This is a genomic window from Idiomarina sp. A28L, from assembly GCF_000218785.1.
Classification (GTDB): Bacteria; Pseudomonadota; Gammaproteobacteria; order Enterobacterales; family Alteromonadaceae; genus Aliidiomarina.
Genome location: NZ_AFPO01000025.1, coordinates 1 through 57,671, shown reverse-complemented (window position 1 = coordinate 57,671; position 57,671 = coordinate 1). Strand labels below are relative to the sequence as shown.

Below are 57,671 nucleotides of genomic sequence, written 5' to 3'. Positions count from 1 at the left end.
TTCAGCTATTAGCTGTGTGGCTACAGGTGCAGTAAAAGCCGATAGTTTGGCAGCGTTATTGATGGCTTCGGCAACTGGCCCGAAGGCTAAGTTGTTAGATAAAATTAGCTTGCTGCAGCAGATTGCGGTGGCGGATTCTGTTGCAAAAGCGCATCTTATCTTAAATGAACATCCAGATTACTTTGCAGTTTTACAGCCTAATGGTTTGGTTTTGGGGCGTGGCTGGCAATTAAAACCTGCCGATCATGCTGATTCGGAATTGGCATGGCAACAGCAACTGCACGAATATGAGAATATGCTCAATCAAAGTGAGCTGGCGCTTGCCGATTTGTATGAGGCTATGGTTCAGGCAGAGCAGAAAGTTGAGCAGCAAGGCATACGGGTAAACACACTCCGAAACGAACGAAGTGCTAATAGTGAAACCCTTGTGCGTTTGAGTGAACGGCGCGAGGCGCAGCAGCGTGATTCGGCGCAACAGCAACTGCGGCGGCAGAAGTTAACTGAAGAAGCCGAAGAGCTGGCGATGCAAGCAGAGCAAGAGGCTGAGCGCAAACTGTTAGCAGAAGCTAGCATTGAAGAGCTAGAAACCGCGGTGGCAGCAACGGCGCCAGAGCAAGAACGCTGGCAACAACAGGGCGAGGCACTGCAAGTGGCTCGGCAGCAATCTCAAGAAGAGCAGCAACAAAAGCAGCAGGCACTTCACGCAGCGCAGCTTGCGCATTCGCAATTACAAAGCCAAACCCGTCATTTGCAGCAATCATTAGCGCGAAATAATAAACAGCAACAAACGTTGGTGCAGCGTATTGCTGATTTGCAGCAACAGGATGATGTGGATATTGACACCCAAAGTTTAGAAGAAGAACTCGCGCAACAGCTCATGCTGCATGCAGAAACGGAAGCCGCGCTGCTGGAGTTACGCGAACAGCTGGCGGCAATTTCGGAAAAACTTTCGGTTTTAAACCAAGGCCAAAGTGCAGTAATTGAGCAAATTGCGCGGCAGCAAGAGCGTGTGCAAGCAAGTAAACTTGATTTGGCAACGGCTCGCGAACGTGGCCACTCCTTGCTAGATGCCCTAAAGGAAATGAATATTTCGTTAAAAGTCGTGCTCGAAAATATGCCAGATGATGCCGAGGAGAAACGTTGGCAACAGCGGCTTGAAGATACGGCTAGGAAGGTACAGCAACTTGGTGCCATTAACCTGGCTGCATTAGAGGAAGTAGAAGTTCAAGGCGAACGCAAAGCTTATTTAGATGCGCAACACGAAGATCTATCGGCATCTTTAGCTACGTTAGAAGATGCTATTAAGAAAATTGATCGTGAAACGCGGCAGCGTTTTAAGGTAACTTATGATCAGGTGAATGAAGATTTACAGCGGCTGTTTCCGAAAGTATTTGGTGGTGGGCAAGCGTATTTAGATTTAACGGATGATGATTTACTTGAAACCGGCGTAACCATTATGGCGCGGCCACCGGGTAAGAAAAATAGTACGATACATTTACTTTCTGGGGGCGAAAAAGCGCTTACGGCATTAGCATTGGTGTTTGCCATTTTCAGATTAAATCCAGCACCTTTTTGTTTGTTAGATGAGGTAGATGCGCCTCTTGATGATGTAAACGTAGGCCGTTTTTGCCGTTTGGTGCAAGAAATGTCAGAATCAGTACAATTTATTTATATAAGCCATAATAAAATTGCGATGGAAATGGCAACCCACTTGGCAGGTGTTACTATGCAAGAGCCTGGTGTATCGCGTTTAGTAGCTGTTGATGTGGAAGAAGCACTGGCACTGGCTGAAGCTTAATCCAGCCAACGTAATTAACGACCAATATGATGTTGGTATTGGAATAAATTAACCGCAAGCATTAGCTCACGGAAAATAGGTAGAAGCAGCAATGGATAGTTTTCGAGTAGTGTTGATTTTGGCAGGTGTTGTGCTAATTATTGGCTTGGTTATACACGGTGTTTGGACACTGCGTAAAAATAACCAAGTGGGTGAGAAAAAGCGCGAATCGTTGCAGCGAAAGCGCCAACAATATGAAAATAGCCAAAGTGATTTACTGAGCGAAACCGAAGTAAGAAGTGATTTTCCAGATGAAGGCTTTGATGAGTTGGGCGTGGGCAAAGTAAAAGCCCGTAAGGTTAGTGAACCTGCCGCTGCAACCAAACCAACGGGCGATTCTTATGTTGCGGGTGCTGAGCAGGTAACCGCTAAAGCAACCGCACCAGCACCAGCTAAAGCAAAAGCCTGGGGCGATGATGACGATTCCGAGGCTGTGCCGGCAAAGCGTGAGCTAGCAGCCGAGAAAACGGAAACGAAGGCTGAAAATCCAATGGTAAGTGCTAAAAGTGAACCGCAGCCTGAGCCAGAGCTACCTTCTGTGCGGGCTAACCGCGAAGAAGGTGAAACCGAGCAGCTGCCCATTGATTTAGCCTCTGCGGAAGCAAATGAAGAAGTGGTAGAAGCGCCAAAAGAAGAAGTAATTACACTGTTTGTTTCGGGCGATATCAAAGGCACTCGCTTGCTGGAAACAGTTACTGAACTGGGTATGAAATTTGGTGAGCTGGATATTTTCCATCGTTACGAGCAACCAACTGGCCGTGGCCCATTGCTATTTAGAATGGCAAATATGTACAACCCGGGCACCTTCAATCTTGATGATTTAGATAATTTCAATACCCGCGGCGTAGTGTTGTTCATGACATTGCCACTCAAATATGATGGCCATAAGGCTTTTACCATGATGTATAACGCGGCGAATAAAATTGCCGATGCCATGCCTCGTGCTGCTGTGCTCGATGGCAATCGCAATCCGATGACAAAGCAATCGGTGCAGCATACTTATCAAAAGATTCGAGAGTTTGAACGGCGCATGCGTTTGGCCGGATTACGTCAAGATTATTAATTAGGGTTTTAAGATTCCATGACAGAGCGTGCATCGCAGGAAGTTATTGAGCGGCTGGCGAAGTTACGCAGCCGCCTAGATCAGTTTAACCATGAATATTATGTGCTTGATGAACCTTCAGTACCGGATGTGGAATATGATCAATTATTTCGCGATGTACAAGCCATTGAGCAACAGTATCCAGAACTCCATACTAGTAGTTCACCTACTCAACGAGTAGGGGCGCCACCTTCGGGTGCCTTTAAAGAAGTTGCCCATGAAGTGCCCATGTTATCGCTGGATAACGCTTTCGATGAAGAAAGCATGCAGCAATTTTTACGTCGTGTTGCGGAACGCGCTGATGTATCCGACGATCTAGCGTGGTGTGCTGAGCCGAAACTTGATGGCTTGGCCGTAAGCTTGCTATATGAGAACGGTTTGTTAGTGCGCGGGGCTACTCGGGGTGATGGTTATTCCGGTGAAGATATTACCGAAAACGTGCGAACTATTTGTGCAATTCCACTGCATTTAAGAGGCGATTTCCCAGAGCGTTTGGAAGTTCGCGGCGAAGTGTTTATGCCATTAGCTGGTTTTGCGGAACTAAATGAAACTGCAATTGCGAATGGCGATAAGGTATTTGCCAACCCACGCAATGCGGCCGCCGGCAGTTTACGGCAGCTTGATTCGCGGATAACGGCGAAACGGCCCCTTTCTTTTTATGCTTATGCAATGGGTACGGTGCAACCGGAACGGCAACTGGATGATGATAGCCACTATCAGCGTTTAGAGCAGCTACGCGAATGGGGTTTTCCGGTTTGCGCAGAAGTTAAATCGTTAAAAAGCAGTGCCGAATGTTTTGAATACTACAGCGATATTCTCAATAAACGCGGTGAGCTTGCTTACGAAATTGATGGGGTGGTTTTTAAGCTTGATAATATTGATCTGCAAGAACAACTTGGTTTTGTTTCGCGTGCCCCACGTTGGGCAATAGCTTATAAATTCCCTGCTCAAGAAAAAGTTACTACTTTACTAGGCGTTGATTTTCAGGTGGGCCGTACCGGTGCCATTACTCCAGTAGCACGATTAGAACCGGTTGAAGTGGCGGGCGTTGTGGTATCGAATGCAACTTTACACAATGCCGATGAAATAGCGCGTTTAGGCGTGTGTATTGGCGATAAAGTAACGATTCGGCGCGCGGGTGATGTAATACCGCAAGTTGTTGGCGTATTTGAAAAAGCTAGCGAAGGTGAGGCAATTATTTTCCCAGAAGATTGCCCTGTATGCCATTCAGCTGTTGAACGTGTTGAAGGCGAGGCGAAAGCGCGTTGTACCGGAGGGTTGTTCTGTAGTGCTCAGCGCAAAGAAGCGATTATTCACTTTGCTTCGCGCAAAGCGTTGGATATCGATGGCCTCGGCAATAAAATTGTTGAGCAACTTGTAGAACGAGAGTGGGTGAAACACCCGGCTGATTTATTTGCTCTTAACGTTCGCGAAATAGCATCGCTACCACGCATGGGTGTTAAATCGGCAGAGAACTTAGTAGCGGCATTAGAAAAAAGCCGAACAACCACATTGCCACGGTTTTTATATAGTTTAGGAATTCGCGAAGTGGGCGAAGCAACGGCGCAAAACTTAGCCCTGCACTTCGGTGATTTGCCGGCGGTAATGAATGCCAGTGAAGAAGAATTGCAAAAAGTGCCTGATATTGGCGTGATTGTTGCTGCGCATGTGTATAACTTCTTTCGCGAACCACACAATATTGAGGTGCTAGAACGCCTAACTACCGGCGAGCAAGCGGTAACTTGGCAACCTATCGAAGTAAAGCAGGCTGAAGAGCAACCTCTTGCGGGCAAAACGTATGTGCTCACGGGCACGCTTACTGAGCTCACGCGCGATGAAGCAAAAGCACAGTTACAAGCATTGGGTGCAAAGGTAAGTGGTAGTGTATCGAAGAAAACCACAGCGGTTATTGCCGGTGAAGCTGCAGGCTCAAAATTAGCTAAAGCGGAGGGCCTTGGCGTACCTGTGTTAACAGAAGCTGAGCTTATAAAACTCCTGCAATCATCGTGATTGCAGGAGCTTATTTATTGATTCCAAGGTAGTTTCTGAATAGTAATTTAGAGGGTTACTTTGGTTACATCAACATGCAAGGTAAGCCGTTGTCCAGGCTGTAAATAGCGTTCGCGGCTTATTGAATTCCAACGTTCAATATCCGCAATCGTTACCCGAAAACGGCTAGCAATTAACGCTAAAGAATCGCCATTGCGCACCTGATAATGCACCGTTCGCATCACAGGTGTGCCACTACTGCTGGCGCTCACGTTCTGTTCATTGCTATTGGTTTGCCAGATAGCTAAGGTTTGTCCTGGCCGTAACATATCGCCAGGCGCCATGTTATTCCAGCGCGCTATATTGGCTACGGTTACTTTATATTTGCGGGCAAGATCCCAAAATGTATCACCACGCTGTACACGATGTTCAATTTTATTTTGCCCTTGCGGCCGGTTCTGAGCCGCAGCTAAACGTTGCTCAGCAGATAAGGTATAGCGCTCAAGCGCTTGGCTTGCTACCGGAATCAATAGGTAATCGCCTCGGCGAATGAGTGAACCATTAATATCATTGAACTGTTGAATGGTTTCAGTTGTAGTGTTGTAACGTTGGGCGATAGTACTCAATGTTTCACCAGAGCGCACCTGATGGCGTTGCCATGCTAACCAATCGCTTGGATCTGATTCAGCTAGCGCAGCACGAAACTGATTCGCCCGCTCAACTGGCAATAATAGCGTATGTGGGCCATCGGGCGCTGTTGCCCAACGGTTATAACCAGAGTTGTAACGATGCAGCTCCTCTAAACTCATACCCGCCATATCGGCCGCTAAGGCTAAATCAATTTGTTGGCCAACATCTACAATATCGGTAACACGTTGGTTCGGCAGGTGTGGCCAAACAACTTTCCACTCTTCGCTATCACGCAGTAGCTCCGAGAGCGCCAATATTTTCGGTACATAATTTCGCGTTTCCCGCGGTAAACTCAAACTCCAAAAATCAGTAGGTTTACCTTCGCGCTCATTGCGGCGCACTGCATTCATTACTCGTCCTTGGCCACCGTTGTAGGCAGCCATAGCAAGTAACCAATCACCATCAAATATTTTTGCTAATCGATCAAAATAATCCAGTGCTGTGGTGGTAGCTGCCATCACATCGCGGCGGCCATCGTACCACCAATCAATGCCCAAACCGTAATGGCGGGCAGTGCTGGGGATAAATTGCCAAATACCGCTAGCGCGTCCATGGGAGTAGGCAAATGTATCGTAGGCGCTCTCTACTACGGGCACTAATACTAACTCTAGAGGTAAATCGCGTTTTTCAATTTCTTCTACAATAAGGTGCAGAAATGGCGCTGCACGTTGCGCGATGCGGTCAATATAAGCTGGGTGGCGAAGATACCAATCACGGTGGCTATCAATAAGTTGATTTTGAGGAATATCTAAAGCCATTTGTAAACGGATACGATCCCATAAATCGGCCTGCAGTTGCGCAGGCAGCTGCCTATCCACCGCAGGAGCTGGTTGGGCTCCTGGGTGTATCAATGCATAACGTTCGAGGCCAGCTTCTTGGGTATATTGCGGTAGCTCTTCGGGTGGAACTGTTGAGGAATCAGAGCTTAACAATTGGCAACCACTAAGCAAGGTAATCGTTGTTGCCGCGAACAAAAAATTCTTCATAACGTATGTGTTCTCTTCAAGTAGCGAGCGTAAAAACTCGGGCTATTGTACTGAATAAAAAGCGTTGCGCAAAAAACAATCGCCTAAAAGCTATTTTTCCATTCACGAATACAAGCGAAAACCGCCTCGCTGCTTGTAAGCGCCTTATTCACATGGGCTTCTGCGGCACGTTTTACTGAGGGTAAGTTGGTGCGTAAAAATGGATTGGTAGCATGTTCTAATGCAAGCTCTGCAGGTAGGGTGGGCAGTTTGTTGGCACGCAATTCTGAGGTTTCTTTCATTCTTTGTTGAATGGCTATGTTATTAGGTTCAACTGCTGCGGCGAATTTTAAATTCGCAAGGGTATATTCATGAGCGCAAAAAATTTGTGTATCGGCGGGTAACCCAGCTAGTTTATCGAGTGATTGTAGATATTGTTTGGGTTCACCTTCAAACATTCGGCCACAACCTGCGGCAAAAAGCGTATCGCCACAAAATAGATAAGGCGCCGCATAAAAAGAAATATGATCAAGCGTGTGGCCTGGGCATTCAATTACTTCGAGTACAAGCGTATCGCTTAATAATGATATCTGTTCACCTTCGTGTAATGGGTGCGTGATAACATTAGTTTTATTCGAATGTGGGCCGTATACAGGGCAAGGAAATTGTTCAAGCAACGTAGCAACACCGCCGGTATGATCGTAATGATGATGCGTTACTAAAATGGCAGCTATGTAACCATTATTGGCGTGCAACCATTCTAATACAGGTGCGGCGTCACCCGGGTCAACAATGACACAAGGCGTTAGCCCATCGTCAGTTGCACTCCCTTGGGTTATGCTCCATATATAGTTATCTGTAAATGCAGAAATAGGTGTTATACGCATCGTTGCCCTCAACCTGTTATGCTTTAACAACAGTATAAAAGGAATACCTATGTGGTTAAAACCGGCAACCAGTGATTATTCACAACCTTTACTCGAAAATTGGCAGCAAATGCGCCATGGCGAGTGGCTCTGTAGCACCCTTGAAAAAGCTTTAGAGCCGCACTGGGAAACGATTTTCGGCCATTACCTTTTGAAGCTAGGTGGCTTAAGTGCTAGCTTGCCAAATAATTGCAGAATTCGCGAACAATATGCCGTTGGGCTGGAGAAATCAGCCCAGGTTAGGGCGGAACTCAATGCTTTGCCCTTTTTTGAAAACACAGTGGACGCAGCTTTGCTAGTGCATGTGTTGGAATACCACCCGGATCCGCATGCGGTATTGCGGGAAGTAAACAGAGTAATGCGCGCTGATGGGCACTTAGTTTTGGCACTGAGTAATCCTTTTTCACCGGGGCAATTAATTCGTGCTGTGCCGGGTGCGGGCGATTATGCACCTTGGAATAGCCGCATGTTTAGCCCGCAGCGGGTGCGTGATTGGCTTTCCCTGATGCACTTTGAAGAAGTTGCTTTTGGTTATTATGGCGTGGGTGTTCCGTTGGCAAAACATCGAGATCCAGAACAGGGTTGGGGATGGTTGTTAGAACATTGCCCTTGGTTACAAGCCGGTTATTATTTGGTAGCGCGCAAACGCGAATGGCCACTCACGCCTGTGCGTTTAACCGAGCGCCGCCAACAGCGGAGCATGCGCCCAGAATCAGTTGCAGCGGGCCGGTATTCAAAAAGCGAACAATAACTTGGATTGATAATCCATTAAACTTCGGGCTGATAGCCTTTATCATCATGCTCTGCATTATACGTTGCGGCTTCACGTGCTAAAACATCACAACGCTCATTTCCTTCATTACCCGCGTGCCCTTTTACCCAATGCCACGCAACTTGGTGCGGCTCTTGTGCGCTATCTAATCGCTTCCACAAATCTACGTTTTTCACAGGCTTTCTTTGGCTTGTGCGCCAATTATTGCGCTTCCAACCTGCTAGCCAATTCGTTATTCCCTGCCGTACATATTCGCTATCAGTCCAGAGTTCAACTGCGCATGGCCGAGTTAAACTTTCAAGGGCAACAGCCGCGGCTAAGAGCTCCATGCGGTTGTTTGTAGTTAAACGATAGCCCTGAGCTAATTCTTTTTGATGCTTGCCGGCTTGTAACACAATGCCGTAGCCACCGGGCCCAGGATTACCTAGGCAAGAGCCATCGGTGTAGATAATAACGGGGGCAGTGTTCTTTGGTTTGTTATCGTTCATGAATGCTATAAGATAAAAGGAATTATATTGGCCAGTATACGTGCCGGCGCAAAGGGGTTCAAACAATGGAAGATACTGATTTCGGTAAAGATCAGGATAAGCTCGATACTACGAAGCGGCAAATAGTGCTGGATACCGAAACTACGGGCATCGATCCTGCACAAGGGCACCGAGTGATCGAAATTGGCTGTGTGGAAATGATTGGCCGTAAATTAACGGGTAATCACTTTCACGTGTATTTAAACCCTGAGCGTTTCGTTGAAGAAGATGCTATTCGCATTCACGGTATTACCAATGAATTCCTCGTTGATAAACCTGTATTTGCTCAAGTAGTGGATGATTTCCTCGCCTTTATTAAAGATTCTGAGCTGGTTATTCATAATGCTCCCTTCGATGTTGGCTTTTTGAATAACGAGTTGCGTTTACTCGGCAGCCAGCACGGAACCGTAACCGATGTTGCATCGGTGTTTGATACACTTTCCTTTGCACGGCAGCAGTTTCCGGGGCAACGCAATAGCCTTGATGCATTATGTAAACGCTTTGATGTAGAAAATGGCCACCGTACGTTGCACGGCGCATTGCTCGATGCTGAAATTCTCGCCGATGTTTACTTGTTAATGACAGGCGGCCAACGCAAATTATTTCAACCAGCCCAAGCGCAACAAACGGCGGCGGGTAGAGAGCAAGAAATTCGCCGGCTAGCGAGTGCAAGGGCGGCGCTAAAGGTGATTACTGCAAGTGCCGATGAAAAAGCGGCGCATGAAACCTACATGCAAGGAATTCAGGAAGAAAGTGGTAAGCGATTGTGGGAGTTGGACGAAACTACAGCAAATTAAGATGTAAATTTCAGCAATTGGTTTAAAGCTGAGCAATCGAGCACTAAAGAGTTAAAAAAGGGGTTGACTCGGCGCGGTCTGCCTCGTATTATCCTCGCCGCGTTGAGGGTGCATTAGCAACCTTAAAGCAGATGAAATATGCATTAGTGAAAATTAATGCTTAGGCAACGGAGCGGTAGTTCAGTTGGTTAGAATACCGGCCTGTCACGCCGGGGGTCGCGGGTTCGAGTCCCGTCCGCTCCGCCAATTTCATCACAATTATCCAGGTCTGGAGCGGTAGTTCAGTTGGTTAGAATACCGGCCTGTCACGCCGGGGGTCGCGGGTTCGAGTCCCGTCCGCTCCGCCAACCTAGATAAGCAAATAGCGAGAACAATAGATTACAGAGTGTGGAGCGGTAGTTCAGTTGGTTAGAATACCGGCCTGTCACGCCGGGGGTCGCGGGTTCGAGTCCCGTCCGCTCCGCCACTTCTCTGTTACAGCCCCCCTTAAAAAAAATCCAAAAAACGCTTCAAAAAGAAAACTTCAAATTATTTCCTTAAAAATGCATTTAGAAATTATGCTCTAGAGGCGTATCTGCGTGTTTTTGTGCGTGCTGTTTAGGTGACACCTAAGTGCGATTAGGGCACAATAGTCCGTTCAATCAAGAAGCCAAAAATAAGCCATATTCAGGCTTGATTTTCTTTTTGAATAAAAGCATTAAGATAAGAAAAATAACCCAATAAAAGCGGGAGTTTATGAGCGCACAGCCATTTGTTCATCTGCGAATTCATAGTGATTTTTCTATGGTAGATGGCCTGCAAAAAGTAAAACCGATCTGCAATCGTGTTGCAGAATTGGGCATGCCGGCAATGGCATTAACCGACGAAATGAATTTGTGCGGGTTAGTGCGTTATTACCAAACATCGCGTGGGCTTGGCCTCAAGCCGATTATTGGCGCTGATTTAAATGTTCTTAGCGAAGATTGGCCTGAAGAACCATTTCGCCTTACCGCATTAGCTATGAACGATATCGGCTACAAAAACCTCACTATTTTGATTTCTGAAGGCTATCTGAGCGGCCACCGCTGCGGGAAACCCTGCATTGACCAGCAATGGCTGGCGAAATGGGGCGAGGGTATTTTGTTACTTTCTGGTGGTAAAGATGGCGATATTGGCCGTGCTCAGTTACGTAATCAGCAAAAAGCACTGAATAATAGTGTAGCGTTTTATCAAACGCACTTTTCCGATCGATTTTATTTAGAGCTAGTTCGTACAGGCCGTGCCGAAGAGGAAAACTGTTTGCATGCAGCGGTTTCATTAGCTGCAGAACAAGAACTTCCGGTAGTGGCAACCAACGAAGTAGTTTTTCTAAAAGAAGAGGATTTCGAAGCACACGAAATTCGTGCGGCGATTCACGATAGTTATACCCTTGCAGATCCGCGCCGGCCAAAGAAATATAGCCAGCAACAATACTTGCGTTCCACCGAGGAAATGCAGGCGCTATTTGCCGATATACCCGAGGCCATCGATAACACGGTAGAGATTGCTCGCCGTTGTAATGTTAGCGTGCGCTTAAATGAATACTTCTTGCCGAATTTCCCTACCGGTGGCCTTACAGAAAAAGAGTTTTTGGTAAAAAAATCACAAGAGGGCCTGGAAGAGCGCCTAGAGTTTTTATTTCCGAACCCAGAAAAGCGCGCAGCCGCCCGCGGTGAATATGATGAGCGTTTAGCCATCGAGCTTGAAGTTATCAATAACATGGGCTTTCCGGGCTACTTCCTGATCGTTATGGAGTTTATTCAGTGGAGTAAAGATAACAATATTCCAGTTGGCCCAGGGCGTGGTTCCGGTGCCGGCTCGTTGGTAGCTTATGCACTGAAGATCACCGATTTGGATCCGCTCGAATTTGATTTGCTCTTCGAACGGTTTCTAAACCCCGAGCGTGTATCTATGCCCGATTTCGACGTCGATTTTTGTATGGATCGCCGTGATGAAGTTATTGATCACGTGGCAGAGCTATATGGGCGTGAAGCGGTATCACAGATTATTACCTTCGGCACCATGGCCGCAAAAGCCGTAGTGCGCGATGTTGGCCGTGTTCTTGGCCACCCGTATGGCTTTGTTGATCGTATTTCCAAGCTTATTCCGCCAACACCCGGCATGACATTAGAGCAAGCCTTTGTTGAAGAACCGCGGTTACCGGAACTCTATGAAAGCGATGATGATGTTCGCGAAGTAATTGATATGGCGCGGCGTTTGGAAGGGGTTACCCGAAATGCAGGTAAACACGCCGGTGGTGTTGTTATCGCCCCCACTAAAATTACCGATTTCACGCCGTTATATTGTGATTCCGAAGGCCGTTTCCCGGTTACTCAGTTTGATAAGAACGATGTAGAAACGGCGGGCTTAGTAAAATTTGATTTCTTGGGGCTGCGTACGCTTACCATTATTCAATGGGCATTGGATATGGTGAACCCGCGGCGGCAGCAAGAAGGCAAAGAGCCGATTTTAATCGAAGGCATTCCGCTCAATGATAATCGCTGTTTCGATGTGTTGAAAAAAGGCGATACCACTGCGGTATTCCAGCTTGAATCGCGGGGCATGAAAGAGCTCATTAAGCGCTTACGGCCCGATAGTTTCGAAGATATTATCGCGTTAGTAGCGTTATTCCGGCCCGGGCCTTTGCAATCGGGCATGGTAGATAACTTTATCGATCGAAAACACGGTAAAGAGGCGGTTTCATACCCTGATTCAACCTATCAGCACGATACTTTGAAGCCAATTCTCGAACCTACCTATGGGGTTATTCTTTACCAAGAGCAAGTAATGCAAATTGCTCAGGTGTTGGCTGGCTATTCATTGGGTGGTGCAGATTTACTTCGCCGTGCTATGGGTAAGAAAAAACCAGAAGAAATGGCGAAACAGCGGGAAGTGTTCCGCCAAGGTGCCGCAGAGAACCAAATTGATCCTGAATTGGCGATGAAAATCTTCGATCTGGTAGAGAAATTCGCCGGTTATGGCTTTAACAAATCGCATTCGGCGGCTTATGCGCTGGTTTCCTATCAAACATTGTGGATGAAGGTGCATTATCCTGCCGAATTCATGGCGGCGGTAATGTCTGCCGATATGGATAACACCGATAAGATTGTTACCTTGGTTGATGAATGCGAGCGCATGGGGCTCACAATATTGCCACCTGATGTAAACGCTGGCCAACACAAGTTCACGGTAGATACTCAAGGCCGGGTTGTGTATGGCATTGGTGCTATAAAAGGCGTGGGCGAAGGCCCCATTGAATCAATAATTTCGGCGCGTTCTGAAGGTGGGGAGTTCACCGATTTATTTGATTTTTGTTGCCGTGTTGATTTAAAACGGTTGAACCGAAGAGTTATGGAACGCTTAATAAAAGCGGGAGCCATGGATTCTTTAGGGCCGCATCGTGCTACTTTGATGGCAAGCTTAGATAAAGCCATGCGCCAAGCAGAGCAACATGCGCAGGCTGAGGCGGTGGGGCAACACGATTTATTTGGTGTATTAGCGGCTGAACCGGATAAAATTGAACATGAGTTTGAACATGTAGCGCGTTGGCCAGAAGGTGTTTGGCTTGAGGGCGAACGAGAAACGCTTGGTTTGTATCTCACCGGGCACCCAGTGAACCGTTATCGCAAAGAATTGTCGAATTACACAAGTTGCCGGTTAGCCGATATTCGCACAACCCGAAAAGGCGAGCAGTTATCCGTAGCCGGTTTGGTGCTTGATACGCGTTCCATGATCAACAAGAAAAATCAGCGCTGGGGCTTATTTACCCTCGATGATAAAAGTGCCCGATTGGAAATTCGTTTGTTTAATCGCGAATATGAACAATATGAAGCGCTGCTAGAAAAAGACCAGATTCTTTGGGTTAAAGGAGAGATCCGATTTGATTCTTTCGCTGGGGGCAATACAATGACTGCCAGTGAAGTTATGACTTTGGAGCAAGCTCGGGCACAATATGTTCGTGCCTTAGAATTATCGCTTACACTTACAAACAGCGAAATACCACAGCAAGTGATTCAAATTATCCGTGCAGCACCGCGGGGAACTTGCCCAGTTCGCTTTGTTTGTCAGATAGAAGGCGCTGCGGCGTTGCTAGAGGCAGGATCCGATTGGTTTATAGAGCCAGGCGACGATTTGCTATATGAATTAAAATTGCAGTTGGGCGAAGAAAATGTCCGGCTGAGCTTTGAATAAATTTGGAAGCAACTGATGAATCTTAATTTTTTAGACTTTGAAAAACCTATTGCAGAACTGCAGGCGCAAATTGATGAGCTCCGTGCGGTTGGTGCTAAAGGTCATCTTGATATTGATTTAGAAAAAGAAGTAAAGCAGCTGCAAAAAAAGCGCACTGAGTTAACCGAAAAAATTTATGGTAATTTAGGTGCCTGGCAAGTAGCGCAATTGGCGCGCCACCCGCTACGGCCGTATACGCTTGATTATATAAAATTAATTTTCACTGAGTTTGATGAGCTTGCCGGTGATCGAGCCTTCGCTGATGATAAAGCTATTGTTGGCGGTATTGCGCGTTTAAATGGTAAACCGGTGATGATTATTGGCCAGCAAAAAGGCCGAGAAACTAAAGAAAAAGTTCGCCGTAACTTTGGTATGCCAAAGCCGGAAGGTTATCGTAAAGCATTGCGGTTAATGGAGATGGCGGAACGCTTTAATATGCCAATTATCACCTTCATTGATACGCCGGGCGCATATCCTGGAATTGGTGCTGAAGAGCGTGGGCAAAGCGAAGCTATAGCACGTAACCTGAAGGTGATGGCGCGCTTAAAAGTGCCAACAATTTGTACCGTGATTGGTGAAGGTGGTTCTGGTGGTGCATTGGCCATTGGTGTGGGTGATAAAGTGAACATGCTGCAATACAGCACCTATTCGGTTATCTCGCCAGAAGGTTGTGCTTCGATTCTTTGGAAAAGCGCAACAAAAGCAAACTTAGCTGCTGAAGCTATGGGTGTAACCGCACAAAGCTCGTTAGAACTCGGTTTGATCGATGAGATTATTGAAGAGCCGTTAGGCGGCGCGCATCGTGATTATGCCGAAACTGCTGGGCGCATAAAGCAGCGCTTGTTGGCTGATTTAGATTCATTATCGGGCTTATCCACCGAAGAGCTACTTGAGCGTCGGTATCAGAAATTAATGTCGTTTGGTTACAATTAATTACGTTTAGTTACGCTTAGCGGGGAACCCACTTTGTCGGTATCTACCGAACTTTATCCTGAATTTGCTAAGCAGCTTGATAGCTTACATTTACCCCCCGGCCAACAGCTTGTTGTTGCGCTTGGGGGTGGTGCTGATTCGCAAACTATCCTCGACCTCACCTTGCGCTATCGCCAAGATCACCCAGAATTTTCTTACTTAGCCATTCATCTTGATCACTACTTTCATCCAGATTCACCAAAGTGGGCTGAGTTTCTGCGAACCTGGTGTATTAATCAAAACATTGAAGCGATCGTAGAGCCTCTATTTGTTCCTTCGGGTGCACGCTTGAGTAAAGAGGAGCAGGGGCGCAAGGCTCGTTATCAACGAATTGCAGAACTTACCAGCGAAAGCGCTGTGATTCTGCTTGGCCAGCACCGTAACGATCAAGCCGAAACGTTTTTGCTGCAACTAAAACGCGGCGCTGGGCCAAAAGGGCTAGCGGCCATGGCGATTGAAGCACCATTTGCGGGCCAGCGCCGCTTATTCCGGCCGTTATTAGCTACCACTAAAGCTGAAATTTACGCTTATGCTAAAGCCCATGGGGTTGAGTGGATAGAAGATGATACCAACACCGATACTTCGATTGAGCGCAATTTTTTGCGCTGTGAAATAATCCCTCGCTTAACCGAACGATGGCCACAATTTCTAAATACGGTGGCGCGTTCTGCCAAACTGTGTGCTGAGCAAACGGCTCTGGTAGATGAACTGCTGCATGAACATTTAATTGCACGATTAGAAGAAGATGGCCGTTTATTGCTGAAAGGTTGGTGGCAGCTTTCCGATATTCGCCAACGGGCTCTGCTTCGCGCGTGGCTGCAACATAATCATGCCCCTTTGCCTAGTTTTGCGGTACTCAGTGAACTAGCAAAACAAATTCAACGAAGCGAAGGCGGCAAACAAGTTCGAGTAAGCTGGGCGAATGTTGAAGTATATCGCCGGCAAAAATGGCTCAAGGTATCTAACAAACGGTGAACTTTAATTTAAATGCGATGAACTAAATTTTGAAATAGTTCGTTACATTTTTCTGACTTAAAACTGAACAGAATCAAGTTGAAAGCACTGACAATGGGAATAAATAGGCGGATAATGCGTTTATTGATAACGTTTTACTGACATTTATACTCGGAAAGCGAGTAGCTGCAAAGCATACACCATAAGTGTGATACATAAGTATGATAAGAATTTAAACAAGGTACCTTCCTACAATGGCCACAAAAAAGCGCTATATCTTCCTACCTATTATCTTAATAGTGGTAGCAATTGTAATTTTTATCTTTATGGGTATGGCGCGAAAACCGCCAGAGCAGCAAGCAAGCGAACGCTTACCCGTACTTGTTGAATATCATTTGGCTGAGCGTAAAGAGGTTCAATTCTCGGTGCCAGCGCAAGGTAATGTGATGCCGCGGCATGCCACGCAAATTACCGCCGAGGTAACCGGCCGTATTGCTTGGGTTTCACCGAAGTTTGTGGCGGGTGGTTTTTTTACCGCAGGCGAACCTTTGTTGCGTATCGATGAATTTGATTATGCCACTGCGCATGAAGAAGCAAAAGCTAACTTAGCACGTGCTCAAGCTTCCTTAGCGGAGGAGCGGGCCCGAGGGCAAGTTGCGGAAGCTGAATGGCGCTCTATTGAAGCTGGGCAAATTCCAGATTTAGGCTTGCGTCGCCCGCAGATAGCTAGTGAGTTAGCCAACTTGCAATCAGCTCAAGCCCGATTGGCGCAGGCAGAACGTAATCTTGAGCGAACTGAAATTAAAGCGCCATTTGCTGGTGTACTGCAGGCTCGTAACGTTAATCTTGGCCAGTATATTTCGGTGAACACAAACGTAGGGACGCTTTTTGGTACGGATTTAGCCGAGGTGCGGATACCACTCTCTGATTTTGATTTGGCACTTGTTGATGTTCCTACTGGCATTCAGCCTGATTATATCGGCCCGGTGGTGCGCTTATTTGCCAACATCGGCGGCAGATCACAAGAATGGATGGGTACGTTGGTGCGCACCGAAGGTGTGGTTGATCCAGATCGGCGGGTTACTTTCGCTGTTGTGCAAGTTGAAGACCCTTACAATAGAATTAGCCAGCAGCACCCAGAACCGCTAACGTTTGGCCGCTTTGTGCAAGCCGAAGTAAAAGGTATCAATGTACCTGAACTTATCGAACTTCCGCGCTATGCCGTAAATAGCAATCAGCAAGTTTGGGTGATTACAGCAGAGCGTACGTTGGAGCAACGGGTAGTAAACGTTTATCGCCGGATCAATGATTCGGTGTATGTGAGCTCTGGTTTAGAAGATGGTGAACGCGTGATGCTCACACAATTACAAACACCATTAAATGGTATGCGGGTGAGAACTTTAGACGACATCGAAGAACCTCGTGTTGAAGCAACGGAAAACGAGGAATAGAACGTGGCTAATGAACCTCAAGTAAGAGAAACCGGCATCATAGCTTGGTTCACCCGCAATCGAGTAGCCGCCAACTTATTAATGATATTAATTATTGTTGCTGGGATTATCTCGGTATTTCAGATCCGCAAGCAAACCTTTCCAACAATTGAACCCAACCTTATTAGCGTTCGCGTTATTTACCCGGGTGCGGCGCCGCAGGAAGTGGAACAAGGCGTAGTGATTCGCATCGAAGATTCAATTGATGAAATTGAGGGTATTAAGCGCATCACGAGCTCTTCCAGAGAGGGTATGGGTACCGTAAGCATTGAAATTGAGAGTGGTTACGATATTCAAGAAGTGATGGACGAAGTGCGCATGGGGGTTGATGGGATATCGAGTTTTCCTGCGCAAATTGAGCCTCCATTGGTATATCGAATTAGGCCTCAGCAATCGATTATTTGGGTGTCTATTTATGGCGATCTTGATGAACGCTTGCGCAAAGATTTAGCTCGTGAAGTTCGCGATGATATTCGTTCACTTCCGGGCATTTCCAACGCTACATTGGTGGGTGCCCGTAACGATGAGATATCCATTGAGATTACCGAAAATGAATTGCGGGAGCACGGGTTAACGTTTCAACAGGTGGTGCAAGCCGTTAGGGGAACCTCAATTGATATTCCAGGGGGAACTATTCGTACGCCCACTGGTGATATCTTGCTGCGGGCAAAAGGCCAAAGTTACACAGGCATTGAGTTTGAAGATATTGTGCTTAAACGGTTTCCTGATGGAACGCGCTTAACCATAGGCGATATCGGAATTGTACGCGATGAATTCGTAGAAACGCGTTCGTTTGCTGAGTTTGATGGCAGCAGAGCCACCTTTGTTCGCGTTAATTCCGTGGGTGAACAAAACGATTTAGCTATCGCAAAAGCAGTAAAAGGTTATATCGATAACAAAGCACCAACTCTGCCTGAAGGAGTAATGTTGGCTCATTGGGGTGATAGCTCATATTACTTGCAAGGCCGCCTCGATTTAATGCTGAAGAACATGTATTTCGGGATTGCGCTGGTGTTTATCGCACTCACCCTGTTCTTGCAATTGCGCTTAGCGTTTTGGGTAATGATTGGTTTACCTGTTTGCTTCCTAGGCGCTTTAGCCATGATGAACCTTGGAGCCTTTAATGTTTCCATTAATATGATTTCATTATTTGGTTTCATATTGGTGCTCGGTATCGTGGTCGATGATGCCATTATTATTGGCGAAAGTGCATATTCCGAAATTGAAGAAAATGGTAAATCGGAAGAAAACGTTATTCGTGGCGCGAAAAAAGTGGCGTTACCGGCTACTTTCGGCGTTCTTACCACGGTAGTAGCGTTTTTACCCATGCTAATGGTGGGCGGCACTATGGCGCCTATTTGGCAATCGATCGCCTACGTGGTGATCTTCTGCTTGTTGTTTTCCTTGATTGAATCAAAGTGGATATTGCCTGCTCATATTAATGGCATGAAATTTTCAAAAAATTCCGAGAGCAAACAAAATGGGTTCCAGCGTTTTCGCAATCGCTTCGCTAATGGGTTGAAAGTGTTTGTAGAAAATCGCTATCGTCCGTTCGCTAACGTATGTGTGAAACACCGCTACACCACGATAGCCAGTTTCATCGCCTTAGCCATTATTATGGGTGGGCTATTATCTGGTGGTTTTGTGCGCTGGGTGTTTTTCCCGAATATACCTAGTGATTTCCTGCAAGCTAACGTAGAAATGCAACCGGGCACTAACGAGGAAGTTACCGCACGCACACTGACTACGATTCGCGATGAGCTTTATCGTATGCACGAAGAATACCAGCGCGAAGAAGGAGAAGATCTGCTCGCTCACGTAAACCTGTTTTTGAATAGTGCAGAACAGGGCACCTTGTTCGTTGAACTTTCAAAAGGAGAACAACGCGAGATTGATGGGTTTAGCGTGATTAACGAATGGCGCGAACGAATTCCGGAGCTTGCAGGGGTAAAGGATTTAAACTTCAGCGGTTCTGCCGGAGGCCCGGGTGGCGGTTACGATATTGAGTTTCAGCTTAGTGGCACTGAATTAAGTGCATTGGCAGCTGCGGCTGGAGAACTGAGAGCGGCTCTGGCGCAATATGGCGGTGTGTTTGATATCTCTGATACTTTTGGCGCACCACGAGAAGAAATACAGTTACGCCTGTTACCGGCGGCCGATGCAGCGGGTATTACCTTACAAGATTTAGCCGGCCAAGTGCGCAACGCATTCTATGGTGCAGAAGCACAACGCTTGCCTCGCAACGATGAAGAGGTTCGCGTAATGGTGCGTTATCCACTTGCTGAGCGGCAATCTATTGGTAATCTTGAGAATATGATGATTCGTGCCGCTGATGGCCGCGAAATCCCATTCCGGGAGCTTGCCACTAACGCGGTAGGTGATGGCTTTAGTACCATTAATCGGGTTAATGGTGTTCGCAGCGTGAACGTTCGTGCTCGAGTAGATAAAGATCGTATTGAGCCCGGCGCCGTTGTAAGAGATATTCAGCAGAATTATTTACCGGATATTTTGCAACATTACCCGCAGGTTCGCTTTGGCTTAGAAGGTGCCAGTTTAGATGAGCGCGAAGCGTTGAGTTCGCTTGCCTTGGGTGCCGTTTTTGCGATGTTTGGTATTTATGCGTTAATGGCGATACCGTTAAAATCGTATACCCAACCACTGATTATTATGTCGGTTATTCCTTTCGGTATTATCGGTGCTATTTTTGGCCATTTTGTTTTGCAAATGCCACTCAGTTTATTGAGCTTGTTCGGTATTATTGCGCTTGCGGGGGTGGTGGTAAACGATAGCTTAATTTTGGTTGATTATGTGAATAACACCAAGGCAAAAGTGAAGAGTTTACAAGAGGCGGTTGTGAATGCCGGTTGCTCGCGCTTCCGAGCGATAGTGCTAACCTCTTTAACCACCTTTATGGGCTTAGCGCCAATAGTTTTAGAGCGCAGCATGCAGGCGAAGTTTGTTATTCCAATGGCGATATCTTTAGCTTTTGGTATTTTGTTCGCCACGGTAATTACGCTGTTGCTAATTCCATGTTTATATATGGTGCTTGATGATATTAAGCGTTTGCTAGGCAAAGGCCACGCAAAGGAATTGGAACTTGCCGAAGTTGAAGAAAACTCTGTAAATAATTAAAAAGCCTGTAGGAATAAATCGAAGGGAATGTGCAAACATTCCCTTCTTTCTTTTTCTAAATCCGCTACACTTGTGCCATTAATGTTTCACCTGAGGGTACGCCATGCCATCAATTCCGCTTATCGATATTGTTGCTTTTCTTTGGTTTCTTTTTGTTTGGATAGGGTATGCAACCTATGCGCGCAAACGTGCAAAAACCTATCATTGCCTTTCTAGTATTCTATGCACCTTACGGGTGGAATGGATGAACGCGGTGGTGCATAAAGAAAACCATATCGCTGATGCGGCACTGGTAGGAAATGTAGAGCGTACGGTTACCTTTTTCGCCTCATCAACCATATTTGTGCTGGCCGGTGTGCTTACCGTAATCGCTTCGAATGATGCGTTTGTAAGGGTGCTTGAACAAATGCCGTTTACTGCAGAACAAAGCCACGGTTTGGTGCTTTTAAAACTTTCGGGTATTGCTGGCATCATGGTGTATGCATTCTTTAAATTCACTTGGGCGGTACGCCAGTTTGGTTTTGTATCTATTTTGCTTGGTATGGCACCTTCGGTTTCCCGGCCTACAGTAGATATCAAAGATCGTGAAGCTTTCTCTTTGAATACTGCAAAGGTGCTCGATCAGGCAGGGCATGAATACAATTATGGGTTACGCGCGTATTACTTTGCCTTGGCCTATTTATCTTGGTTTGCCAGCCCTTGGATATTTATCGTGATGAGCTTGATTGTTATCGCCGTATTGTATCGCCGTGAATACAAATCACATGTGCTGCGTGCTTTGTTGGCTACTCGAGGCTATGAACCGGGGCCAAAGCAAAAGGGCGATATCTAAAAAGCAATTTGCATTGAAAAGAATACAAAAAATGGAGTAGTTGTGATTACTAAGTTTTCTGATCAAAATTTTCTGGCGTTTACCCGTGAAAATGAATGGGGCGCTGATATTAATGTAGAACAACAGCTCGGCAATGGCATAACCATGCAAATTTGGGATAGTGGCGTGATTGTATTCAGCCCTGCGAAGCCAGCCCAAGCTTTTGATTTAGTGCTTTCATGTGCTGTGCACGGCGATGAAACGGCGCCTATTGAAATCTGCGATGAGCTGATTGAATCGATTCGAAGCGGTGAGCTTGGGTTAAACTGCCGGGTATTGTTTTTAATTGCTAACCCAGCGGCCATTAATATTGGCAAACGCTTTGTAGAAGAAAACATGAACCGGTTGTTTAGCGGCGCCCATAGCGAGGGCGAGGGCTTGGTAAATCGCGAGCGGATTCGGGCAAAAGCCATAGAGGGCTATGTGCGCAAATTCTTCACCAGTGCACCTGCAGGTGAGCGGCAGCGTTTGCATTATGATATGCACACCGCCATTCGTGATTCAAAACATGAAAAGTTTGCTGTGTATCCTTTTACCAATGGCGCGCCGTATAAAAAGCAGCAGTTTCAATTATTACAGCAGCTTGATGTGCCAGTTGTATTGTTACACGACGGCCCCACAACAACCTTTTCATACTTCTCAGTGAATGAATTCGCAGCCGATGCCTTTACCTTGGAGCTCGGTAAAGTGAAACCTTTTGGTGAGAACGATATGCAGCGGTTTGCAAAAACCAAGCAGCAGCTTACTCGGTTGCTAACCGAGGGCCCTGCTGTAAATGGTGAGTTTATAGCTGAATCGTTGCGGGTATATAAAGTACTTCGCAGCGTAAACCGTAATTATGAAAACTTCCGCTTACATTTCCCCGATAACGTGGCTAATTTCACAGCGTTTAACAAAGGTGAAATACTCGCAACCGATGGTGATAATCCAGTGCATGCGGAAGTAGATGGCGAAGCGGTTATTTTCCCGAATGCCAAGGTTGCAATTGGCCAGCGGGCGTTATTAACGGTTATTCCAATCCCAGCGCAACAATTACCTCTAGTTTAATCTGGTCAGAGCAGCGAGGGGTCTTATCGCGGGTTCTGCTGTGCGACAATAGCCAGATTAGAGGCATAAGTTCATGCTGTACGCCAGAATGAACAGTTATTTACGGGAACCGATGCAACAAAGTTTGCATCACAGTTAACGTAAAGGTAAAGTTCGCGACAAAGTTTTAACATCTTAGAGAGAGTGCTATGGCTAAGCAAATGGCAAAGGATCCTCAGAAAACCGCAGTGGTTACTGAACTGCAGGTTATCGAGGGTAACGCATTGAATATCCCAATGTATCAGTTGCTGAAAGAAGATGGCAGCGTGCACAAAGGCGCAGAATTACCTGACATCAGTAAAGAACTGGCATTAAAAATGTTCGATACTATGCAATTTATTCGCGTGCTAGACGAACGCATGATTGCTGCTCAGCGGCAGGGCCGCATCAGCTTCTACCTTTCATCTTTAGGTGAAGAAGCGGCAGCAATTGGTTCAGCAGCGGCTTTGAAGTTCGAAGATATGATTATGGGCCAATACCGTGAGCAAGGCTCATTGGCTTTTCGCGGCTTTACCATTGAGCAATTCATGAACCAGTTGTTCTCGAATGCCAAAGATTTAGGTAAAGGCCGGCAGATGCCTGTGCATTACGGTTCTGCAGCACTGAACTTCATGACAATCTCTTCGCCATTAGGAACACAAATTCCGCAAGCGGCAGGTTATGCATTTGGCCAAAAGCAAAGCGGCGATAAAACCTGTACCTTATGTTATTTCGGTGAAGGCGCAGCCTCTGAAGGTGATTTCCACGCCGGTATGAATATGGCAGCAGTGCTAAAAGTGCCAGCAATATTTTTCTGCCGAAACAATGGTTATGCAATTTCTACCCCAGCTGCAGAGCAATTTGCCGGTGATGGTATTGCACCCCGTGCCGTAGGTTATGGCATGAAAGCTATTCGTGTTGATGGCAATGATATCTTTGCGGTATATAAAGCAACTCAAGAAGCCCGCCGTTTAGCCGTTGAAGAAAACGAACCGGTATTAATTGAGGCGATGTCTTACCGCATGGCTGGCCATTCTACTTCAGATGACCCAACGGGCTATCGCTCACGGGAAGAAGAAGAAGCCCGCCGAGTTCGCGAACCAATGATTCGTTTTCGCAACTGGCTTGTGAAGCAAGGCTGGATTACCGAAGAAGAAGCCGATGCTCAGCAAAAAGCGCATAAAGATACTGTGCTTGCGGCATTGAAAGAAGCTGAAAAAGTAGAAGTTCCAAACCTTGATGAAATTATCACCGATGTGTATGCGGAACCTACTGAAGCATTGAAAACTCAGCTTGAAGAATTAAAAGCGCATATTCGTAAATATCCGGATGCTTATCCGAATACCTCAGGAGGCGTGAAATAATGGCTAAAATGAATTTGCTCCAAGCCATCAACAGCGCCCTTGATGTGGCGATGGCGAAAAACGATAAAGTGTCTGTATTTGGTGAAGATGTTGGCCACTTTGGTGGCGTTTTCCGTGCTACTAGCGGCTTACAAGAAAAATATGGCCGCGCACGCTGTTTTAATACCCCATTGGTAGAGCAGGGCATAATTGGCTTTGCCAACGGTTTAGCGGCTCAAGGCAGCTTGCCAGTAGCCGAAATTCAGTTTGGTGATTATATTTTCCCTGCGTTTGATCAAATCGTGAACGAAACAGCGAAATTTCGCTACCGTTCAGGTAATGAATTTAACGTAGGTGGCCTAACCATTCGTACGCCATACGGCGGCGGTATTCACGGTGGCCACTATCATTCGCAATCACCAGAAGCATATTTTGCGCACACACCAGGTTTGAAAATAGTAATGCCTCGTAATCCTTATCAAGCGAAAGGGTTATTGCTGAGCGCTATTTTTGATCCGAACCCAGTAATTTTCATGGAGCCGAAGCGCTTATATCGCGCAGCGGTAGGTGAAGTGCCAGAAGAAGAATACACCTTGCCACTTGGCAAAGCTGAGGTTGTGCAAGAAGGTTCTGATGTAACGGTAATTGGTTGGGGTGCACAGGTTGAAGTAATCGAGCGTGCTGTTGAGCTAGCCAAGAAAGATGGCGTAAGCGTTGAAATTATCGATTTGCGCAGTATTTTACCGTGGGATGTTGATACGGTAGCGAAATCAGTAATGAAAACTGGCCGCGCAGTGGTAAGCCAAGAAGCGCCGCATACAATGGCATTTGGTAGTGAAGTAGCAGCAACGATTCAAGAACGTTGTTTCTTATACCTTGAATCACCAGTAATGCGTGCTTCAGGTATAGATACGCCTTACCCATTAGCGCATGAAAAAGAGTACTTTTCAGATCATCTGAAAACGTATGAAGCCATTAAGCGTTCACTGAATTACTAATAGGAGCTCGCATGAGTACTGATTTCATTTTACCGGATATCGGCGAAGGTATCGTTGAGTGTGAAATCGTTGAATGGCAGGTCCAGGAAGGCGATTCAGTTCAAGAAGATCAAGTAGTGGTTGAGGTAATGACCGATAAAGCCGTGGTAGAAATCCCGGCTAAATTCGATGGTACCGTAACCAAGCTGTATTACGCGAAAGGTGATATCGCTGAAGTAGGTAAACCGTTATTTGCGATTGATTCAGAAGCAGGTGGTGCACCAGCGCAAGCTGAGAGCAAGCCACAGCCTTCGGCACCTGCCGATTCTTCTGCAAAAGAAGTAGCCGCAGCGCCAAAACCAGAGGCGAAGCGCCAGAACAGTTCTCAGGGCCAAGCTTCAACGGATAACGCCAACTTTATTTTACCTGATATCGGTGAGGGCATTGTTGAGTGTGAAATCGTTGAATGGCGAGTAAGCGAAGGCGATACCGTAGAAGAAGACCAAGTTGTGGTTGAAGTTATGACCGATAAAGCTGTGGTTGAGATTCCTGCCAAATCTGATGGCACCGTAAGTAAGTTATTTTACGCCAAAGGCGATATCGCGAAAGTTGGTGAGCCTTTGTTTGCACTAGAAACAGCGGGCAGCGTAGGTAATGATACTGATAGCGGATCGGCAGAAAACGCGAGCGATTCTGCACCAGCCAGCGTTGAATCTACAGCACGTGCTGCTGGTGGTGAATTTGAAGCACCACAGGCAGCAGCCGATGGCAAAGCATTAGCGAGCCCAGCCGTTCGCCGCCGTGCACGGGAAGCCGGTATTGATCTGGTAAACGTACAAGGTTCAGGCAAGAAAGGCCGTATCTTAAAAGAAGATTTAGATAAAGCATCAAAGCAAGCTTCTGGGCTTTCAGAAAGTTCATCTACTGCGGCACAAAGCCATACACCAGCAAGCGCCCAAGTAAGCGGTGGCAAGCGCACAGAGCCAGTTCGTGGCGTGCGTGCAGCAATGGCGCGGCAAATGGCGGAATCGGTACGAACTATTCCACATTTCACCTATGCAGAAGAGTTTGATTTAACTGATTTACGCATCATGCATGCGAAATTAAAGGCTCAATATGCAGAGCAGGGCGTGCGCCTTACGCTAATGCCATTCTTTATCAAGGCAATGAGCTTAGCGTTAAGTGAATTCCCAATTATGAACGCACAAATCAACGATGATGCTACTGAAATTACGTATTTCGACGACCACAACATTGGTATGGCAGTAGCCACCAAAGTTGGCTTAATGGTGCCGAATATTAAGCAAGTGCAGAACAAATCGTTGCTTGAAGTTGCGGAAGAAGTGAATCGGTTAACGGCTTCGGCACGTGATGGCAAAGTTGCTCAGGCGGATATGAAGGGCGGTACAATTACCATCTCAAATATCGGTGTTGTGGGCGGAACCGTTACTACGCCTATCATCAATAAACCAGAAGCGGCTATTGTGGCGCTTGGTAAAGTGCAAACGCTTCCACGTTTCGCAGCTGATGGCAGTGTAGTGGGCCGCGATATGATGGTGGCAAGCTGGTCGGGCGATCACCGCATTATTGATGGTGCAACTATTGCAAACTTCAATAAGCGCTGGCAGCAGTTCCTAGAAGATCCAATGCAAATGCTAACGGTTATGCGCTAAAAGAAGGCGTTGAGTGAAGGCGCTGAGTGAAGGCGCTCAAACATAACGCAAAATTAGTGTGCAAAAAAAAGGGCTTCAATATGAAGCCCTTTTTGTTTTTCGGTAAAACGCGCGAAAACGCTAGCGTTTTGCGGATATTTTTCGCACTAGGTTTGGAAAGAAGCGTTGCAGCGTAGGTGCCAGTTTACTGAGGCCTTTGCCAACAATTACTTCACTACGGTTTTGTTCAATGGCCTTAATAATCGCTGCGGCACACTCTTCTGGGCTGATACCACCGGTGATATCCGGATCTTCTTGATTTAGTTTGCTGCCATCGCCGGTAAGCGCATTGTGGGAAACTTGAGTGCGCACGAAGCCCGGGCAAATGGTGGTAAATTGCACGTTATGCTCTGCCATTTCGGCGCGGGCGCAATCCATAAAACCAATTACACCGAATTTGGCTCCGGAGTAGCCGCTGCGTAGTTTGCTGCCTACTTTGCCGGCCACACTAGCAATGGTAACTACATGGCCTTGTTTGCGGGCTGTCATTTGCGGCAGCACTGCTTTACTTAAGGCAACAACACTGAAGTAATCAATTTCCATGAGCTGGCGATAAACGGTTAAATCGGTTTCGAGTACCGAGCTGCGTTGGGAAACCCCAGCGTTATTAATGAGAATATCGATAGTTTCCTTAGCAACGAGCGCTTGGCTTTGTTCGAAAGCGGCTTCAGGGTTGCTCAAATCGAGCGGGAACACGATGTGTTCGCCGGGCAAGCGCTGAGCCAACTGTTCAAGCTTAGCCACGCTGCGCGCTGTTAAGATTAGTTTTGCGCCTTCGTTCGCTAAAGTTTCTGCGAGCGCAAGGCCAATGCCGGAAGAGGCACCGGTGAGCCATATTGTTTTGCCGTTAATCTTGCTCATGCTTTCTTCTCTCTTGCGTGTTGTTAAGCTTGCGCTTCAGCGGCTTCAGCGGCTTCAGAGGCTTCAGCAGCTTCAATGACTTCGCGTACAGGCCTGAAGCTTTTACGGTGAATAGGGCTGGCACCGTGCTTTTGCAAGGCTTCTAGGTGCGCTGCAGTGCCGTAAGCTTTGTGTTGGGCGAAATTATATTCTGGGTAGCGCTCATGCCATTCTAACATCTGCCGATCACGCTCAACTTTCGCCAAAATTGAAGCAGCGCCAATGCAGGCTTCTTTTAAATCGCCTTTAATAATGGCTTCTGCGGCAATGGCCAATTTTGGTACACGGTTGCCATCGATTAGCGCTTTGTGCGCTGAAATGGGCAATGATTCTATCGCCCGCTTCATTGCCAGCATTGAGGCCTGCAAGATATTAATTTCATCAATTTCATTGGCATCACATTGGGCAATAGCCCACGCTAGCGCTTTTTCTTTGATTTCTAAACTGAGTGCATTGCGCTTCTTTTCGCTGAGCTTTTTTGAATCAGTAATACCTAAAATTGGGTTCTCTGGATCGAGGATTACGGCTGCTGCAACAACTGGCCCTGCAATAGGCCCACGGCCAGCTTCATCGGCACCACAAATATAGAAAACAGGTGTACTCATATTAGCCACATACCTTTTGCACCAGTGCGCGAATTTGCTGTTGAGCCGGAACTATCTCAGCGAGGGTAATGAATTCATCGGGCTGGTGCGCTTGTTGAATGGAACCTGGCCCCATAACAATGGTTTCGCAGCCAAGCGCATCAACAAATGGTGCTTCCGTGCAATAGTTTGCCGGTTCCGCACGGTGGCCACTAATAGCTTCCGCCAGCTTCACTAGAGCCGAATCAGCAGGGCATTCATAGCCTGGAATTGGTTCGTGCATAGCAGTAACTTCTAATGCACCCGGATACATTTGCTGAATGGGCGCTAAATGCGCATGTAGCATTTCATTTAAGGTTTCAATTCGCATACCCGGCAATGGCCGCATATCCATGTGTAACTCACAACAGGCACAAATACGGTTGGCGGCATCGCCGCCGTGAATATGGCCAAAATTAAGCGTTGGATAAGGCACTTCAAAGGCCGGTTGGTGGAATTTATCTTTCAGCTCTTGTTCAAGCTGTTTTAAGTAGCCTAATGCTTCATGCATGATGCTAATAGCGTTTAAGCCAGCAGCAGGCTTTGAACTGTGTCCAGAGCGGCCGGTGATGCGCACACAATCAGTGGTGTGGCCTTTATGCATACGCACTGGCACCATATTGGTAGGCTCGCCAATAACTGCGTATTCCGGTTTTAAATTGGCAAATCGGTGCAGCTCACGAGCACCCGCCATGCTGGTTTCTTCATCGGCGGTAGCAAGTATACGCAATGGCTTTTTCAGTTGGCTAAGATCTAAATCGCGAATCGCTTCAATTACAAAAGCAAAAAAGCCCTTCATATCGGCGCTACCAAGGCCATATAGGCGATTATCTGCCTCGGTTAAGGTAAAGGGATCGCGGGTCCAGCGGCCTTCATCCCAAGGCACGGTATCGGTGTGGCCCGCTAACAACAACCCACTAGCTTCACCATTTTTCGGTTCGGGGCCGATACTTGCCAGTAAGTTGTATTTACCCGCTTGTTTTTCCAGCTCCTGAATTTCAACTTTAAAGCCTAGGCTGGATAACCATAACCCTAATAATTCAATAACTTGGCGGTTACTTATATCCCAGGTGGGCTCTAAACAAGAAACCGAAGGCGCAGCAATTAACTGGCGATACATTTCAATAAAAGATGGCAAAGTAACAGCAGACATTGAAGCTCCTTTCACTTGGAAAGTAATTAAATCAGGAAACAAAATTCGAGTGGAATTATCTTAGCACGCTTATAAAAAAGAAAGGAGCCAAACCCAATGCTGGGTTCAGCTCCTTTTTGTATAACTTAAGCGTTGTGGTTATAAATTACGCAGGGTAGCTATAGCTAGATTGCAACCCAAGTGGTAATCCAATTCCCCAGTAAATCAGCAAGAATGCCGACCAAAGCACTAGTAGCGCAACCGAGTAAGGTAACATTAGCGATACTAATGTGCCGATACCGGTGCCTTTCACATAGCGCTGGCAGTACACCACAACTAATGGGAAGTAGGGCAACAACGGAGTGATAATGTTACTTGCAGAATCACCCACACGGTAGGCCGCCTGAGTTAAATCAGGTGATAAACCAAGTTGCATCAACATCGGTACGAAAATAGGCGCGATAAGCATCCATTTCGCAGAAGCGGAGCCTACGAACAAGTTAATGAAGGCTACCAAGAAAATAATACCCACAAGCGTTACACCGCCAGGTAAGGCCATAGCTTGGAGTAAATTAGCGCCCTTAATCGATAACAGAATACCGAGGTTGGAATCGCCAAACGCCTTGATAAATAGCGCACAGAAGAACGCCATTACCATGTAGTAGGCCATGCCTTCCATTGATTTGGTCATGGCGCTAATCACATCGCGCGATTCTTTAAAGTTACCGCTAACATAACCGTGCACGATACCGGGTACCCAGAACAGCAAGAATATTAGGGGCACAATCGATTGCATCAGTGGTGCATTAAATGAAGCAATAGCAGCGGTTTCCGGGTCTCGTAGTGCTGAGCCTTCAGGTATAGTTACTGCGAAAAGGATAATTACACCTAACAGCATGGTAACTACGGCGCTGTAAAACGCTTTACGATCGCGTGGCGATACTTCTTCGATTTGTGGCATCGCATCAGAATCACCATCGATTTCGGTGCCCTTTAGGCGCGGCTCAATTATTTTATCGGTAAGATACCAACCAACTAACACTACCAGTAAGCAAGAAGCGGCGGTGAAGCCCCAGTTGTTTAATGGGTTAAGCATTACATCAGGGTTATGCATTTGCGCGGCTGTTTGCGTAATGCCTTGGAGTAACGGGTCGATTGCGCTTGGTACAAAGTTGGCACTGAAACCACCCGATACACCGGCGAAAGCTGCGGCGATACCTGCAAGTGGGTGCCTACCTGCGGCATAGAAAATAACCCCGCCTAACGGAATAACCAACACATAACCGGCATCAACCGCAGTATGGCTCACAATAGCCACCAATATCAGCATTGGCGTAAGCATTGCTTTTGGTGTGGTATTTAACAGCAGTTTAATACCTACGTTAATAAAGCCACTGCGCTCGGCAACGCCAATACCCAGCATAGCTACCAGAACCACACCCAATGGCGCAAAATACATAAATGTATTTACCATGGTGGCCAAGAAATTGGCCATTGCAGTAGGAGCAAGCAAGTTGTTTACGGTGATTTCAACGCCAGTACGTGGGTCGATTTCGGTGTAGGTAAACTGTGAAAAAATTAAACTTAAAACCCAAATAATTACCAATAAACCAGCAAACATTACCGCTGGATCTGGAAGTTTATTACCAATTACTTCAACTTTGTTGAGTAAGCGGTTGAGCAGCCCGGTTTGTGTATCCGTAGCTTTATTATCTGCGCTCATAGCGAAGTTCCCCGTGGTTAACCACTGTTATCATTGTTGTTTAGCTTCGATTCGAAAACCGAAATTGATGCGGGCAGAAGCCTGCAAATCTTCGTAGCACTGCGTAAAAACTGTGGTTTTTAAGCAGTAAGATGGTAAAAACCGAATTAGCATACATGGATCACGCCGCTTTCGGTAGTGTTGTGTTGCGTTCTTGTTGCGCTTGATTTATTTGCGCTAAATTGCAAACACGAGCTCGTTTAAAAAATGAAGCGTACACCAAAGCTTGCGCTTGAACGGCCGTATACATCATTAAATTGAACGCCTACTGCCACCTGTGGTGCAGCGTAGAAAAATAATGATGCAACCACACCGTGATCAGCGTTCTGGCCGCTAAAATCAACGTAGCGGTAGCCGATACGAGATTCCCACGCACCGCGCCGATGGTTTATACCAGTATTCAAGGTATAAAAATTATCGCCGCTATTAAAAACGTTTTGGCTTGCGGCTAATCGCCCGGTAGTGGCGGAAACATCAATAGTAGTGCCATCTAGAATAGTGAAGTAACGGCCACCACCTATTTCAGCAATAGTTTGGCTAAAGCGCGTGCCGGCACTATTGCGATTCGTTACCTGCTCATAGTTTCCAATCAAGAAAAATTTATTTTGTAATTCGTATTGGCCATACAAGCTCACGCCACGCATATCGTTCGAATATTCGCTAATGCCGCCAGAAAAATAGCTGTAATTTGGTTGGCTCATACTAGCGGCTTGGGCGCTAAAACTAAGGGTAAATAGAACGGGAACTATTACGAAAGCAGAGAGGGTGCGCGGCAATAATAACTTATTCATTAGCATGATAGAGCTCTTTATTAGATTATCAAAAATGCAAAGGCTGGGCGTTTATTGTGTGGCCAGCATTGCTGGCCGCAAGTAAGCGTGAGGGCTATTAATACGGGCACTTCACTGGCGAACTCAATCCCTAACCTTTAGTGATAGGGCTAAAATACCCTATTTACGGCGAGATATGAATAATTGTCGTGTGTTATCTGCGATCGGTCGCAGGTATTCACGATTCGTTTCGAAATTGTGTACTATGGGCACATACAAAAAGACAACAAAGGAAAGAATGATATGCCAATAGCGAAAACTGAGCTGAGTGCAAAAGCACGCTCACTGCTTCCAAGTGCTTTCAATCCATTTATCTATAAAAAATTATTATTAACGGTAGCGGGTGCATTAGCGCTGCAAAGCCAGGCGGTAATTGCTGTAGATCGCGAAGATGTGCGCGCACATGTGTTGCCCAATGCCATAGTTGCCGTTGCTGATTCAGCGCAAACCGATAGCATTCGCGATAGCTTGGTAAAACCTTGGTTAAACGAATACAGCGAAAGTGGTAGCCCGCTTTCTGGCTTGCAGGCCGAGAGTACCCAGAGTGTGTTGCGCGTGCCGATGCGTGTGGATCGTTTCACCCAAGGTAAAATCAATATTGAAGGTGCGGAAAACGTAACGCTTTATCTGAACGGTGTGCGTGTTTCGGGCACCGGCTCTGAATTTACGCTTAATCTTGAAACTGGCGATCACCATCTTGTTGCTTTAGTTGAGGGTATCGAAGATTGGTCGGCGGTGAACCTTGATTGGCAGGGTACAGCTGAACATGATCAAGTGAATAGCGATTGGCCAAGCGATTGGCGTTTGAGTGCGGCACAGCTTTACGATGCGCCCACGGTGAATGGTGTTGATTTATCAGCCGATGGCCGTTATCTGGTAATGCGCAAAAGTTGGCAGCAAAATGGCGAAGCGCAAAGCGAGCTATTGTTACGTGATTTAGAAGAAAATCGTGTGGTATACCGCTGGAACAATACCAGTGTTGCTAGCTTTGCATGGCACCCGCAAGAACACAAACTTGCCTATATTAGTGATCAGAAAGTACAAGTTCTTGATGTTAATGATTTATCGGTGAAAGAAGCTTCAAGTGCGTTAACAGGCGCCAATGGCTTGCGTTGGTTAACCGATAACACGCTAATTTTCTCTTGGAATAAAACAGCCGAAAGCGAGAGCAGTGTTACTAAACGATATCAAGCGCTAGAAGATCGCTGGAGCTATTTCCGAAATGTTTCACAGCTTTATACTTTGGCACTTGATACTGGCGTTATCGCGCAAATTACCGAAGGCGGAAGCGGCCACAGCTTGCTTGATGTGCATAGTAGTGGCGAGCGTATTTTAGTGAGCACGCGCAAGGTAGATTATGCGGCGCCACCACATTTTGCGGTAGAAGCCTTTGAACTTAATTTAGTAACCAATGAGCGCCGCGATTTAGGCACGCACCGCACTTTTAACCAAGCGTTGTATCAAGGCGATACTATTTACGTTACGGCAGGCCCTGAGTTTATGGAAGGCGCAGGCCGAGCGGCTAACCTTAGCGATGACATGCTATCGAACAATTATGATGGCCAACTTTATCAACTTGCCGCAGATAACTCAGTGCGGGCACTAAGCCGTGAATTTAATCCGGCTATTGGTGGCGTAATGGCGCTCGGTAATGGCGATTTATTATTGCGCGTTACCGATCGTGATGCTACCCAGCTTTACCGTTACGATACTCGTAACAACCGCTATATTAAGGTTAGTGCAGGTGTTGAAGTAGTTGATCAGGTAACCGCTAGCCAACATTCGTTCCCGCGTATTGTTATTGGTGGCACCAGTGCTACTGAGCCGCAGAAATTGGTGAGCTTAGATCTACAGGAAGGCCGTTTACGTGAGTTATGGAACAGCGCCGAAGCCTACGCGCACAATGATCTTAACGCGGTAAAAGAGTGGAACTTCACCAATAAGCATGGTGATGAAATTGCGGGCCGCGTTTATTATCCACACAACTTTGATGAAAACAAAAACTACCCAGCACTTGTGTATTACTACGGTGGTACAACGCCTGTGCAACGTGGGTTTACTGGCCGCTACCCATTTAACTTGTGGGCAAATAAAGGGTATGTGGTGTATGTGCTACAACCAACCGGCGCTACTGGGTTTGGGCAAGAGTTTTCGGCCCGGCATGTGAACGCATGGGGTGAATATACTGCTGAAGATATTATTCAAGGTACCGAAGAGTTCCTCGCGGCTCATTCATTTGTAGATGCTGATCGGGTAGGGCACATGGGGGCTTCGTATGGTGGCTTTATGACTATGTTATTAGCAACCATGACAGATTTATATTCAGCCTCGATGTCGCATGCGGGTATCTCGAATATTACCTCATACTGGGGCCAAGGCTGGTGGGGCTTTTTGTATTCCGGTGAAGCAAGCAAAGGCAGTTTCCCGTGGAACAACGCCGAACTATATACTCAGCAAAGCCCAGTATTTCATGCTGATAAGGTAACTGCACCAATGTTACTTATTCACGGTGATGCTGATACTAACGTGCCTCCAGGGGAAAGCCATAACATGTATACCGCACTTAAATTGCTTGATAAAGAAGTAGAGCTGGTGGAATACAAAGGCCAAGATCACCATATTATGGGTCGTGAAGCGCGGCTAAATTGGTGGGCAACCTATATGGCTTGGTTCGATAAGCAGTTGAAGGGCGAACCTGAGTGGTGGAACCATTTATACCCTGAAGCTGAATAACGAGAAATGATCCAGCTGCCATTAAATCGGCGATACACACTGGCACCTATTTTGGTGTCAGTGTTGCTTTTGGTAGTGTTTTTATTGCCAGAAAGTATGTTGCTAAAACTTACCTTTGAGCGCTTACCAATAGCTGAGGGTGAGTATTGGCGCTTGTTAAGTGGCCAGTTTGTGCATTTTTCGTGGGGCCATTTGTGGCTGAATATCGCGGGCATTTGGGTGATGTATTTGTTGTATGCCGAGCATGCACCAAATTGGCGTTATCCGCTCGTAGTATGCTTGTTGGCACTTTTTAGTAATCTTGGTATGTATTTCTTTGCGCCAGAAATACAAGCTTATCTTGGTTTTTCTGGTGTGCTTTACGGGCTTTTTGCTTGGGGAGCCGTGGTGGATATTCGCAAAGGAATAAAACTGGGGTGGTTACTGTTTCTCGGTGTAATGCTTAAGGTTAGTTGGGAATATTTCGTAGGGCCGGTGCAAATAGGAACGGCTACGGTAGATAATTTAGCGGTTTCGGCGCACTTCTTTGGTGCTCTCGGCGGCGGAATTATCGCGTTGGTTCAATTGCGGTGGCGGTAAGCTATTATGGCCTACCGCCAAACGCATATTTCTTCAATAATCCTACATATCTGCCAGCGGTGATGCCACACAAATACCTTGAACAACGTTAGGTTGTACTTCAGTTACCACGGCACAATCACCTACCAACTCTTCCTGCTCGTTAAAACGGCTAGAAAGCATGTTGTAGAGTTCAACTCTCTCTTCTAATGTTTCTGTGTCGGTTACCTTGGTTGAATAAACTAACCAATTCGCAGGGCCTCCACATGGTTTTGCACCAAAAGGCAGAACCTTGCACTGGCTTGGGTTATCCGCTTCAGGTGTGCCTACTAAGCGGAAAATTTCAGCTGCCAAAGCACTGAGTTCATCAGATGTCACCTGATTATTATGCTCAGCCGCAAGCTCAGCAGGATCATCAGAATACTCTACGTTTTCCATTTTATCGCTGCATGCGGTTAGCATCAGTGCGCAACAGCTAGCAGCCAATAAAGAAAGATATGTTTTTGTCATTTTTCTATTCCTTAGATCGTAAACCTATTATCAGTGTAGCAAAAAGGGGCCCGAAAGCCCCTTGAATCGCTTCATCTTCATGAAGTTTTTACAATATCACCAGCAAGTTACACGCTTTTGGCATGTTTACGGCGGCGAATCCATACTAAAGGTAAGCCCAATAATACGATAAGGCCACCAAAGCTACCTTCGTACCATTTCTTGCTCGAGTAACGCTGAAGCTCTACTGATACAGAAGCAGTATCCGATAACTCACCATCGCTAACCGTAACTTGGAAAGTAAGGGTTGTTGCGGTGTTCGAGCGTGGTGCAAGGAACGTTGCCGAAGCAGAGTTAGCATTGCTGATTTCCGCAGTTGGCCCGCCTGTTTGCACCCAAGTATAGGTAAGTGGATCACCGTCTGGATCTGAGCTGCCAGAAGCATTCAGGCTACCTTCATTACCCGCTTTAATGCTAGCAACCGAAGAAGATGCAGCCGCAACTGGCGCCGTGTTGGTTACCGTTACGGTAACGTCAGCAGGTGTAGTAAAGCGGCCAGCGTTATCTTCAACACGGTAAGTGAAGGTAAACTCACCACTACGGCCCGAAGCTGGCGTGAATACTAACTGCCCATCTTCTACCGAAGCATTACCGTGGCTAGCTTGCCCTAGTACTGCAGCTGATAATATATCTCCTGCTTCTACTACGAGCGGAGCGAACGCTTCATATACAGCGCCTTGATTCGCCACTGATACAGTGCTTAACCCGCGGTGTGAACCAGGAGTAAACAAATCAGAGAAATCAATGGCTATTGCTTCGTTCGGCGCGCCTGCTGCTGTTAGCACAGGAGCTGCGCCCATCAAACCAGTTGTTACATCGTAGTTTAAGGTTACTATCGAATCACCCGGGGTAAGCTCAGCTTTTAACAACAAGCCATTGCTGAGTGTTCCGTTGTAATTCAAGCCGATAGTACCGTTTACATCTTCAAAACCTACGCTGTAAGCGTCGGTGATAGTTGCAGGAATATCGATGTAGTTGAAGTAAATTTCATCAGTACCGAGTTTCATCCACACAGAGAAGGTAAAGCGATCATTTGCGTTATCAACGGTGCGAACATTAAACCATTCCCATACAAACCAGGTGTCGCTATCAATATTTACAATAGCGAATTCTAGAGCACCTTCATTTGTACCGCCCACGATGAAATCTGCCCATAACGGCGCAATTACATTATTCGGTGGTGTTGCATCAGGCATGGTTTGTGGTGCCCACGAACCCGCGTGGTTTTGCGAGCCTGCAGTGATATAACCGTTCGGGCTTAGGTTAAGCGTGTTGTATTGTACGCCGTTGTAAAGGAACCCACCCCATTCAGTGATATCAAAATTGAATGCGGCATCATCACATACAGTTGAACATGGCGCTTGGTTTGGATCTGATGTAATTATATCACGAAGTGAAACACCGGCGTTTACGGGTAACGATACATTTGAACGCAGTTCAGCGCTCGCTACACCATCAACAAATTCGCCTGTCCATGTAAATGAACGGCTATCAGCAGCAACTTCTAAGCTAGTGCGCTCAACATTAAGCTCAATTGGATTAATGCTATCGGCAATCAACTCTGCTGTGTCTGGTATTCCCACAGTTATTGCTACTGTACCGTCAAGATGCTCACGGTTCACTCGCGCCTGCAAAGTAGCTTCTTCGCCAGTAACGATAGGGCCAGAAATTACAGATGCAGAAACTAAATCATCATTATCTGATTTCACTGCGCGCACGGCGAATGGCACGATAGAAGAAACGTAGTTGCTGCTAACATCGTGGAATACTAGGTGTCCAAATTGCCATCCCTCACCAGCATAAGTGGTATCAATTTCAACTTCGAAAGTTGCAGAAGCGCCGCCTTCAAGTGTGATTTCACTAGTGCTCACAGAAACATCAAGGTTTGGATCGAAAGGAATAAAATCTACCGTCCAATCTGTCGTTTCTGACATCAAGTTCGTTACCGTGCGCTCAAATGAGCAAACCGGTGCACAAGAAGGGCCAGATAATGATGCGGTATCAAACGCAATAGCGGTGCTTAATGCAGCTTCAATATCTAAGCGACCAGCACCCATATCGAACGGGCTAGCTTGATCAACAGCATTTTGCATACGCACTGAAGGGTTGCTAGATGTCATCAATACCGATTTCACTTGGAAAGCATTAAGTGAAGGGCGGAGCTGACGAACGATAGCTGCAGCACCAGCAACGTGTGGGCTTGCCATACTGGTACCACTAATAGCGCCATAGCCGCTTTCAGTAGGATACGCAGATAGAATATCAGTACCTGGTGCCGCGATATCAGGTTTCAAGAACGAGGCATCGGCATTAGGGCCACGTGAACTGCTGAGCGCCATAATATCAACGTTCGCAGGGGTGATAATTTGTTGAGGGCCGTTCAAGGTAGCTGTATCGCCAGAAGCCCAAGCCTCTCGTATGCTTTCGCCATTTGCCTGAGTAACCGATACGCCAGGAAGTGTAGCGGCGGCCATATTCATGGTAATCACACCGGCTTCGTTGTTTGCCATAATCATACCAATGGCGCCTGCGCTTTGCAGATTATTAGCCTTCATTTCAAAGCTACACTCGCCACGATCTACCATAATGATATGGCCATCGAATACGCTGCTATCTGTGAAGGTTTCACAGGCAAGAAGATTTTCTTCAACAATTTCTTCAATGGGGGCAAATGGGCCTGTAACCGGGGTATCGATGGTGAAATCACCATTACCTACCGTAGATAACATTTCTAAGCCCGATACGCTTAATGGTGCACCAAAAGTTCGGCCCGTTTGGGTGTTGGCAACAGCAAGGCCTGATTCTGCACATGCGGGGCAACCTAATGTTTGCGATTCAGGGCCTGAGTTACCAGCAGAAGTAACCACTACTACGCCAGCGGCTTCTAAAGAATTAAATATTGACGTGTACGGGCTTGAGCCCGGATGAGCACCTACGCCGCCGCCCCACGAGTTATTAATTACGTGAGCGCCATCGTTGAAGGCATCTTCTAGAGCGCCGATTAATTGGCTGTTAAAACCAGATGAACGGCCATCTGGGCCAACAAAGAGTGCTTTGTAAGCCATCAGTGATGCGCCAGGCGCTACGCCAGAAAAGCTTAGTGCAACTTGTTGATGTTCAGTGCTAACAAGGTTCCCCACACTCGTACCTGCTACGTGTGTACCGTGGCCACTTACATCGTGAGGAGTTGTTACTTCTTGTGGGTGTAATTGTTGCTGAGCATTTGGGTAAGAGCGAGCAATGATAAGCTTGTCGTTACAAAATGCAGGTTCTGTTGTTGCACAATAATCATCATTTGGTAAACCAGCAGGGCGAACGTGGCCGTTGGCAGCAAACATTGGATGATTAGGAAGAATACCGCTATCAATTACCGCAACGCGAATGTTAGTACCCGCATTCTCGCGGCCATTAACCATTTCCCAGGCAGCTGCTGAATTAATGATGCTGTTCGAAGCATCCATTTGCGCATATTGGCGCTCATTTTTATAAACGCGTTTCACTCCAGGAAGGGCAGCTAGCTCAGCCATCGCTTTGCTGGAATCTGGAAGCTCAACAATCACCGCGTTGATCAAACCCTGCATGCTTTGCACGAACTGAGCTTGTGGAAGAACGGATTGGAGCTGATTTACAAAGGAAGTTTGTTCGTTAACCAGAAAGCTTCTGTAGTTTGTTGCTGCAGCGCTACTTACATCGGCGCGAGTTGTTTGCTCTGGGCTACGCATAGTAGCTGCGTAGCCAGGAACGCCACCAGAATATGTAGCGATAGGAGCATGCTCAAGTTCTACAATATAGAAGTTTTCTTCACGAACTCTGTTTTGTGCGCCATCTTTTACCTTATCAACCAAAGGAGTATGTTGATTTAAAGGAGTTAGTTGGTCGGTTAATTTCACTTGCTCAAGGCCGCTGGCGTAAACACCGGCGGAGGCAACTGAAAGTACCGCACCGGCAACTAAACTAAGTCGCAAGTTCGGCCGCAAGTTGGGAATAAAACTATTTTTCATTATAATCATCCTGTTGTTTGGTAACTCTTCCGCGTTGCTAAAGAAATATGAGATAATAGTAGTACTAAAAACGCGGAACTACTCGATAGTAAACTAATTCTTTATGCGGCCTAAGTATCTCTTTAACTGAATATGTAACAGAATGTTAACAGAATCAACAGGCTTCACATCAGTGATGTAGGAAATAAAAATGCAATCAATTCCACATGTAGATATGTCGGCGCATGCAGGCCATTTTGATAACTTTGTAAAGACAATTGGTGAAGGCTATGAAGTGAATGGCTTTGTTGCATTAACTAACCACGGTATTCCTGATGAAACGATTCATGCTGCTCTCGATGCAACACGCGATTTGTTTGCGTTACCTGAAGAAGTAAAGAAACAATACCACATTCCAGGTAAAGGTGGTGCACGCGGTTATACGCCATTTGGCACCGAAATTGCCAAAGATGCGAAGCATGTTGATTTAAAAGAGTTTTGGCATGTGGGCCGGGAAGTGGCTGATAGTTCAAAATATCCGCAATTAACACCGAATGTGTGGCCGCAAGAGCTACCTTCGTTTAAAGAAACTACAACGAAGCTATTTAATGCCTTAGATGAACTTGGCAATCAGGTGCTTGAAGGTATCGCTGTATACCTAGGCCAACCGCGTGATTATTTTCGTTCTCGGGTTAATGAAGGTAATTCGATTTTACGCCCGTTGCATTATCCGCCAATCGTGGATAAAGGCACACCTTCGGTTCGTGCTGCTGCCCACGAAGATATCAACGTGATTACATTGCTTATTGGCTCACGTGAGCCAGGGTTAGAAGTGTTATCTAAATCTGGCGATTGGATTCCGGTAACTATTTTAGAAGGCGCCATTATTTGTAACGTAGGCGATATGCTGCAACGTTTAACCAATGGTGTTCTACCTTCAACCACGCATCGGGTGGTAAACCCGCCAGCACCACATAATGAGAAATCACGTTATTCAATTCCATTTTTCTTGCATTTCAACCCAGATGTAGTGATTGATGCATTGCCACAATGCGTTACTGCTGAAAACCCTAAACGGCAACCGCCCATTACTGCTGATGATTACTTGATGGAACGGTTACGCGAAATTGGATTGGTGAAGTGAATTTATTAATTCGTCTATTTTGGATACTGCTAAGCCGGCGTAAAGAACCACAATGCGGAGCGTTTGATACGCTCCGTGTTCGTTCTCGGGTATACCCAAACGATCTCGATCTCAACATGCATGTGAATAATGGGCGTTTTCTCACTTTTGCCGATTTGGGGCGGGTAGATTGGTTCTTTCGCAGCGGCGCATGGGGTGTAGCTCGGAAAAAAGGGTTTATTCCGGTAATTGGTGATGTAAATGCACGCTTTATTCGCCAATTGAAAGCTTTCGATCGCTTCTATGTGGAAACACGCTTGCTCGGTTGGGATGATAAGTGGGCGTTTCTAGAGCATAAAATATTGGATAAAAACGATCGGGTTGCCGGCTTAATTGTTGTTCGCGGTATGTTCTGGAGTAAAAAGCACGGTGGTTTGAAACCTGTTGATTTAATTAAGGCAACAGGAAATGCTACTGAGCAACAACACCTAGAATCACCAGCGCTACCTGAATGGGTTGAAAAATGGCGGGAAACTCTCGATTCATTATCAGCAACAGCCCGTAAAGAAAAAGAAATTCAGCGTTCTCTCGAAGATAGATAGGAGAGCTTGAAAAACAGATAAAAAAACGCCCCAGCAAGAATACTGGGGCGCGTAAATCACTTATCGAGCCTTGGGGGGATAGTTGCTTGTGCAACTGGTGGCCGGCACTCCCACAAAAGATTCGGCCAGCTCTAAAAGTGAATCAGGGTTTGCACGATGTATTGCAATCGGCATGATTAATGTAGCGTATTTTGCGCGGGTAAGAACTTGGTTTACTTAATCTTTACTTGGAAATACTGTAGATTAATCAATGCATTTAGCGCATAAAAAAACACCGCAGGCAGTTACTCGTTAGGGTAAAGCGTGCGGTGTTTTTATTTATGTTAATGCACTAGCTAAGAATTAGGCGTTGTTACGGCCCCATTCGTGAGCCGCAGGGCCCGCTAGTAAATCTTCTGGTGCGAAATCATCTACGTTGATTACTCGTAAGCGGCCTTCTTCAGCACGCTTGAAGAGTTCAACTTCTTCATCAGTAAGCACACCTAGTTCTTTACCCCGTATGCCAACTTCATGTAAGCGGGTAAACGATAGGCGTTCGCCTGCTGCTTTTTCCACTTTCGCATGTAGTGGTTCAACCGCGATAATATCCACTAAAACTTCTTCAAGGTAACCAAATGGGCCTTTTGGTGAAAGGAACTGGCCTTCACCTAAACGCGTACGTGCTGCGTTTGGTTCCATAAGAATACGTGAAATTTTGTGGCCTAACTTATCGCTAGGTGCTTTCACAACACGGCCAAACGGATACATTAAGCCTTTTAATAAGCTGCCTACCGTGCCAAAGTTTTCCAACATTTCTAGCTGGCTTTCTTGTAGCTTGCGCAGGGTATCTTGCATGGCCCAGTGCATTAGTGGTAAATCTTCCGCTGGGCGGCCATCATCTTCAAAACGCTTCAGAATGGCTGAACCGATAAACAGGTAGCTCAACATATCACCTAAACGAGCAGAGATACGCTCACGGCGCTTCAATTCACCACCTAACACACCCATGGCAACATCAGACATAAACGCAAGGTTCGAGCTGAAGCGTGTCATTAGGCGGTAGTATTTTGCGGTGCTATCGGTAGCTGGCGCTGCAACAAAGCGCGAACCGCCGAAACCAAACCAAAGTGAACGTACAAAGTTGCTGAATACGAAACCGATATGGCCAAATAGCGCCTTATCGAAACGGTTCAAACCTTCTTTGCCTTCAGTTGCAGCTGCATCCATTTCTTCAAGAACAAACGGATGACAACGAATAGCACCTTGGCCGTAAATCATTAGGCTACGGGTAAGAATGTTGGCACCTTCAACGGTAATCGCTACCGGCGTGCCTTGATAGCCACGGCCTAGGTAGTTATTTGGGCCTAAACAAATGCCCTTACCACCGTGCACATCCATCGCATCATTCATTACTTGGCGCAGTTTCTCGGTCATGTGGTATTTAGAAATGGCAGAGATAACTGAAGGTTTCTCACCTAAATCTAAACCCGTAGTAGAGAACTTAGTTACCGCGTCCATCAAGTAGGCGTTACCACCGATACGAGCCATGGCTTCTTCAACACCTTCCATTTTACCGATAGGTAATTTGAACTGGCGGCGAATGCGCGAATAAGCACCGGTAACCAACGCAAGTGATTTTGCACCGCCGGCACTGTTTGAAGGTAAGGTAATAACCCGGCCAACTGATAAACATTCCATCAGCATGCGCCAGCCTTTACCAGCCATCGCTTGGCCACCAATGATGAAATCCATTGGAATAAATACATCTTTACCCTGAATTGGGCCGTTATGGAACGGAACATTCAATGGTAAGTGGCGGCGACCAATGGTCATGCCTTCGATATCGCGTGGCAATAAAGCACAAGTAATGCCGATATCTTTAGTATCACCAATTAAGCCATCTGGATCTTGCATTTTAAAGGCTAAACCAACAACCGTAGCTACTGGTGCAAGCGTGATATAGCGCTTGTTGAAGTTAAGGCGTAAACCAAGAACTTCTTTACCTTCCCATTCGCCTTTACACACAACACCGGTATCCGGAATTGAGCCCGCATCAGAGCCAGCTTCTGGGCTAGTTAAAGCAAAGCACGGAATTTCCTGGCCATTTGCCAAGCGTGGAAGATAATAATCTTGCTGTTCTTTCGTGCCGTAATGCTGCAATAGCTCGCCTGGGCCTAACGAGTTAGGCACACCTACGGTGCTGGCCAAAATAGTAGAGTGGCCGGCAAGCTTTTGTAAAATGCGCGATTGCGCGTAGGCTGAGAACTCTAAACCGCCATATTCTTTTTTGATGATCATGGCGAAGAATTTTTCATCTTTCAGATACTGCCAAACGTTTTCTGGCATATCAGCAAGCTCGTGCGTTGCTTTCCAATCATCCAACATGGCGCAAACTTCATCACACTGGTTGTCTAAGAATGATTGTTCTTCAGCAGTAAGCTTCGGCGCTGGAATGCTATGCATTTTCTTCCAGTTTGGTGTACCACGGAAAATTTCGCCATCCCACCATACCGTGCCGGCTTCGAGTGCATCGCGCTCGGTTTGCGACATTTCTGGCATGATTTTGCGGTAAACCGTAAGAATACGCTTCGCCAAAATGTTCTTGCGAATAAAAGGAAGGTTAAACGGTAATAAAATAACCGCAGCAATAACCCAAGGAACCCATGCAAACAAACCGGTAAAGGTACCGATTGCGAGCATTAAAATTGCACCTAGCGTAAACGTACGCAGCGATGCGCGATGATAAAGTAGGGCACCTAAAATAATTAAGGTAGCAATACACCAAATAGCCACACTCATTTGAATCTCCTGAGGTTTGAGGTCAGACCAGTAATCTTATAAAGTAGAGCAAATTAACTTAATTTGCAAGCCCTACGTAAACTCGTTAGCCTACTTGTAAGCTAAGTAAATACTGAACTTGTAGCCTAGTTCTGAGTCTTAGAATGTAACACTCACCATTTGTAACGATGCACTTTCACTCATTACCTTAATAAAGGGCGGTTTATGCAAAATACGTATTCTCTGCAATCTTTCGCCTTGGCGAGTGCCGCTGTTGTTTTTGGTGGGCTGCTGTTAACCACATCGGTGATTGCCGAAACGGCAACGTTAGTCAATGAATCTAATCCCACAACTACAGATACGGCGGTGAGTACTGAGTGGATTCAAATTGCAACGAAGATCACCCAACCTTACAAAGCCAGTTATGATTTAGAACGGCGTGGCCGCACCCATGGCACCGCCGAGCGCGAATTGAGTGTGAGTGAAGATGGGCAATGGCGTTATCAAACCAATACCCGTGCTTCTCTCTTGTTTCTTTCGGATCGGCGCTACAACGATAGTTTGTTTCAAATGAATGGTTATTACGTAGAACCGCTCACCTATGAGTATGCGCGCAGAGGTACAGGTTCTGATAAAGATTATCGGGTGCGATTTAAACGCACCGAAGCGCAGCTCGAAACCCTCGATGGTGCAAAGGTAACAGCGGAATGGCGCGAACACTTACTCGATGCCAATGCCGTGTTACATCAGCTACAAATCGATGTTGCGATAGGGGAAGCGAAAACCTTTACCTATGAATTAATTGATGAAGATGGCCGCAATGAAAGTTACGAGTTTGCTATTACCGGTGAAGAAACCATGCAAGTGCGTGGTGAAGCTACGCCAGTGCTCAAGGTAGAGCGGGTGCGCGATCATAACCGCCGAGAAACCTATTTTTGGTTTGCACCGAGCTTGAATTACACCTTAGTTGGCATGCAACAAATTGAAGAAGGCAAAGAACAACTGCGCCTAGTGCTTACCAACTTGGAATTTTACGATAACAACTAAACATTCTGGGTTTTAGGCAACAAAAAAGCACCCTCGGGTGCTTTTTTCGTAATAGTGTTTTTTCGAAATAGCGCTTTTGGCCAACCTAGCTATTCAGGGGCATACCCTTGTTCACCTAGCGTGGCGCCATCGAGCACCGCACCTTCTTCAGTGAGCTTCAGGCGATCAGCGCAGAACCAACGAATAACCAGCGGGTAAATTCGATATTCTTGCTCGTGTACACGCTCTTGCAGATCTTCGGCGGTATCTTCTGGGAAGATCGGCACCCGTGATTGTAAAATTACCGGGCCGCCATCGAGTTCTTCAGTAACAAAATGAACGCTCACACCATGCTCTTCGTCCCCGGCATCAAGGGCGCGCTGGTGCGTGTGCATACCTTTGTATTTAGGGAGGAGCGAAGGGTGAATATTCATAATGCGATCGGCGAAGGCCGATACAAATACTGGGGTAAGCACCCGCATAAAGCCGGCAAGAATAATCAGATCGGGCTGATAACTTTGCACGCGCTCCACTAACGCTTGATCATAATCTTCGCGATCAGCAAAACTGGTGTGCGGTACAAACTCAGTGGCAATACCAAGCTCAGCCGCTTTCGCTAAACCAGCGGCATCGGCGCGATTGGCAATCACCGCCACCACATCGCCATTGATTTTGTTATCTTGGCAATGCTCGGCAATATTCAGCATATTGCTGCCGGTGCCAGAAATTAGCACCACAATACGTTTTTTAATCGGGTTTTCAATAGCAGAAGGCATTAGGCGAATTCAACCTGTTCTTCATCGCCATTGCGATCAGCTACAGCACCAATAACCCATGCGTTTTCGCCGGCATCGTTCAGAAGCTTCACGGCTTTCTCGGCGGCATCGGCCGGCACAGCAATAACCAAGCCCACGCCACAGTTAAAGGTACGGAACATTTCGTTACGCTCAATGTTGCCGTTTTCTTGTAACCAGCTAAAGATTACTGGCCACTGCCAGCTATCGCGCTGAACTACTGCTTTGCAATGCTCAGGCAATACCCGTGGAATATTTTCTTGGAAGCCGCCGCCGGTAATGTGCGAAATCGCGTGAACATCTACTTGCTTGATAAGCTCAAGAGTAGGCTTCACATAAATGCGCGTTGGCGCCATTAAGTGATCAGCCAATGGCTTACCATGAAACTCTTCGTTTAAATCGGCGCCGCTTACTTCAATTACTTTGCGAATCAATGAATAGCCGTTTGAATGCGGGCCACTTGAAGCCACTGCAATTAGCGCATCGCCAGCCGCTACTTTGCTGCCATCGATAATGTCGTCTTTTTCTACCACACCTACACAGAAGCCGGCTAAATCATAATCGCCTTCTTCATACATGCCTGGCATTTCAGCGGTTTCACCACCGATAAGCGCACAGCCTGATTGCACACAGCCTTCGCCAATACCGGCAACCACATCAGCAGCAACATCGATATCGAGTTTGCCGGTGGCGTAGTAATCAAGGAAGAATAACGGCTCAGCACCTTGCACAATTAAATCATTTACACACATGGCCACTAAATCGATACCCACGGTATCGTGTTTTTTCAGGTCGATCGCCAACCGCAATTTGGTGCCCACACCATCGGTTCCAGAAACCAATACCGGCTTTTTATAACCCTCAGGAATTTCGCACAACGCGCCAAAGCCACCAATGCTACCCATTACTTCAGGGCGAGTAGTGCGGCGAGTAACATGCTTAATACGTTGTACCAGAGCGTTACCAGCATCAATATCAACGCCAGCATCTTTGTAACTGAGTGAAGGTTTATCTTTGTTCACGGGAGGTCCTCTTGCGGCTGTTGCCAACCAGTGTGCAATGTGTTGGATGCGCATTTTAACAGCACTAGGCCTTAGCTTGAATGCTTATTATAAATTTTTTATGGTGCATCTTGTTTGTGGCTCGAAAAGGGCGCTAAATAGGCACCTGTTTTTTGCATTTGCTAAAAAATACGTTAGGTAAGGATGTACAGTGAAAGGCGCGGTAAATAAGGCATTGGCGAAGGCTGATAAAGTGGTAACAGCTACTGCAGCAAAGAATACTGCAGCAGAGAATAGTGCGGCAAAGAGCAGTGCTACAGAGAATAATGTGGTGATTATGCCTGCGCAATTGCAGGATGTGCCTGATCTGCTGCGCATTGATCAGCTTTGTTTCCCTTACGATGCCATGAGTAAACGTAGCTTTAAGCGCTTTATTCAACACGACCAGGGCGATTTTGTGGTGATTCGCCGGGCGCTGCCTGCCCAGAGTGAGCAAACTGCCCAGAGCGAGCAAACTGCCCAGAGCAAAGAAACGGCCCAGAGCGCTAAGGATAGCCAGAGCGAACAAACCAGCCACAACCCCATCCTAGGCTATGCCATTCTATTATTCCGCCAAGCTACGCGCTTGTGCCGGTTGTATTCGTTTGCTGTAGATCCTGAGCTGCAAGGTTTGGGGTACGGCAAGCAACTCATGCAATATTGCATTGAGCGCGGCAAAGAAGAGCATTGTTTATTCCTACGCACCGAAACCAAAGCCGATAATAACCAAGGTCTGCAATTTTTTGATCAGTTTGGCTTTGTGCATCTTGGCCTGCGCGAAGATTATTACGATGATCATTCCGATGCCATTGTGCTGCAAAAGCAGCTGCATTTCTTCGATTCAGCCAACGTGCCGCATTTGGTGCCGCACCTAACGCAAACAACGCCGTTTACTTGTGGGCCCACCAGCTTAATTATGGCTTTGGCGTGGTTTGGAAAACCAGTGTATTCGCCGCCCCACGAAGAGCTTGAGATATGGCGCGAGGCCACTACTATTTACATGACATCGGGCCACGGCGGTTGTGGGCCGCATGGTTTAGCGCGCGCTGCGCTGCGGCGGGGGTTAAAAGCTGAGTTGTGGGTAAGCAAGCCCGGGCCGGTATTGCTCGATTCAGTGCGTAGCGAAAGCAAACGCGAAGTAATGAGCCGAGTGCAAGAGGCTGATATCAATGCCTTACAGCAAGCTGGCGTTGCCATTCACAATTTAGATTACAGCTTGGCTCAGCTCGATGATGATCTAAATGCTAATAAACTTATTATTGCGCTCATTAGCACCTATCAATTCGATAGTTCAAAAGCGCCGCATTGGGTGTTGATCACCGCAATGGACGATGAATACGTATATATAAACGACCCAGACGACGATTTATTACCATGGCAAACCATTACGGAGCGCCAATATTTGCCGATCCCGCGTACCATTTTTGAAAAAGCGTTCGCTTACGGTAGTTCGCGGTTGCGAGCAGCGGTGGTTTTGAGCAACGAACCCGAGTAAGCAAGTAAAAACTCTGAGCATATAACGCCAAGCAGGCAAAACCATGCAGATAAAACAACAGGAGTTGCAATGGCTAAAGTTCTAGTACTCTATTATTCAAGTTATGGGCACATTGAGAAAATGGCGCAAGCCGTGGCTGAAGGCGCACGAGCCGGCGGTGCCGATGTTGATATGAAACGGGTGCCGGAATTAGTGCCTGAAGAAGTAGCAAAAAACTCGGGTTACAAGATGGAACAAAGTGCCGAAATTGCAAAGCCCGATGATCTGAAAAAATACGATGCGGTTATTTTTGGCACACCTACGCGCTTCGGTATGATGGCTTCACAAATGAAGAATTTTCTCGATCAGTGCGGTGGTTTGTGGGCCAACGGCGATTTAATTGGCAAAGCAGGGGGCGTGTTTACCTCAACGGCAACCCAACATGGTGGCCAAGAATCAACATTGTTGAACTTCCATACCGTGCTGTTGCACCTAGGGTTTGTGGTGGTAGGTTTGCCATATAGTTTTGCTGGGCAAATGAGTATGAATGAAATTACTGGTGGCTCGCCTTATGGCGCTACTACCATGGCCGCGGGCGATGGTTCGCGTATGCCTTCTGAAAACGAACTGGATGGTGCGCGTTTTCAAGGCGAGCATATTGCCAAGATAGCGAAGAAGCTCAGCGCTTAATTCACGCGCCTTGCAGCTAAGTTTATTTCCCTAGTAGGGTTTATTTTTGTACCGGCTTTTGTTGCGAATATGATGTTTGTAATAATCAAAAAAGGGTGAACCCCTATATTATTGACATATAATTGACATCAAAATCCTATAGCGTACAAAAACAACTTCAACTAGGGAATATTACCAATGAAAACATTAATAGCGATTCTGCTGTTATGTTGTACCTTGCCCGCCTGGGCGCAGCAACCCATTGCCTACTGGGCACAAAACTCAAACGCGCTCGCAACCGGCGGTAATGGATTTAGTCCGAGCTCATTTCCTCAATCTGCAGATGTGGGTGAGGGTTTACTCTTTCTAGAAAACTTCGATACAGCCACCAACTCGAATGGTGCGTATCAATATATCCAAAGTTTTGCAGGCACTACATCGAATCGCCTTGATGGTTTTCCTTCAGGTGGTTCGTTATCCCCGCAAGTTGGCGCTGGCAACAGCAACAGCGGAATGCATATCGTTTTAGAAGTAGATACCACCGGGTATCAAGATATTCAACTTAGCTGGGCCCAACGCGGCACCGCTACCGGTTTTGATTCGCGCACAGTAGAGTGGTCGGTTGATGGTAGCAGTTATACCACCATCGCTGTTGATTCAGGTGCCCTCGGCGGATGGCAAACCCGTAGTTATGATTTGAGCGATGTGAACGAGCTCAACGATAGCAGCATCGTTTATTTCCGTATCACCCTCGATGGCGGTTCGGGAGCTTCTGGTAATAACCGTTTCGATAATATTTTAGTAAGTGGCAATCTCATTGATGATGTAGGCCGCATTACTGTTTATAACCGTGATTTCAGCACTAACCCTTTGCAGGCAGGCTGGAGCGAAGTAAACCTAAGTGGCAATGAAACTTGGGATTGGAATGGTTCGTTCGGCAACATCAGCTTTGCGCCGTTTATTGATGGCTCATGCCGTGAAAACGAAAACTGGTTAATTTCACCAGCATTTAACCTCGATGCGCAAACCGATGAGCGTTTGGCCATTGATATTGCTCGTGGTTTCGGCGGCACTAACGGCTTAGAAGTGTATTACTCAACTGAATACGCAGATGATGGTGTTATTAATGCAGAAGAGTGGGTGTTATTAACCACGATTACTGCTGATGATTTTGCTACCAATAACGTACCAACCCGCTTCGATGGCTTTAATCAGCTCAGCGAGCTAGAAGGTGATGTGCGTATTGGTTTCCGTTATGAATTCTCAAGCGGTAATTGCAGCACATGGCGCCTTGCGAACATTGAAATCACTGCAGAAGGCGAGCACAATTTTGCCGATTTCTCATGTGGCGCACCAACAAACGCTATTCACAGCATTCAAGGCGCTGGCTTCCAAAGCCCAATGCAAGGTGCGTATGTGCAGGTAGAAGCGGTTGTAGTAGGTGAATTTCAAGATACCTTCGGCGGCAACCTTGGCGGCTTCTTCATTCAAACACCCGATGCATTGCATGATGAAAACCCACTTACATCTGAAGGCATTTTCGTTTTCGCAAACGGTGAAGGCCCAAGTGTAAACGTAGGTGATTATGTGCGTGTGGGCGGCACCGTAGCCGAATACTTCGAAGAAACTCAAATTTCAGAAGTAAACGCAGTAGAAATTTGTGGCGTTAATCAACTTGATAGCGTTAGCCCGGTGAACTTTAGCTTACCGGTAGCTGATTTTAGCGAGTTTGAAGCACTTGAAGGCATGTGGGTAGAAACCGCAGAAGCGCTTACCGTAAGCGATGTGTATAACGCGGTTCGTTTTGGTGAAATCACTGTTTCGAATGGCCGTTTATTTACACCTACTCAAGTAGCGTTACCGGGTGATGATGTAGCCGCAGTAATGGCAGCGAATGCGCGTAATCAAATCTTGATCGATAATGCGAAAACCGGCACGAACCGCACGCCATTCATTAACGGTGTTGATGGCTTCAGCGAAGTATCGGCGAGTAACCCTATTCGTAACGGTTTCTTGGTGGCACCAGAGTTTTCTGGGGTAATGGGCTATTCATTCGGTTCATACCGTTTACGCCCATTACAAACACCGGAGTTTATTGAAACGAACGCGCGTACTGCAACGCCTGAACTTAATGGCTCGGGTAATTTGCGGGTAGCTACGTTTAACGTGGAGAACTTTTTCACTACGTTGAGTAGCGCCGGTAATGTGTGCGGCCCGAACAACTTGAGTTGCCGTGGTGCTTCAACGCAAAGTGAGTTTGAGCGCCAGTTGGCAAAACTTATCGCTACCATTAATGCAATGGGTGCCGATGTTATTGCACTTACTGAAATCGAAAACGATGCCAACGATAACACACTGGCAGTGTTAGTAGATGCACTTAACAATAGCGGTATGCATAACGATTGGAACTTCGTGGCAACGGGTTGGTTAGGCACCGATGCCATTAAACCTGGTTTCATTTACCGCAGCAGTGCAGTAGAGGCTGTGGGTGATGTTGCAGTGTTGGATTCAAGTGTTGATCCTGATTTCGATACCTCTCGTCAACGCCCAGCGCTGGCGCAAACCTTTACCGCATTAAACGGTACTAAGTTTACCGCGGTAGCCTTGCACTTACGGGCGAAAGCTTCATGCCCATCAGCCAGTGATGTGAATGGCAATAAAGGCGATGGCCAAGGCTGTTGGAATGTTTGGCGTACACTTTCTGCCAACGCATTAGCCAACTGGCTAGCAACCGACCCAACCAACTCGGGCGATGCCGATTTCTTGTTACTCGGTGATTTCAATGCCTACGCAATGGAAGATCCGTTACAAGCATTAACCCAAGCTGGTTATGTAAACTTAGCGATCGATGCCAATGGCGGTAGCCCAGAGATTTATAGCTATACCTTTATGGGTGAGGCGGGCAGCTTAGATCATGCGTTTGCTAGCCCGAACTTAGCAGCACAGGTTGTTGATGCGCGAGCTTGGCATATAAATGCCGATGAAATTCCTGCATTTAACTACACTGAAGGAAACTTGATGGGTGGCTTTGTACAAAAACCAGCTAGTTTCTACAATGCCGATGTGTTCCGTTCATCTGATCATGATCCAATTGTGGTTGAGTTGGATTTAACACGCAGCTGTGCGCCTGGCTTAGTGAATCGTCCGCAGCATCCACGTGGTAAAAAATTACCATTACCGCAGTGTAATAAGCAGCGGTAAGCTGGGTACTTCGGTGCAAAGAAACAAAATCGGCATAGCCTGAGAACTTATCCTCAGGTATAATGTCTTACATGGTAACCACTGGCGGATATCGGTAGATATTTAAGTTCAGTGGTTACCACAACTTTGGGGCTGATCCGGATTCGACGGGATACATGAAACCCAAGGTGCATGCCGAGGTGAGGCTGGCCTCGTAAAAAGCCTCAACTTTATAGTTGCAAACGACGACAACTACGCTCTAGCGGCTTAATAACCCGCTAAGCCCGTTCCCCAGCGCTTTGTCTGCGAGACTGGACAAGAACGGCTAACCCTAATGTAGACTCGCGTGGATGCTTCGCCCGGAGCTGAACCGTTAAACTTAATCGGGCTCGTCATTATAGAAGCCTGTCTGTCGGCGTCTTGATGATTAATTAAAAGACTGACTAAGCATGTAGGACCGAGGATGTAGGTATTGCGGACGCGGGTTCAAATCCCGCCAGCTCCACCAAATCATAATAGAACGCCGCTCATTTGAGCGGCGTTTTTGTTGGGAAGGTCACGAGGTTGCAAAATTGGGCTCTACATCCATGTTTTTATGCAGTATACGCACTATTTCAATGCCTTGTTTGTTGCTCTTTCTATAGAAAATAATATGGCTACCTTGAGGGAACTTTCGGTAATTATTTTCTATATAATCACACGCTTTACCGGCCAGCGGAGTGCGGGCTAGCATATGAAAAGCATTATCAAACTGTTTAAGGTATAAATTACGTTGTTCGATTCCCCAGCGTTCTTCCGTGAAAATTGCAATTGCGCGAAGATCAGCCATTGCTTTCCTTGTTAATGTAAAATCTCTCATTTATTGCGTTCATCCAATTCTGCAATAAGTGCATCGTAGTTGTAATCTGCAGTTCCGCTTTGCTCGCCTTCGGCCAGCATACGGCGCAGAGTATTTAGTTTGCTCTCATTATCTTCGAGCATTCTGAGGCCAGCACGCACTACCTCACTTGCTGAGCCATAACGGCCACTTGCAATTTGAGTGGCTATAAAACCTTCAAAATACTCGCCCAAACTAACACTAGTATTTTTCGCCATATCACACCTCTTGAATACCAATATTTGTTATATTTTGGTATTAGATTAGTGATGTGTCAAGGATACGGCAATTCAATCTTAGGCCCGATGGTGCGAAAAAAAAGGAGGCCGTGAGGCCTCCTTCTCATTAATTCTCAGTTTAATGTTAGCGGCTAGCATGCGCAGCTAGTGCTTTTTCCACAACATCTGCGAGAACATCGTATTCTACGTAGCCTGGAATGAGCTGTTGATCGATGATTAAGCTTGGGGTTCCGCGTAAGCCAATATCTCGAAACATATCCATATTCATATCAATGATTTCTTGCGCCATGGTTGGATCGGCAAGTGCATCTTGGGTGCCTGTTTTAGTGGCTATTTGTTGCAGTGATTGTGCGTTGTGCATGCCGTTTTTCGCGTACAACAATTGATGGGTTTCTGCAAAAGCGTCGGGTTGATTTAACCAAACGTTAAGGGCGAACTGGGCTGAATTTACTCGGCTTCCAGCAACATTACCTTGGCGCAATGGCACAATAACATTGGTAACTTTTATATCAGGATAATTTTTCAGTAATTGCTGCAAATGCGGCTCAAGGCGTTTACAGAAAGGGCAGTTGTAATCAGTGAATACAATCACATTTATTTTTGCTTCGGTTTCACCAAATGTTGGGTGCGGATTTATTTGGTTTTGAGCTGAGGCGGTGTTATTTGCCACAAAAAATATAGTAGAAAGTGCCAAGAGCGCGAATGCAAAAAATGCAGCGTAAGAGTTTGGTAATGCTTTATCACGATTAAACATATTAAGTTCCTATTAAAATTTATAAGTTTGTAGCGCCCACAAGCTGTGGGCGATTAGTTTGGTTTTATGCGAACACCAGAGGTTCTGGCTCAGCAAATTAAAGCCCACGCGCTTGCTCCAAAGCGGCGAGTACCGCTTCGCTGGTGAGAATTACCGGAAGTTGAATGCCATCAGGAGCGCCTGGGCCATAAACAATGTTGAATGGAACCCCATATTGATTATGGCTTCGAAGGTAAGCAGTAACCGATGGGCTTGGTGTGCTCCAATCGCCTTGCACTGTGATCACGTTATCGTTCTGCAATTTATCGTAAACAGGCTGTTGTAGTAGCACGCCAATCTTGTTGGCGTGGCAGGTAATGCACCAGCTGGCGGTTACATCAACAAAAACAACTTTGTTATCGGCCACCAACCCGGCTATATCAGCAGTTTGTAAGCGTTGCCAATTGTGATCAGGGCGAACGCCTTGGCTCCATTGGCTCACGGTTACCGTAGCAATAATTAAGCCGATAGTTCCTGCCAGTAGCAGTGAAGCGAAAGCAGCAATAACGCCAGCTCCGCCATGCCGTTTCCAAATAAAATAGCCACTTACTAGAAAAGCCATTAATAGCGCGCTGATAATAACGGTGTAAGCGAGGTGGTTAGATAATAAAGAAACCAACCATATCGCCGTTACAGCCAACATCAGAGCGAAGAAATAGCGAGCTATGTTCATCCAAGCCCCGGGCTTGGGTAGCAGCTTCAGCATGCGTGGAAAGGCAGCAATGAGAAGCCAAGGCGCACTCATGCCAATACCAAGGCCGGTGAAAATGAACAGCAGTTCCGGCGTGTTAGCAGCCAACGCAAATGCAATGGCGGTACCAAGGAATGGTGCCGAGCAAGGGGTAGCTAACAATGTTGCAAACATACCTTGTAAGTAATGCCCAAGGTACGATTCATCGCCTTTGGTGGCGGCCCAAGTATTCAGTTTGCTCGGTAACCGCACCTCAAATGCTCCCGCTAAATTGAGTGCGAATAACCATGTTAACAAGGCTAAAAAGCCAATGAAGTATGGGTTCTGAAATTGAATGCCCCAGCCGATAGCCGCACCGCTCGCTTTAAGAAAAATAAGGCCAATAGCGATGAGCCAGAAGGAACTCATAATCCCCAAAGCAGACATAATAAATTGCCGGCGTACACGTTTGGCGCTGGTGCCCGAAGCAGCAACAACCGATTGTAGCTTCATACCCAGTACAGGAAGCACGCATGGCATAATATTCAGAATTAAACCGCCAATAAGTGCTGCACCAAAAAATAGCCAGATTGAACTCACTGCGGTTTCACTCGATAAAGTGCCAGCGGCTGCAATAACGGTAAATTCTGCAGCCAGCTCATTATCAGTTACCGTAATTTGCAGGCTCTGTTCCGCTAAATCGAGCTCATCGAGCCAGTGCGAAGCGGTGTAGCGGCCAACCAGTGTTTCACCCTCAACCTCAAGGTCTATCAATTCAACCATGATATCGCTGAGGTTTGGCTCGCTACTATCAATGAAAACATCGGCTTCTGCCCAGCTTCCTTCGCGCCGATGCAACCGAACTTCTAATTGCTGCTTTTGGGCATCCAAGCGCGCTTGCGGAGGCTCTAAGTGCGCATGATTTAGCGTTGGCACGGCGCTTACAGCGCGTTGCCAAAGATGCTGGGTTTCGTTGTTTAGCATTACTTCAGAAGGGATGATCGTAAGATCGATTGGGAAATCGGTGAGCACACAAATGTTGGTGCAGCTCGACATCGTTAACACGCCCGCTAGCGCCACCGGCTCGTTCCAGTTATCCACATGCACTGTAAGCGGGAACGCTGTACTCCCTTGATAACCAAGTGTTTCAATGCCTGCAACCACAAACCGAGAAGGAATGGGCCACTGCCAATCAATCGCGCTTACGTTAGTTGATGGTTCCCAATCCCAGCTGGGCGGAATGCCACCTTCACCGGGGGAGCGCCAATAGGTTTTCCACTCACCTTCAAGCTCAACCTGAAGCAAAACATTCACGGTTTTCGCTTCTTCGTTTGCCGATACCGCCTGCAAACGCACAGAAAGAGCCGGGTGCATAGAATCGCTCAGCCAGCCAGTATCGGCTGATTGAGCCATAGGTGCGAATAAGCTGATGCTTAAAAGCAACAGCCCATAAAAAGCTTTAATGTTCATAGTGTTTCCTTTAAATAAAAGAGGTTGTAACTGCTAACAGCAACCTATTTATTCACGAAACACACAGTTCTTGAGGTAAAGCGGAGGAGGAGGCCAGCGCAGCGGCTGCGGCAACGCAGCTACACGGCTAACAATAACTTTGGTAAGCAGCCAGATAAATACCAAAACCAGTGCAATATGGTCGATATCAACTTGGCTATTTTGTAGGAGTTGTTCAGTTAATTCACAATCTGCAGCAGCGGCGGTGCTGGAACCTGCATCTGTATGTTGGTGCGCCACAGAGGTGTTATTTAAAGGGCAATGGTTTACCAGCGATGATTGCTGCGCCCAACACAAAAACATCACCAAAAGGGCGATGTATAAAAAACGATGTGCTAAAGATTGCCGTTGCTGCTGGTTCAATGTTTACTCCAACCATTGTTGCTGCGTACTCTAATCAATCTTTGTTGAGGGGTCAAACAGATACGGTGGGTTGTGTTTTTTAACAACGCTTTACAACCCCACCAAAATAAACCACACTAGGTTTTAGCTTACAAAAACTATGCGTACAAAGATACGCTCGTAAAACCACAACAACAATAGAAAGTGGCAACGGAATATGCTTGAAAACTTATCTTTCGCACAACGGCAGCGGCTAGCCTACATTGATTTTAGCCTGTTGTTTAAAGGCAGCATTTATCGCAACGATTTAGTGCAGCGCTTTTCGGTTGGCCTTTCGGCCGGCACACGTGATTTCAATTTGTACAAAGAGCTGGCGCCGAATAACCTCTATTACGATTCCCAAGAAAAGCGCTACTTTCAGGCGGAAACCTTTGCGCCTATTTTCCAGCACGACCCCAAACGTACGCTTATTAAACTTGCTAACGATATTTCCGATGGCTTCGATGCGATTGGCGATACCCACTTTCCGGTAGAGGCGCCTTCATCGTTGAACGTGCCCGATATTTTCATTGTGGCGCGTATGGTGCAGGCTACATTGAATGGCAAAGCGGTGCTGGTGCGCTACACCTCGCTGAGCAGTGGCGAAAACGAGCGTGAGTTGGTGCCGCATTCGATTGTAGATAATGGTTTGCGCTGGCACGTGCGTGCATTTGATCGTAAATCGCAGAGCTTTCGCGATTTTGTTCTCACCCGAATTCATGAAGTGCATATTCTTGATGCTGCCGACACCTTCGAAGAAGCCGAAGCCGATCACGAATGGCAGCGCATAATCCCATTGCAGCTGGTGCCACACCCACACAACGTAAAACACAAAGCCGCCATTGAAATGGATTACGGCATGGTTAGCGGCCTACTCACCATTGAAGTGCGCGCCGCCATGGCCGGTTACTTGCTGCGCCGCTGGAACGTGGATTGCACCGAAGATGGCATCCTGGAAGGGCATGAATACCAGCTATGGCTGCGTAACCGAGTTAGTTTGGTGAATACCAGCAATTTGGCGGTGGCGCCGGGGTATGGGGTTTCTTAGGTTGAGAGTAATGTTTAAGATTGTATAGAAATAATTGAAGAGTGAGGGCTACA

General features: G+C 46.7%; 42 protein-coding genes, 3 tRNA genes and 1 other RNA gene (1 of these 46 running past the window's edge). 28 read left to right on the top strand and 18 right to left on the bottom strand.

Features of this window, described 5'->3' with window-relative positions; translation table 11 throughout:
• The 3 genes from smc to ligA form a co-directional block, all read left to right on the top strand.
• Positions 1–1,798, top strand: partial view of a chromosome segregation protein SMC gene (gene smc / locus A28LD_RS10515; protein WP_007421062.1) — the 3' portion only. 1,679 nt of this gene lie to the left of the window's left edge; only the last 1,798 of its 3,477 coding nucleotides appear in the window; its start codon lies beyond the left edge, outside the window; the stop codon is at positions 1,796–1,798.
• Between the two features lie 91 nt (positions 1,799–1,889).
• Entirely contained in the window at positions 1,890–2,900 is a 1,011-nt protein-coding gene (zipA, locus tag A28LD_RS10510) for a cell division protein ZipA (protein ID WP_007421061.1), read from the top strand.
• Between the two features lie 18 nt (positions 2,901–2,918).
• Positions 2,919–4,949, top strand: coding sequence for an NAD-dependent DNA ligase LigA (ligA, locus tag A28LD_RS10505; protein WP_007421060.1), 2,031 nt, complete (start codon positions 2,919–2,921; stop codon positions 4,947–4,949).
• Between the two features lie 47 nt (positions 4,950–4,996).
• Here ligA and A28LD_RS10500 read toward each other — a convergent pair whose 3' ends face one another.
• On the bottom strand, positions 4,997–6,604 hold the full coding sequence (locus A28LD_RS10500; protein WP_007421059.1) for a lytic transglycosylase: 1,608 nt from the start codon (positions 6,602–6,604) through the stop codon (positions 4,997–4,999).
• 83 nt (positions 6,605–6,687) lie between these two features.
• The gene (gene gloB, locus A28LD_RS10495; RefSeq protein WP_007421058.1) at positions 6,688–7,470 is read right to left on the bottom strand and encodes a hydroxyacylglutathione hydrolase; all 783 of its coding nucleotides are present in this window, start codon (positions 7,468–7,470) and stop codon (positions 6,688–6,690) included.
• Between the two features lie 49 nt (positions 7,471–7,519).
• On the opposite strand from gloB, the gene A28LD_RS10490 reads away from it, so the two are divergent.
• Complete coding sequence (locus tag A28LD_RS10490) at positions 7,520–8,260, top strand: class I SAM-dependent methyltransferase (protein WP_007421057.1); 741 nt, start codon at positions 7,520–7,522, stop codon at positions 8,258–8,260.
• 17 nt (positions 8,261–8,277) lie between these two features.
• Here A28LD_RS10490 and rnhA read toward each other — a convergent pair whose 3' ends face one another.
• Positions 8,278–8,769, bottom strand: a complete 492-nt coding sequence (rnhA, locus tag A28LD_RS10485; protein WP_007421056.1) for a ribonuclease HI — start codon at positions 8,767–8,769, stop codon at positions 8,278–8,280.
• Positions 8,770–8,834: 65 nt separating this feature from the next.
• Here rnhA and dnaQ point away from each other — a divergent pair, with 65 nt between their 5' ends.
• The 14 genes from dnaQ to A28LD_RS10415 all read left to right on the top strand — a co-directional run bounded on the left by dnaQ (position 8,835) and on the right by A28LD_RS10415 (position 26,330).
• Complete coding sequence (gene dnaQ, locus A28LD_RS10480) at positions 8,835–9,605, top strand: DNA polymerase III subunit epsilon (RefSeq protein ID WP_007421055.1); 771 nt, start codon at positions 8,835–8,837, stop codon at positions 9,603–9,605.
• 169 nt (positions 9,606–9,774) lie between these two features.
• Positions 9,775–9,851: transfer RNA gene (locus A28LD_RS10475), tRNA-Asp, on the top strand.
• A 24-nt stretch (positions 9,852–9,875) separates the two neighbouring features.
• Positions 9,876–9,952 (top strand) — tRNA-Asp (locus A28LD_RS10470).
• A gap of 42 nt (positions 9,953–9,994) precedes the next feature.
• Positions 9,995–10,071 (top strand) — tRNA-Asp (locus A28LD_RS10465).
• Between the two features lie 269 nt (positions 10,072–10,340).
• Complete coding sequence (gene dnaE, locus A28LD_RS10460) at positions 10,341–13,814, top strand: DNA polymerase III subunit alpha (RefSeq protein ID WP_007421054.1); 3,474 nt, start codon at positions 10,341–10,343, stop codon at positions 13,812–13,814.
• 15 nt (positions 13,815–13,829) lie between these two features.
• Entirely contained in the window at positions 13,830–14,786 is a 957-nt protein-coding gene (accA, locus tag A28LD_RS10455) for an acetyl-CoA carboxylase carboxyl transferase subunit alpha (protein WP_007421053.1), read from the top strand.
• Between the two features lie 33 nt (positions 14,787–14,819).
• A complete protein-coding gene (tilS, locus tag A28LD_RS10450) occupies positions 14,820–15,800 on the top strand; it encodes a tRNA lysidine(34) synthetase TilS (RefSeq protein ID WP_007421052.1) in 981 nt (326 codons plus the stop codon).
• A gap of 233 nt (positions 15,801–16,033) precedes the next feature.
• Entirely contained in the window at positions 16,034–17,230 is a 1,197-nt protein-coding gene (locus tag A28LD_RS10445) for an efflux RND transporter periplasmic adaptor subunit (protein ID WP_007421051.1), read from the top strand.
• Positions 17,231–17,233: 3 nt separating this feature from the next.
• Positions 17,234–20,401: an efflux RND transporter permease subunit gene (locus A28LD_RS10440; protein ID WP_007421050.1), complete on the top strand. Its 3,168-nt coding sequence runs from the start codon at positions 17,234–17,236 to the stop codon at positions 20,399–20,401.
• A 103-nt stretch (positions 20,402–20,504) separates the two neighbouring features.
• The gene (locus tag A28LD_RS10435; protein ID WP_007421049.1) at positions 20,505–21,233 is read left to right on the top strand and encodes a DUF599 domain-containing protein; all 729 of its coding nucleotides are present in this window, start codon (positions 20,505–20,507) and stop codon (positions 21,231–21,233) included.
• A 42-nt stretch (positions 21,234–21,275) separates the two neighbouring features.
• Positions 21,276–22,319, top strand: a complete 1,044-nt coding sequence (astE, locus tag A28LD_RS10430; protein ID WP_007421048.1) for a succinylglutamate desuccinylase — start codon at positions 21,276–21,278, stop codon at positions 22,317–22,319.
• 188 nt (positions 22,320–22,507) lie between these two features.
• Positions 22,508–23,701, top strand: a complete 1,194-nt coding sequence (locus A28LD_RS10425; RefSeq protein WP_007421047.1) for a thiamine pyrophosphate-dependent dehydrogenase E1 component subunit alpha — start codon at positions 22,508–22,510, stop codon at positions 23,699–23,701.
• The gene (locus tag A28LD_RS10420; RefSeq protein WP_007421046.1) at positions 23,701–24,678 is read left to right on the top strand and encodes an alpha-ketoacid dehydrogenase subunit beta; all 978 of its coding nucleotides are present in this window, start codon (positions 23,701–23,703) and stop codon (positions 24,676–24,678) included. Before A28LD_RS10425 ends, A28LD_RS10420 begins: the two co-directional genes overlap by 1 nt.
• Before the next feature lie 11 nt (positions 24,679–24,689).
• Positions 24,690–26,330 carry a dihydrolipoyllysine-residue acetyltransferase gene (locus A28LD_RS10415; protein WP_007421045.1) on the top strand — a complete coding sequence of 547 codons (1,641 nt, stop codon included), beginning with the start codon at positions 24,690–24,692 and terminating at the stop codon, positions 26,328–26,330.
• 120 nt (positions 26,331–26,450) lie between these two features.
• Here the strand turns inward: A28LD_RS10415 and A28LD_RS10410 are convergent, their stop codons facing one another.
• From A28LD_RS10410 to A28LD_RS10390, 5 genes are all read right to left on the bottom strand, one after another.
• Positions 26,451–27,230, bottom strand: a complete 780-nt coding sequence (locus A28LD_RS10410) for an SDR family oxidoreductase (protein WP_007421044.1) — start codon at positions 27,228–27,230, stop codon at positions 26,451–26,453.
• A 23-nt stretch (positions 27,231–27,253) separates the two neighbouring features.
• Positions 27,254–27,874 carry a ribonuclease HII gene (gene rnhB / locus A28LD_RS10405; protein ID WP_007421043.1) on the bottom strand — a complete coding sequence of 207 codons (621 nt, stop codon included), beginning with the start codon at positions 27,872–27,874 and terminating at the stop codon, positions 27,254–27,256.
• Between the two features lies 1 nt (position 27,875).
• On the bottom strand, positions 27,876–29,045 hold the full coding sequence (gene argE / locus A28LD_RS10400) for an acetylornithine deacetylase (protein ID WP_007421042.1): 1,170 nt from the start codon (positions 29,043–29,045) through the stop codon (positions 27,876–27,878).
• A gap of 145 nt (positions 29,046–29,190) precedes the next feature.
• The gene (locus A28LD_RS10395) at positions 29,191–30,747 is read right to left on the bottom strand and encodes an AbgT family transporter (protein ID WP_007421041.1); all 1,557 of its coding nucleotides are present in this window, start codon (positions 30,745–30,747) and stop codon (positions 29,191–29,193) included.
• A 239-nt stretch (positions 30,748–30,986) separates the two neighbouring features.
• Positions 30,987–31,487: a hypothetical protein gene (locus tag A28LD_RS10390; protein WP_139043581.1), complete on the bottom strand. Its 501-nt coding sequence runs from the start codon at positions 31,485–31,487 to the stop codon at positions 30,987–30,989.
• Positions 31,488–31,859: 372 nt separating this feature from the next.
• Between A28LD_RS10390 and A28LD_RS10385 the strand changes: the two genes are divergently transcribed.
• On the top strand, positions 31,860–34,349 hold the full coding sequence (locus A28LD_RS10385) for an alpha/beta hydrolase family protein (protein WP_007421039.1): 2,490 nt from the start codon (positions 31,860–31,862) through the stop codon (positions 34,347–34,349).
• Between the two features lie 6 nt (positions 34,350–34,355).
• A complete protein-coding gene (gene rrtA / locus A28LD_RS10380) occupies positions 34,356–34,928 on the top strand; it encodes a rhombosortase (protein WP_007421038.1) in 573 nt (190 codons plus the stop codon).
• A gap of 42 nt (positions 34,929–34,970) precedes the next feature.
• On the opposite strand, the gene A28LD_RS10375 is transcribed toward rrtA, so the two are convergent.
• Positions 34,971–35,417 (bottom strand): hypothetical protein, encoded by a 447-nt coding sequence (locus tag A28LD_RS10375; protein WP_007421037.1) that lies wholly within the window; start codon positions 35,415–35,417, stop codon positions 34,971–34,973.
• A 107-nt stretch (positions 35,418–35,524) separates the two neighbouring features.
• Positions 35,525–39,457, bottom strand: a complete 3,933-nt coding sequence (locus tag A28LD_RS10370; RefSeq protein WP_007421036.1) for a S8 family serine peptidase — start codon at positions 39,455–39,457, stop codon at positions 35,525–35,527.
• A gap of 190 nt (positions 39,458–39,647) precedes the next feature.
• On the opposite strand from A28LD_RS10370, the gene A28LD_RS10365 reads away from it, so the two are divergent.
• Positions 39,648–40,580 (top strand): isopenicillin N synthase family dioxygenase, encoded by a 933-nt coding sequence (locus tag A28LD_RS10365; RefSeq protein ID WP_007421035.1) that lies wholly within the window; start codon positions 39,648–39,650, stop codon positions 40,578–40,580.
• Positions 40,577–41,161: an acyl-CoA thioesterase gene (locus A28LD_RS10360; RefSeq protein WP_007421034.1), complete on the top strand. Its 585-nt coding sequence runs from the start codon at positions 40,577–40,579 to the stop codon at positions 41,159–41,161. The genes A28LD_RS10365 and A28LD_RS10360 overlap by 4 nt, the downstream gene beginning before the upstream one ends.
• Positions 41,162–41,503: 342 nt before the next feature.
• Here A28LD_RS10360 and fadE read toward each other — a convergent pair whose 3' ends face one another.
• Positions 41,504–43,939 (bottom strand): acyl-CoA dehydrogenase FadE, encoded by a 2,436-nt coding sequence (fadE, locus tag A28LD_RS10355; protein WP_007421033.1) that lies wholly within the window; start codon positions 43,937–43,939, stop codon positions 41,504–41,506.
• A 204-nt stretch (positions 43,940–44,143) separates the two neighbouring features.
• Between fadE and A28LD_RS10350 the strand changes: the two genes are divergently transcribed.
• Positions 44,144–44,965 carry a DUF3108 domain-containing protein gene (locus A28LD_RS10350; RefSeq protein ID WP_007421032.1) on the top strand — a complete coding sequence of 274 codons (822 nt, stop codon included), beginning with the start codon at positions 44,144–44,146 and terminating at the stop codon, positions 44,963–44,965.
• Positions 44,966–45,054: 89 nt separating this feature from the next.
• Here the strand turns inward: A28LD_RS10350 and purN are convergent, their stop codons facing one another.
• Together purN and purM are read right to left on the bottom strand one after the other, a co-directional pair.
• On the bottom strand, positions 45,055–45,720 hold the full coding sequence (gene purN / locus A28LD_RS10345; RefSeq protein ID WP_007421031.1) for a phosphoribosylglycinamide formyltransferase: 666 nt from the start codon (positions 45,718–45,720) through the stop codon (positions 45,055–45,057).
• On the bottom strand, positions 45,720–46,760 hold the full coding sequence (gene purM / locus A28LD_RS10340; RefSeq protein ID WP_007421030.1) for a phosphoribosylformylglycinamidine cyclo-ligase: 1,041 nt from the start codon (positions 46,758–46,760) through the stop codon (positions 45,720–45,722). Before purM ends, purN begins: the two co-directional genes overlap by 1 nt.
• Positions 46,761–46,950: 190 nt before the next feature.
• Between purM and A28LD_RS10335 the strand changes: the two genes are divergently transcribed.
• The 4 genes from A28LD_RS10335 to ssrA all read left to right on the top strand — a co-directional run bounded on the left by A28LD_RS10335 (position 46,951) and on the right by ssrA (position 52,609).
• Positions 46,951–48,273 (top strand): GNAT family N-acetyltransferase/peptidase C39 family protein, encoded by a 1,323-nt coding sequence (locus A28LD_RS10335; RefSeq protein ID WP_007421029.1) that lies wholly within the window; start codon positions 46,951–46,953, stop codon positions 48,271–48,273.
• Between the two features lie 69 nt (positions 48,274–48,342).
• Positions 48,343–48,942 (top strand): NAD(P)H:quinone oxidoreductase, encoded by a 600-nt coding sequence (wrbA, locus tag A28LD_RS10330; protein WP_007421028.1) that lies wholly within the window; start codon positions 48,343–48,345, stop codon positions 48,940–48,942.
• Positions 48,943–49,119: 177 nt separating this feature from the next.
• Positions 49,120–52,122 (top strand): ExeM/NucH family extracellular endonuclease, encoded by a 3,003-nt coding sequence (locus tag A28LD_RS12050; RefSeq protein WP_007421027.1) that lies wholly within the window; start codon positions 49,120–49,122, stop codon positions 52,120–52,122.
• 128 nt (positions 52,123–52,250) lie between these two features.
• Positions 52,251–52,609, top strand: a transfer-messenger RNA (tmRNA) gene (ssrA, locus tag A28LD_RS12185).
• A 48-nt stretch (positions 52,610–52,657) separates the two neighbouring features.
• On the opposite strand, the gene A28LD_RS10320 is transcribed toward ssrA, so the two are convergent.
• From A28LD_RS10320 to A28LD_RS10300, 5 genes are all read right to left on the bottom strand, one after another.
• Positions 52,658–52,960, bottom strand: a complete 303-nt coding sequence (locus A28LD_RS10320; RefSeq protein WP_040487338.1) for a type II toxin-antitoxin system RelE/ParE family toxin — start codon at positions 52,958–52,960, stop codon at positions 52,658–52,660.
• Positions 52,957–53,196 (bottom strand): type II toxin-antitoxin system ParD family antitoxin, encoded by a 240-nt coding sequence (locus A28LD_RS10315; protein WP_007421025.1) that lies wholly within the window; start codon positions 53,194–53,196, stop codon positions 52,957–52,959. Before A28LD_RS10315 ends, A28LD_RS10320 begins: the two co-directional genes overlap by 4 nt.
• Before the next feature lie 145 nt (positions 53,197–53,341).
• A complete protein-coding gene (locus A28LD_RS10310; protein ID WP_007421024.1) occupies positions 53,342–53,971 on the bottom strand; it encodes a DsbA family protein in 630 nt (209 codons plus the stop codon).
• 97 nt (positions 53,972–54,068) lie between these two features.
• The gene (locus A28LD_RS10305) at positions 54,069–56,150 is read right to left on the bottom strand and encodes a protein-disulfide reductase DsbD family protein (protein ID WP_007421023.1); all 2,082 of its coding nucleotides are present in this window, start codon (positions 56,148–56,150) and stop codon (positions 54,069–54,071) included.
• A 48-nt stretch (positions 56,151–56,198) separates the two neighbouring features.
• Positions 56,199–56,552: a hypothetical protein gene (locus A28LD_RS10300; RefSeq protein WP_007421022.1), complete on the bottom strand. Its 354-nt coding sequence runs from the start codon at positions 56,550–56,552 to the stop codon at positions 56,199–56,201.
• Between the two features lie 196 nt (positions 56,553–56,748).
• Here A28LD_RS10300 and A28LD_RS10295 point away from each other — a divergent pair, with 196 nt between their 5' ends.
• Positions 56,749–57,618: a WYL domain-containing protein gene (locus A28LD_RS10295; RefSeq protein ID WP_007421021.1), complete on the top strand. Its 870-nt coding sequence runs from the start codon at positions 56,749–56,751 to the stop codon at positions 57,616–57,618.
• The last annotated feature ends 53 nt before the right edge of the window (positions 57,619–57,671 follow it).

What these genes read in the sequence shown, in the direction of transcription:
- zipA (WP_007421061.1), top strand. Translation starts at nt 1,890, where the DNA reads ATGGATAGTTTTCGAGTAGTGTTGATTTTGGCAGGTGTTGTGCTAATT.
- ligA (WP_007421060.1), top strand. Translation starts at nt 2,919, where the DNA reads ATGACAGAGCGTGCATCGCAGGAAGTTATTGAGCGGCTGGCGAAGTTA.
- A28LD_RS10500 (WP_007421059.1), bottom strand. Translation starts at nt 6,604, where the DNA reads ATGAAGAATTTTTTGTTCGCGGCAACAACGATTACCTTGCTTAGTGGT.
- gloB (WP_007421058.1), bottom strand. Translation starts at nt 7,470, where the DNA reads ATGCGTATAACACCTATTTCTGCATTTACAGATAACTATATATGGAGC.
- A28LD_RS10490 (WP_007421057.1), top strand. Translation starts at nt 7,520, where the DNA reads ATGTGGTTAAAACCGGCAACCAGTGATTATTCACAACCTTTACTCGAA.
- rnhA (WP_007421056.1), bottom strand. Translation starts at nt 8,769, where the DNA reads ATGAACGATAACAAACCAAAGAACACTGCCCCCGTTATTATCTACACC.
- dnaQ (WP_007421055.1), top strand. Translation starts at nt 8,835, where the DNA reads ATGGAAGATACTGATTTCGGTAAAGATCAGGATAAGCTCGATACTACG.
- dnaE (WP_007421054.1), top strand. Translation starts at nt 10,341, where the DNA reads ATGAGCGCACAGCCATTTGTTCATCTGCGAATTCATAGTGATTTTTCT.
- accA (WP_007421053.1), top strand. Translation starts at nt 13,830, where the DNA reads ATGAATCTTAATTTTTTAGACTTTGAAAAACCTATTGCAGAACTGCAG.
- A28LD_RS10445 (WP_007421051.1), top strand. Translation starts at nt 16,034, where the DNA reads ATGGCCACAAAAAAGCGCTATATCTTCCTACCTATTATCTTAATAGTG.
- A28LD_RS10435 (WP_007421049.1), top strand. Translation starts at nt 20,505, where the DNA reads ATGCCATCAATTCCGCTTATCGATATTGTTGCTTTTCTTTGGTTTCTT.
- A28LD_RS10425 (WP_007421047.1), top strand. Translation starts at nt 22,508, where the DNA reads ATGGCTAAGCAAATGGCAAAGGATCCTCAGAAAACCGCAGTGGTTACT.
- A28LD_RS10420 (WP_007421046.1), top strand. Translation starts at nt 23,701, where the DNA reads ATGGCTAAAATGAATTTGCTCCAAGCCATCAACAGCGCCCTTGATGTG.
- A28LD_RS10415 (WP_007421045.1), top strand. Translation starts at nt 24,690, where the DNA reads ATGAGTACTGATTTCATTTTACCGGATATCGGCGAAGGTATCGTTGAG.
- A28LD_RS10410 (WP_007421044.1), bottom strand. Translation starts at nt 27,230, where the DNA reads ATGAGCAAGATTAACGGCAAAACAATATGGCTCACCGGTGCCTCTTCC.
- rnhB (WP_007421043.1), bottom strand. Translation starts at nt 27,874, where the DNA reads ATGAGTACACCTGTTTTCTATATTTGTGGTGCCGATGAAGCTGGCCGT.
- argE (WP_007421042.1), bottom strand. Translation starts at nt 29,045, where the DNA reads ATGTCTGCTGTTACTTTGCCATCTTTTATTGAAATGTATCGCCAGTTA.
- A28LD_RS10395 (WP_007421041.1), bottom strand. Translation starts at nt 30,747, where the DNA reads ATGAGCGCAGATAATAAAGCTACGGATACACAAACCGGGCTGCTCAAC.
- A28LD_RS10390 (WP_139043581.1), bottom strand. Translation starts at nt 31,487, where the DNA reads ATGAGCCAACCAAATTACAGCTATTTTTCTGGCGGCATTAGCGAATAT.
- A28LD_RS10385 (WP_007421039.1), top strand. Translation starts at nt 31,860, where the DNA reads ATGCCAATAGCGAAAACTGAGCTGAGTGCAAAAGCACGCTCACTGCTT.
- rrtA (WP_007421038.1), top strand. Translation starts at nt 34,356, where the DNA reads ATGATCCAGCTGCCATTAAATCGGCGATACACACTGGCACCTATTTTG.
- A28LD_RS10375 (WP_007421037.1), bottom strand. Translation starts at nt 35,417, where the DNA reads ATGACAAAAACATATCTTTCTTTATTGGCTGCTAGCTGTTGCGCACTG.
- A28LD_RS10370 (WP_007421036.1), bottom strand. Translation starts at nt 39,457, where the DNA reads ATGAAAAATAGTTTTATTCCCAACTTGCGGCCGAACTTGCGACTTAGT.
- A28LD_RS10365 (WP_007421035.1), top strand. Translation starts at nt 39,648, where the DNA reads ATGCAATCAATTCCACATGTAGATATGTCGGCGCATGCAGGCCATTTT.
- fadE (WP_007421033.1), bottom strand. Translation starts at nt 43,939, where the DNA reads ATGAGTGTGGCTATTTGGTGTATTGCTACCTTAATTATTTTAGGTGCC.
- A28LD_RS10350 (WP_007421032.1), top strand. Translation starts at nt 44,144, where the DNA reads ATGCAAAATACGTATTCTCTGCAATCTTTCGCCTTGGCGAGTGCCGCT.
- purN (WP_007421031.1), bottom strand. Translation starts at nt 45,720, where the DNA reads ATGCCTTCTGCTATTGAAAACCCGATTAAAAAACGTATTGTGGTGCTA.
- wrbA (WP_007421028.1), top strand. Translation starts at nt 48,343, where the DNA reads ATGGCTAAAGTTCTAGTACTCTATTATTCAAGTTATGGGCACATTGAG.
- A28LD_RS12050 (WP_007421027.1), top strand. Translation starts at nt 49,120, where the DNA reads ATGAAAACATTAATAGCGATTCTGCTGTTATGTTGTACCTTGCCCGCC.
- A28LD_RS10320 (WP_040487338.1), bottom strand. Translation starts at nt 52,960, where the DNA reads ATGAGAGATTTTACATTAACAAGGAAAGCAATGGCTGATCTTCGCGCA.
- A28LD_RS10315 (WP_007421025.1), bottom strand. Translation starts at nt 53,196, where the DNA reads ATGGCGAAAAATACTAGTGTTAGTTTGGGCGAGTATTTTGAAGGTTTT.
- A28LD_RS10310 (WP_007421024.1), bottom strand. Translation starts at nt 53,971, where the DNA reads ATGTTTAATCGTGATAAAGCATTACCAAACTCTTACGCTGCATTTTTT.
- A28LD_RS10305 (WP_007421023.1), bottom strand. Translation starts at nt 56,150, where the DNA reads ATGAACATTAAAGCTTTTTATGGGCTGTTGCTTTTAAGCATCAGCTTA.
- A28LD_RS10295 (WP_007421021.1), top strand. Translation starts at nt 56,749, where the DNA reads ATGCTTGAAAACTTATCTTTCGCACAACGGCAGCGGCTAGCCTACATT.